Genomic DNA, 56619 nt, shown 5'->3' on the forward strand with positions numbered 1-56619 from the left:
AGGCCGCGCACGTGGGTCTGGCCAACGTCGACGATCGCCTGCGTGCGGCGTTCGGCAACGATTACGGCCTGGTGGTGGAGACCGCGCCGGGAGCCGGAACCAAGGTCAGCATGCGCGTGCCCAAGTTCAAGCAGGGCATTCGGGTGTGATCGGCGGCTTTGTGGGTTCAGTGCGGGTAACCGTGGGAATATGGGTGTGCTGTGAATGAGACTGACATAGGTGCCCAACTGACCGTGCTTGCCGTCGACGACGAGAAACCGGCGCTCGACGAGCTGGCTTTCCTGCTGCGCGCGCAAGAATCGGTGGCGCACGTCCACACCGCGTCGGATGCAACGACGGCGCTGCGGATCCTTCGTGACGGTGGCATCGACGGCGTTTTTCTCGACATCAACATGCCAGGACTGGACGGTTTGGAACTGGCCGGGATTCTTTCCAATTTTGCGACACCGCCGCCGGTTGTCTTTGTGACCGCACACGACGATCGGGCAGTGGCCGCCTTCGATCTCGGTGCGGTCGACTACCTTCTCAAGCCGCTGCGCGAAGAGCGGCTGGCGCAGGCGGTGAGCCGAATCGTGGGTCGCGCGGGGCGTAATCAGGCGGGCGCACAAGCCGATGCCGCACCCAGCGACGAAGTGATTCCGGTGGAACTCGGCGGCGTCACGACGCTGGTGCAGCGCTCGGCGGTGGAATGGGTCGAAGCCGACGGAGACTACGCGCGGTTGCATACGGCGGGTAAGTCGCATCTGGTGCGGATCCCGATTTCCACCCTCGAATCCCGTTGGGCCGATGCGGGTTTCCTGAGGGTTCACCGTTCGTACCTGGTGTCCCTTGCCTTGGTGACCGGAATTCGCACCGTCGGGAGTGGTTTGGTGGTGACTCTTCGCCCACACAGCGGTAAGCCGCCGGTGGAGTTGCCGGTGAGCCGTCGGCATACCCGCGAGTTGAAGGATCGGTTGGTGCGCACCCCCAAGCAGAGTTGGTTGTCGCGGTGAGTGGGCACACCGATCCGCCTGCGCGTCAGCGGGTGGTGCTGGCGCAGCGTCACGGCGCCCGCATCGTGCGTACCCGGGTAGAGGTGCAGGAACAGACCGAGGTCGGCGACGCCATGATCCGGGGTCTGGTTCGTGCTCAGTTGGGCCTGGCGATCCGGCTGGCTGTGGTCGTAGCCGGATCATTGTGCGCGATACCGCTGTCGACCATGCTTTTTCCGGCGCTGTCGGATTACTCGGTGTGGGGGATCAGGCTTCCGTGGTTGGTGATGGGCGGCGCCGTGTTGCCCTTGCTGCTGATCACCGGGTGGGTGTTCGTGCGTCGGGCTGAACGCAACGAGCAGGACTTCACCAATCTCGTGGACGACTGAGCGCGGGCGCTGTGGGTGGGCAATCGATTCCGGTGTTGACGGTGTTGGGCATCGTGGCGGCGGCAGTGGCGACGGTTGCGATCGGAATCTACGGAGTGCGGCTTTCTCGCACCACGTCCGACTTTCTGGTTGCCTCCCGTACGGTGGGGCCGCAGTGGAATGCCACGGCGATCTCAGGTGAATACCTTTCTGCTGCGTCCTTTCTCGGTGTTGCCGGTCTGGTGGCGAAGTACGGGGCGGACGCGTTGTGGTACCCGATCGGGTTCACTGCAGGCTATCTGGCGCTACTGCTTTTCGTAGCAGCACCACTCCGTAGATCGGGCGCGTACACCGTTCCGGACTTCGCTGAATTCCGTTTGGGTTCACCGCGTTTACGTAAACTGGCAATGCTCGTGGTTGCGATGGTGTGCATTCTCTATCTGATTCCGCAGTTCCAAGGGGCCGGTCTGACCCTCAATATCCTTCTCGGCGTGCCGAGTTGGATCGGTGGGGTTGTGGTCGGGGTGATCGTCATCGCCAACGTCGTCGGTGGCGGCATGCGATCGATCACGTTCGTTCAGGCATTCCAATACTGGCTCAAACTGTCTGCGGTGGCGATTCCGGCTGTGGCACTGGCCTTCTACTTCTTTGCGGACGAACATGACGTAGGTGCTCCGGCGCCGCCGACGGTCAGCGAGCAGACCACCGTGGACATCACCACCGATGTTGTGGTGCAGGTGGCCGAACCGGTGACTGTGCAGGGAGGAACGGTGGATGGTCGCTCGGCCACGGGCAGTGTTGTCCTCGAGCCGGGCGAGCACACCCTCGGCGAGGGAATGTCGATGGTTCTGGAAGCCGGTGCAGCCGTTCCGGTGGTAGCCGGGGCGCCGGCGCACAATTCGGATTGGATCACGCCCGGTTGGGGATTCGGCGGTCCGCACCCGACGTATCAGGTGTATTCGCTGATGCTCGCGACCTTTCTCGGGACGCTCGGATTGCCGCACGTACTGGTGCGGTTCTACACCAATCCGGACGGGCGGACGGCGCGACTGACATCGCTGGCCGTCGTTGGTCTTGTTGGCGTCTTCTACTTTTTTCCGGTCCTGCTCGGAGTGTTCGCTCGGTTGTACGTTCCGCAGTTGCTGATCACCGGAACCTCCGACGCTGCAGTGCTGCTGTTGCCAGGTTCGGTGTTCTCGGGGTGGGGCGGGCAGTTGCTGGCAGCACTGGTGGCGTCGGGCGCGATTGCCGCGTTCCTCTCCACGTCGTCTGGTCTGCTCGTGAGCATCGCCGGTGTGATCAGCACCGACGTCCTGCGAGGGCGGATACGCGATTTCCGGATCGCCGCCCTTCTGGCCGGTGCGATTCCATTGGCCATGTCACTTGCCGTGGTGTCGGTCGATCTCTCGATCACCGTCGGGTTGGTATTTGCCGTTGCCGCGTCGACGCTCTGCCCGTTGCTCCTGCTCGGCGTCTGGTGGCGCGGATTGACCGCGGTCGGCGCCGGCGCAGGCATGGTGGTGGGCGGCTTTGTAGCCGGGACGGCAGCAACGGTCGCGATCCTCGGCGGATTGTCGGAAACGGTGTTGAGCGGGTGGCCCGCTGCGATCTTCGCGTTTCCGGCCGCCGTCAGCGTGCCGCTCGCGTTCGCCACGATGGTTGTTGTCAGTAAGGCATCGAGCAAGCAGATACCTGCGGATATAGCGCGGATCTTCACTCGTATGCATGCTCCCGAGCGTCTGGACATGGGTTCCGACCGCGAGGACGAGCTGCGCCAGCCCTGATTTCGGCGTGCCGCTGGTCGCGCTTGGGCGACCGTTCAGCGCACGACTCGACAGCTCACCGTGTGAGCGCCACCACAGCCATTTCATGTGACTCCGATCTCACTAACGTCTGGACGTAGTTCACTTCACACGCGAGGCGAGGAGCCGGCAGTGTCCACAGCAGAAGTCAGTGAGGGGTCGCCGCAAGAGCGGCGGACCCCGGATGCCCAGGCATTCATAGACATGCAAGCAAGTCCCGAGTTCCAGGAACTCCGGACGCGCCTGCGCAAGTTCGTTTTCCCCATCACTGCATTCTTTCTGCTCTGGTATGCGGTGTACGTCCTTCTGGCGACCTACGCCCACGACTTCATGGCGACCAAGGTCATCGGCAACATCAACCTCGGCATCATTCTCGGCCTCGGACAGTTCGTGACGACGTTCGCGATCACTGCCTGGTACGTGAAGTTCGCCGGCCGCGAACTCGATCCGCGTTCTGCTGCTATCCGTGACGAGCTGGAAGGCCCCGTATCGTGATCACCACACTCGCCGCGTCCGGGACGGATGTGGGAAACCCCGTCTTCAACATCGCGATCTTCCTCGCGTTTGTCGTCGGCACGATGACACTCGTCATTCGCGCCAGCCGCACCACGAAGAAGGCATCCGACTTCTACACCGGTGGCGGGCAGTTCACCGGTCCGCAGAACGGTTTTGCCATCGCCGGTGACTACCTTTCGGCTGCCTCCTTCCTCGGGATCGCCGGGGCCATCGCCGTTTACGGTTACGACGGCTTCCTCTACTCCATCGGCTTCCTCGTCGCGTGGCTCGTGGCCTTGCTTCTGGTCGCCGAATTGCTGCGCAACACCGGCAGATTCACGATGGCCGACGTATTGAGCTTCCGCCTCAAGCAGCGCCCGGTGCGTATGGCCGCGGCGATCTCCACACTTGCTGTCTCGCTCTTCTACCTGTTGGCCCAGATGGCCGGTGCCGGTGGACTTGTCGCGCTGTTGCTCAACATCGAAGGTAAGACCGGTCAGGCAGTCGTGGTCGCGATCGTCGGCGTGCTGATGATCGTCTACGTCTTGGTCGGCGGTATGAAGGGCACCACCTACGTGCAGATGGTCAAGGCCGTTCTGCTGGTGGCCGGCGCCGGAATCATGTTCGTGCTCGTGCTCTTCGCGGTCCGGGGTAACTTCTCCCAGCTCCTCGCGGATGCGCAGAACGTGGTCAGTAACTCCTCCAACGAAGCTGTTGCCGGTCGCGACATTCTTGCTCCGGGCGCAAAGTACGGGCTGACCGGGATGACGCAGCTCGACTTCATTTCTCTCGGAATCGCTTTGGTGCTCGGCACTGCAGGCCTGCCGCACGTGCTGATGCGCTTCTACACCGTCCCCACCGCCAAGGAAGCTCGCCGTTCCGTCACCTGGGCGATCGCACTGATCGGCGCCTTCTACCTGTTCACGCTGGTACTCGGCTACGGCGCAGCCAAGATGGTCGGACCCGACGTGATCCTGGCTGCTCCCGGCAAGGAGAACTCTGCGGCACCGCTGCTGGCCTTCGAGCTCGGCGGCACGATCTTCCTCGGCATTATCTCGGCGGTAGCTTTTGCCACCATCCTCGCGGTGGTCGCCGGTCTCGCGATCACGGCATCTGCGTCGTTTGCTCACGACATCTACGCCAGTGTCATCAAGCGCGGCAACGCAACCGAAGAACAGCAGGTTCGGGTTTCACGCATCACCGTTGTCGTGATCGGTGTCATCTCCATCGTTCTGGGTATCGGCGCCATGGGCCAGAACATCGCCTTCCTGGTGGCTCTCGCCTTTGCTGTTGCGGCCTCGGCGAACCTGCCGACCCTGCTGTACTCGCTCTTCTGGAAGAAGTTCAACACCACGGGTGCGCTGTTCAGCATCTACGGCGGTCTGATCAGCTGCTTGACGCTGATCGTGTTCTCCCCGGCCATCTCGGGCAAGCCGTCGTCGATGCTCCCGAACTCGGACTTCGCGTGGTTCCCGCTCTCCAACCCCGGCATCGTCTCGATCCCGCTGGCATTTGCCCTCGGCATCATCGGTACCTACATCGGGCGCAACAAGCCCGAGGATCCGGCCAAGCAGGCCGAGATGGAAGTTCGTTCCCTCACCGGCGTCGGCGTCGAGAAGGCTGTCGATCACTAGGGGCGCAGCCCCTGTGCGCCTTTCTGGTACCTCCGGTAACCAGAAAGGCGCACAGCGCTATTGTCCCACCATGGCAAAACTCACAGTGAAGATCGACGTCCCCCTTCCGCCGCAGGAAGTGTGGGACAAGGCATCAGATCTCAGTGGCTACGAGAATTGGCTTGTCGTCCACGACGGTTGGCGAGGGGAACTTCCCGAACAGTTGGGGGTGGGAACCGAGATCAGCTCAGTTGTCACGGTGAAAGGCCTGCGTAATCGTGTGCGCTGGACCATCAAGAAGTACGACGTGCCCTCGGCGTTGTCGCTCAAGGGTGACGGCAAGGGTGGGGTCAAGCTGGGGCTCGAACTCGACGTCAAGGCCAAGGGCACGGGTTCGGAGTTGGCGTTGACCGTCGAACTCGGTGGCGCTCCGCTTTTCGGACCCATCGGTTCCGGCGTTGCTCGGGCTCTCAAAGGGGATATCGAGCAGTCGTTGGCGCAGTTCGTTCGAATCTACGCTTGAATTGTCGCAAGTAGTTACTTTGCGGCAAACATGAGTTAGGATTCTTTTCGGCGGGATAAACCGGGCATAGGTTTGTTATGGACCTGGTGCTCCGCCGGAGAGGATTCCGCACATGTCTGGTCGTCACGGCTCGTCCGGGGTACCAACAGCGTCTATGCCGCGATCGGTGAAAGTACTGGTTGGAGTACTGTCGGTGGTTGCCGTCGCAGGTTCCGCGGCGTTTGCCGTCACCTTCAGCAATCTGGGGGAGGATGCTCCGACGGTCACGCCTACCGCCGCGACATCGGAGTGCACACAGACCGACAATCTGGTGGTAGCAGTTGATCCGTCCATTGCCACCGGCGTCGAGGCGGTAGTGGCGACGATTGATCCGGAAAAGCTCGGTTGCGCATCGTTCACCGTGGTGTCCCAGGACTCGGCTCGAACCTACGGGGATCTTGCGCTCGGCGGTTCCGGTCCGGCGATCTGGATACCCGATTCGTCAGAATGGCTCGACAAGGCCGGGGCGGCTGGTCGTTCCGTCTCGAAGGTCAGTGAGTCGGTAGCGTCCACACCGGTGGTCACGGTGTCGAAATCCGGTGAAACTACCAGTCCGGCAAGCTGGCTCGACGTCCTGGCAGTTCCAGGACTGCATATCGGTGATCCGCTTTCCAGCGCTGTGTCCAGCGCACCCATCGTTGCCGCGTTTGCCGAAACTCAGGCGCGCGGCGGCGATACCGCGTCCATCTCGGCCGCATTGGTTCCCGTGGCACAAGCTCAACTCGGGAATGTGAAGGAAGCCGGTTCGACCATCCGCATAGAAAAGGTTGCCGCGGACAGCGGAACCGCGGTCACCACCGAACAGACGTTCATCGCGTACATGGCCGCTCATCCCGACGCTCGGTTGACCGCCGCAGTGCCGTCGTCCGGCACGGTGTTCATGAATTACCCGATGGCGCTGACCGGAGAATCGACTGCACGGCCGGCCGCGCAGGTTCTCGCCGACGCACTCACGTCTGCTAGCGGCCGCACAGCCTTGTCCGGTCTGGGTTTTCGTGCAGCGGGCAACGAACCGTTGCCGAGCGGCGGCGTCGGGATTATCACGCCGTTGGTTCCGAGCGATCCGTCTGTGGTGGCCACAGCGCTGGCGCGCTACGAGATTCTGTCCCGGCCCTCCCGCGCATTGGCGGTTGTCGACGTCTCCGGCTCGATGGACTACATGGAGGGCGGCGTGACCCGAATGGCCGCTACGGCGCAGGCCGGCGACATCGCGATCCGAATGTTCCCCGCCAATGCGCAATTGGGTCTGTGGGCCTTCTCGATCGACCTCGGCGACGGCACCGATTACCGCGAACTCGAGCCTGTTGCGCGCATGGATGCGCCCGAGGGCGACACCGATCATCGGACCAAACTTCTGTCTCACGTCGACGAGCTACCGTCACTTGTCGGTGGCGGAACTGGGTTGTACGACAGTGTTCTGGCGGCATTTCGTCAGATCCAGAGCACGTATGACCCGTCGTCGATCAACTCGGTCATTCTCCTGACCGACGGGGCCAACGACGATCCGTCCGGTATTTCGCGGGAGGAGTTGCTCGACACTCTTGCACGCGAGCGCGATGCCGCCCGTCCGGTACCGATCATCACCATCGGCGTCACCGGCGATGCGGATACCGAAGTATTGAAACAGATTTCAGCAGTCACCGGCGGAAACAGTCACTTCGCACCCACACCCGCCGATATCCCCAAGGTGTTTGTCGGCGCGATCAGCGGCCGTGGCAACTGATCGGATCTAGTCGAGGATCTTTGCGTCCGCAGTATCGGTGATCCATTCGGTGGCAAGAGCTTCGAGGGTTCCGTCGGCATACAGTGAGTCGACTGCGGCCGACACACACGCGGTAAGTGGACTGTTCTTCTCGAGGACGGCACCGAAGAACTCGGTGACGGCGTTCGGCCGCGGAAACTGTCCGACGATCACGGACTGTGGCAGTTCGGTCTCCGTGATGTGGAATCCGGTGGGAATGTCGACAACCAGGGCGTCGATCTCGCCGGCCGCCAATGCGGCCTTGGCTTCGTCGGTGTTGGCGTAACTGCGCGGCGGGGTTGACGGACTGATGGTCTCGGTGATGGCAAGCAGGCTGGTCGACCCGGCCTGTGCGCCAAGTCGGTACTGCGTCAGTGAATTCAGATCCGTGGCCTGTGCAGCGCCGTTGTTCTGCAAGGCAATGACCGACTGCGCCACCGCGTAGTACGGCGAGCTGAAATCGACGGACTCGCGGCGATCTCCGGAAATCGTGAACTGGTCGAGCGCGAAGTCGAAGTCTTTGCTGCCAGGCTTCAGCGCGTCGTTGAATGCGACGCTCGTGAACGTGACCTGATCGGGGTTGTAACCAAGTTTCTCGGTCACAGCGCGGGCCACTGCACCCTCGAATCCTTGCCCGTTCGACGGATCGCCGTCGTGAAACCAGGGCTCGTACGACGGCGAACCGGTGGCGATGGTGAGTGTGCCGTCGTTGGTGGTCGTGCCACTGCCCGGACCGCATTCCGTCACGGCTGCAGTGGACGGAAGCTTGGTGAAGGCCTCGGGAATGCTGGTGGTGGTTTCCGGGACTGCAGCAGCGCTCTCAGGCTGAGTGGAGCATGAACCCAAGAGGATCGCGGAGGCGAAGATTGCAGTTACGGCAACGCAACGTCGTGGCATAGGCACGTTGCCATCTTGCCTGTATGTCCGGTATCGATGTGATCGGGGTCTTGTACCCGGCCAATTTTCAGGCTGCTGAGCGACGGAGAACGAGGCGTTCCGTTGGTGTCGTTCCTCCCCAGACGCCGTGTGGTTCACCGGTCTCCAGTGCAAAGTTCAGGCAGTCGTCGATCACCGGGCAGCGGAAGCACACCTGCTTGGCCGTTTGTTCGCGCGCAAGCCGATTGCGCCCGCGTTCCTCGCCGGGTGAATAGAAAACCGCTGGATCAACGGACTTGCAGGTTGCGAGCATGCGCCAGTTGTTGTCCACACACAGTTCCGACATGTGCTGCGTTGTCATCGTGGTTGTCCTTTCGGCTCGAGCCTCAGTGTGGCCGGTGAGGGTTGCGCGAGGACAGGGTTCCGATCGCAGCGATTTCTACTGCCGGATCACGGGCGCTGCAGCACAATGAAGAGATGGCGACGACTGATCGGGGCCAGATCACACTCGATGGCATAACCGTGCCCGTGACCAATCTCGGGAAGGTGCTCTATCCCGAGAGTGGAACCACCAAAGCCGAAGTCATCGACTACTACACTCGAATTTCCGCAGTCATGATTCCCCATGTCGTCGGTAGGCCGGGAACACGGAAACGTTGGCCGAACGGGGTGGACGGTCAATCCTTTTTCGAGAAGAACCTTGCATCGTCGGCGCCGGATTGGCTGACCCGCGCGTCATTACAGCATTCCGACCGAGTGGTCACGTATCCCATTTTCGATTCAGTTGCTTCGCTTGCCTGGCTCGGTCAGCAAGCAGCCCTCGAATTACATGTTCCGCAATGGCGATTCGACGGTTCCGAGCGCGGGCCCGCAACCCGATTGGTGTTCGATCTCGACCCGGGTGATGGCGTCGGGTTGGCCGAATGCGCCGAGGTGGCCCGTTCCATCCGGGATCTTGTGGGGACGCTGGGCTGGACAGCGTATCCCGTTACCAGCGGAAGCAAGGGTATTCATCTCTATGTGCCGCTCGATCGGCCGCTGGACGGCAGTGGTGCGTCGACCGTCGCCAAGCAGATCGCGGTGGGACTCGAGAAGATCCATCCGGATCTGGTGACAGCGACAATGGCTCGAAATGTTCGAGCCGGCAAGATATTTGTCGACTGGAGTCAGAACAACGCGGCCAAAACCACAATCGCTCCGTACTCGATGCGCGGGCGTGCCCAGCCTTATGTTGCCGCGCCGCGCAGTTGGGACGAACTCGACGACCCGAAGTTGCGACACTTGCTGTTCGACGAGGTTCTCGAACGCGTTGATTCCGGCGGTGACTTGTTGGCTGCTCTCGATCCTCCCGTGGTGCAGCAGGATTCGTTGACACGATATCGAAACAAGCGTGCGGCAGACCGGACACCGGAGCCGGTACCGGATTCTGTTTCCCCCGGCGCGCTTGGCAATTCCTTTGTGATTCAGGAACATCACGCGCGACGCCTGCACTACGACGTTCGGCTCGAACGTGACGGTGTGCTGGTGTCGTGGGCAGTTCCGAAAGGGGTACCCACCACCGCGGGGGAGAACCGGTTGGCTGTCCACACCGAGGACCATCCGCTCGAGTACGCCACCTTCTCCGGCACGATCCCCAAGGGAGAGTACGGCGGCGGATCGATGACGATCTGGGATTCCGGCACGTACGAGACCGAGAAGTGGCGTGACGACGAGGTGATCGTGCGGTTGGACGGGAACCGAGTGCAGGGCAGATTCGCGCTGATTCGGACCAAAGGTGACCAGTGGCTGATGCATCTGATGAAGGATCAGAAATCCAGCTTCGGAATCGAGTTTCCGAAAGGGATCGAACCGATGCTCGCGACGCCCGGATCGCTCGAGGGTCTGGATGAGGACGAGTGGGCATTCGAGGGTAAATGGGATGGGATACGGGTGATTCTCGAATTTCATTCGGGCACACTGTCGCTCCGCAGCCGAGCCGGTAACGACAAGACCGGCGACTATCCCGCGCTGGCTGGACTTGCTTCGGTTCTCGACGGCCACGAGGTGATTCTCGACGGTGAAGTGGTGTCGTACAACGAGGAGGGTGTCACCGATTTCGGGGCTCTGCAGCGCGGCGGCGAACCCGAGTTTCTGGCTTTCGATCTCCTGTATCTCGACGGTGTGTCTTTGCTGCGCAAGTCGTACACCGATCGTCGGACTGTGCTGAATGCGTTGGCCGCGAAGGTCGGCGATCTCACCGTGCCACCCCAGATCGACGGAACCCCGGCGAACGCGCTGGAGTTGAGCCGCGAATCCGGCTGGGAGGGGATTGTCGCAAAGCGTCGCGCCTCGGTGTACCTGCCGGGGCGGAGGGGTTCGAGTTGGATCAAGGTCAAGAACTGGCGCACACAAGAGGTAGTGATCGGCGGGTGGCGCACGGGTCAAGGCAATCGGGCCCGGGGGATCGGCGCACTTCTCATGGGAATTCCGGGTGAAGACGGGTTGAGTTACGTCGGCCGGGTGGGGACCGGCTTCACCGACCGCGACCTGGAAACATTGCTGGCGGTACTGGAACCCTTGCAGCAGAAGGAAAGCCCGTTCGAAGATGATGTTCCGACGGAGGATCGCAAGGGAGCGGTATGGATCCGTCCCGAACTGGTCGGTGAAGTGCGGTTCATGGATTGGACCGCGAGTGGTCGCCTGCGGCACCCCAGTTGGCGGGGGATGCGGGAGGACAAGTCGCCGACGGACGTGCGGCGGGATACGTAGGGGGAAACGCTATTCGTGTCCGGGCTCGAGGTCGCGGACGTCGGTGTAGGTGACAACCGTACCGAGATCGCCAGGTGCAGAGCCTGATTCGGGATCCAGTAGGAAACCTACGTGGTCTCCGAGAGGGATGCGGTCGATAATGCGTCCGCTGAACCAGGCGGAGGACTCATCGAGTATCGGGAGTTCATGGGGGCCAGGATGCCAGGCGCAACGCGCGAACTTGTCGATATCGTCGCCGGTGGATCCCCCGAACAACGTTGCCAATTCGATGTGATCCCTCGGGATGACGTGGACAGCAAGAAATTCCGTCGTCAATGCTGTGTGGAACGTGTGATTCTTGTTCGACAGTCCAACGAGAAAACGCGGAGGAGCGATACTGACCTGAGATGCAAAACCGACCAGACATCCGGACCGCTGGTTGCCCTCGCCGGTGGTGACGACAAACATCGGGTAGTCGAGTTCGCCGACCAGTGTGTCGAATGCGCTTGTGCCGTTGTCGTCAGAGTTGCCGGGTGCTCCTCGAGTCCCGTTGGGGCGTTTGCCGATCAATGACCTTCCTGATCCGTGAGGTTATGGCCTTCGAGGCGCTTGACGCGTCGTCGCTCGAGAAGGACGGCGGCTACGCCCAGCGCGAGGGACACAGCGCACACTGCGCCGGCGATCAATGCCCATCCCTGAAAACCGTAACCTAGTGCCACCAAGGTTAATCCGAGCGTGGCGAGCGCAAGTCCGATGAGAAGGTACCCGGGGTAGTTCCGTCCGTCGGCGATCCCTTCGCCTACGTGAGATCGATTGGTATGTGCGTCGTCGACGGGTAGGTCGCCGTTTGTTTCAGCCACTGTGTTCTCCGTTCTCGGAAGTCAACCCCGAAGGCATTTCGGTGTGTATATCTGTGTTGCGCTCTACCCGTTGTGCGGATCGGTCGCTGGTCCGTGTGTTGTTGCGCCGCCTTCGCCGGACCAGGGTTGGTCGCCTGACGGATCGGATTGGACGTCGCTGTCCGCATTTTCGGAACCTGAATCGGTTGTGACGGTTTCGACATCATCAGGTGAAACGTCGCCTGAGTTTTCTTGTTTGCCGGTCATCATGCCTCCTGGGTTCATCTCGACGGGAAATCGAGGGAGCGACCTACCGATCGCACCAGAAAAAGCTAATCTGCATCCGTGGAAACAGATAATATCATGTAAGCGTTCAAATTCTGAGGTTGCCGGGCCGCTTACCGGGGTGAACTGCGCAGTGAAGTCTCACCGCGGTCCCAGCAACCGGTGATGTGTTCGGCCAGCAGGTCGTCGAACGCCAAACATGAAGCGGCGCCGAACAGAATGTCGCTCCCCATGGTGGGGTCCTGCTCCGCTAGCTTGCCGGCGAGATCGCGGACTGCGATCTGTTCGTGAACGGAGTCGGCTTCTACATGCTCGTCGTAGAACAGTGTTGCCCGCGAGCTGAAACCTAGGCGACGCAGCCCGGCGCTGTAGTTCTTGCTGGGAAGCGACGACGTGGTTTCCACTGCGCACAGATGGCCGATCAACGCCCCGAGCAGCCGACGATGAAATCCGAAGAGCGAGAGCACATTGAGGCTCGCAAGGGTCACTGCCGGAACGACGTCGAGATAGTGTGCGTACCGATCCGACAGTCCGAGTTCGCGCATGGTGTTGGCAAAGAGGGTGGAGTGCATCCTCTCCAATCGCCCGCCGCCGTACTCGTCCGCTTGGACTTCCACCAGCGCGGCTTTCGGGGCTCCGGCCAGACGCGGAATTCCCAACGTGTGAACATCGGATTCTCGTAACTGGTTGAGCGAACGGTGGATGAGTACCTCTTCGAACTGTTCGGCACTGGCGTCTGTCGCCATGAACTTGGACATGCTCGGCCCGGTCGACGGCGCGGTCATCGCCCACAATTGTGAGACGACGTCCGCGGCGTCGAGAGGTTGGGCTTCAAGATTTCGGGATGCGACGATCGAACGGACTGCTGCCTCGAACGACGACTCCAGCGCGGCCCGTCCTGCGAGAAGATCGAGGTTCCATTCCCATTCGTCAGACACTCCGGCGAGTCCCTGAAGGTGTAGTTCGTACAGCAGCGTCAGCGACAGTTGTGCGTCGTCGTCGAACACGATCGATGTACCATCGTGCTCTCCGGCCGCACTCCGAGCGGCGGCGGTGAAGGCAGCAGGGTTAGCGTCGGATCCAGACAACAGTGCAATCAGCAGTTCGCTGACCTGTCCTCGCGCGGAGGGGATCGGCATGCGAGTGCCGGTTGCCAGTGCTTGCGATGGTGTTAGATCAATCCGTGTGGAGGACATATGAACTCCGATTCCGATCCTGGGGGCGACGATTCCGCTGTCACGATCACTGTATGCCCAGACGGGCCACTACTGGTTCGAGGTCCGGCGACGCTGGTCGACGCCGACGGCAACCCGATCAGCCGTGAACGTGCAACGGTGGCGCTGTGTCGTTGCGGTGGCACAGCGATACCTCCCTTCTGCGACGGTACCCACAAAAAGAGAAAAGTTCGACGTTCCTGAGTGGCTGAACCCGGTTTTACGGCAAACGCCCGGCGGGGCGTTTACCGATCGGGAGTGATCGGCGAACGCGCCACCGGGCAGGTTAGCGGGGTGGATCAATACCAGACTTTCCGGCCACCCACCGCGCGACCCGTAGCGCCGAGGAGCGACAAGACTGCGCCGACGACCACCAAAATGATGCCGACCGTAGTCAGAATGCTGATTGACGTGAAGTAGCCGACCAGTGCCAAGATAATGCCGAGAACAATCATGGTGAATCCTCATCTCCGATGCGTAGGAAGTTGCCGTGATTTACGGACTTCCGCTATCTGTTCACTGGCGGCGGCACCAGTGCATCCGCTCAGTTGGTGAACTTGTTCTTGATATCGCTTGCAGCATCAGAGATATCGTCACCGACCTGTTTGGTCTTGCCTGAGACCTGATCCTTGGCGCCCTCGGCGGCAAGATCGTCGTTGTCGGTCTTGTGTCCGACCTTCTCTTTTGCCTCGCCGATGAGTTCCTCGGCCTTGTGCTTTGCCTTGTCGATGAAATCAGCCATGGTTATCGTGATCCTTTCGGGTAGAGATTGATTCGAGTCGTTCTGGATCTGGGAAATTCACCGTCGGCCGGTGACGGCCTTGACCAGGAAGAGCAAGATCACCGCGCCGAGTACACACGTGAAGAAGCTGAATATCAGGCCACCACCGTTGACGTCGACACCGAACAATTTGAGAAGGAATCCGCCGATCAGACCGCCGATAATGCCGACGACGATGTTCAGCACGATTCCCATGGAGGCATCGGTTTTCATGATCTTGCTGCCGATCCAGCCGGCGAGTCCGCCGATGATGATCCAACCGATGATGCCGAGTCCGAGCACAGTGAGTCTCCTTGTGACAATTGGATTCCAAGTGACAGTGGGATTCCGAGATTGGGGATTCCACGATTGAGGTCATCTTGGACCTTTAAAAAAACTGAGGTCAGAGGGAAGTGATAGCTACAGCCCCGAGCAGTGTTCCCACTACTATCGATCCGGCCAACAGTCGTTGCTGCAGTTGGAATATCCGAAGTTCGCGTTTGGTCACGGTTCAGGCTTTACGGGCCTTGTCGGCGGCGTCGAGTTCCGTCGAACTTCCCTCGTGCACAAGGTTTCCGCCTGAGTTCTCCAGATGAGCCCGGACGAACCATTGGAACTTTTCCAGCTGCGCTGTCTGACCGATCAACATGTCTTCGGTGATGGGATCGATCTTTCCGACCGAGTCGATCGCGGCCCGGGAATCGGTGATGACGCCGGTGTACACGAGGTCCAACGCGGCGAGGTGTGCGCGAGCGTCGTCACGTCCGACTGAATAGTCGTCCCACGAGCGGTCGGCTTCGATAGCGCCGGCGGTTCCCTTCGGGGAGTTCCCGAGTGCGGCGATGCGTTCGGCAACGTCGTCCGCGTAACCACGGACCAAATCGACTTGGGGATCGATCATTTCGTGTACGCCGATGAAATTAGGGCCTACGACATTCCAGTGAATGTGCTTGAGGGTCAGGTGTAGATCGTTGTACGCGCTCAGGCGTTCCTGCAGAACTGCGGCTACGCGCGCGCCGTCGTCGGTGCTCAGTCCCGGGATCGTGAATGTAGACATGTATCTTCCTCTCGTCAGAGTGCCGAGCTGTGTGCTGCTGCGGCACAAATACTTTCGGATCGTGTCTGTCGATTCAGTTGATGCTTCCGGCCAGGTCCTCGGTTATCGGATCCCCGAACATCATGGCGATTCGAAGTTTGAGTTCCGGCGTGGCCAAGGTCGAGCTACCGGAGTTGATCTCGCCGCTCGGTGCGGACGGGATGTCGATCGTCGTCATCTTGCTCCTGCGGTCTAGGGGTGTAAGTAGTGAGAATCGGGCGATCCGCTTCTCGTCAGCGCCGTGTTCTGCGCCTCCCAACACCCAAATCTGTCTGCAATTTGATACGCATGTTCTCGTCAGGACGTACTAAAATCTATACCAGCCGACGCAGATAATTAGCAACCCCAGAACGAGCGGATCGACTCCAGTCTGAATCAGTCAGGTGATGAAATGGCCGCCCTGTACAGGCGAAATGCCGAAAGTCCTGAATTTGAAAAAATCTTCGGCCTCGATCGCCGATATGAAATCTATGCTCCCGCGAACAGATTCGTTGCCTGGAAGTGCTAAAGTCGTGGAATCGCCGATTGGGTCGAGGAGGCTTGCAGTGACATTAGAGCCACACACGCGCTCACGGCGTGGCGTTTACGGCATCTCGGTGATGTCGGAGTTATCCGGAGTCGGGCCACAGACGTTGAGACTGTACGAGCGACGAGGACTCCTGACCCCCACACGCACGGGTGGTGGAACTCGCAGGTACAGCGAATCAGATCTGGAGACATTGCGTCGCATCACCGCGTTGATCGACGACGGCGTCAATTTGGTCGGAGTGAGATTGATTCTCTCGCTCGAGGCCGAAAATTCAACTCTTGCGGCGAGGATCGCTCAGTTGAGTGAATCTGCTGACGGTCAGGCCTGATCGCCGCGTGAGTCGGCGTCGGTCGCTTCAGTGCGGTTGTTATCGACGTCAGTCGCTTCAGTGCGGCTGATATTCCCGAAGTCTGCATCGGCGACGATCTTGTTTCCGCCGGCTTCGAGGGACGCGAGGGCGGAATCGAAGGCGTCGATGAGCCACTGGTTTGTTGCTTCGGTGAGCAATTCATCCGGCGCGCCGTCGATATCGGCCTGGAAGAAGCGAACCAACCAGGTTCCACTGATACCGGGTTCGTTCGACAAACCGTGAGGAGTGTTTGTGGCAACGACGTAGCGGTTGTACTCGAGATCTACCCGAATGGCGTACGCGTCGTCCAGATGCACGATGTTCGCCGGTCGCTGCGTGGCTGCTGCCAGCGCGATCAGCGCATCGTTGTAAATTTCCGCGTACTTCACAGTGAGTGGAATGGTCGGCCTATCTGTTCGACGTAGCCCATGCAGCACAGCACGGCAAGGATAAAGACGGTTCAACGCCCATACCAGGCACGGAACTGAAATTCATCCTATCCCAGACACCTGTCGGCAGATTCCGGAGGTATCGGGCGCGCCCAACGACCGGCCGGCAGCTGTTCAGGGGCACAGTGCGTGAGAGAGCATGGCCACTATGTCCGGTTGTTCCTTCGGCGTCGAGGTCAGCGTCACGGTGTATGCGCGATCTTCCGTTGCACCGGACAGTGTGTAGTAGCCGTAGATTCCACCGCTGTGTCCGATGTAGGTAACCCCGCAGGGCAGTTCGGTGGATCCGACTCCCAAGCCGTAGCCCAGGCCTTCGGCTTCGGTGGCACCGGCGTGTGGGGTGGTCATCTCGGTGAGTTCGTTCTCCGGCACGATTCTGCCGCTCAACAAGGCCCGCCAGAAGGTGTTGAGATCCTTGCCGGTAGACACCAGGGCACCTGCTGACCAGGGGATGGACGGTTCGATCCGGGAGACATCGGTGCGCCCGCCGGGTAGATCGGCATATCCGGTCATGTGCTCACCTCGGATGTCTCGTTCACCCGGTGGTGGGAGATAGGTGTCCTCGAGTTCCAGTGGTTCCAGAATCCGAGTGCGCAGCTCGTCCGCGTAGCTTCGGCCGGTCACAGCTTCTACGAGCATCCCGAGAACTATGTAGTTGGTGTTGGTGTAGCGAAAAGCTGATCCGGGCTCGAACTGCGCGGGCTTGCTCAAAGCGATGGCCACAGCGTCGGCCGGCGTGAGCGTGCGATTTTCGTTCGCAGCCACCCATTCGTCGGCGTTGGGTTCGCCGGCGAACTCGGCTAACCCGCTGCGATGTTGCAGTAGGTGCCGGACGGTGATGGTGTCGCCCGGCACAAGTCCTGGGAGGTAGCGCTGGACCGGTGCATCGAGGCCGACCTTGTCCTGCGCAACCAGTTGCAGCACGAGTGCTGCGGTGAATGTTTTTGTCACGCCGGCGATCCGGACTCGGTAGCGAGGGCCGATCGAATCGCCATTCGTCTGGTGAGGGACACCGCTGGTCAGAACCGTAGTGGTCGAGTTGTCGTCGAGCGTGGCAATCGAGCCGACTGCGCCCGATTTCGTGAGCGAATCCAGATCCGATTGAACCTCGACGGTCCGTTGGAGCGTCGCACATCCGACAAGTGCCATCGAGGTCGCAACTACGGCAATGGTGGCCAAGACGTGTGAGCGCATGAGTCGAATCTAAGGATCTTTCGGCTCGCGGGAATCCAGGAAATCCCGGATCTTTCCCCTGATCTTTCTCGGGCGCCAAGGACTGGGCTGTCTGGGACTGGGCGGGGACAAAGGGCCTCATTCTGCATAGGGTTGCCGATTCTTGTCCGAATTGCCCGAGATGATCGTTAGCATCCGAAGGCCACATGCTCATTTCAGATCCGACCAGTTCAACGCTATTTCGGTGCGATGGCCGCACCGCAGTACCTCAACGAAGGACGGTTGCATGAGGAAGTCGACACTGCGCAGGGGAACGGTTGCAGCCCTGCTGACTGGAAGCGTTCTGGTCCTGACTGCAGCGCCCGCTTTCGCGGAACCGGGAAGCGCCGGTAGTACCGGCAGTACCGGGTCACTGGGCAGTATGGGCAGTATCAGCAGCGGATCTGCGGCCCTTCCGATCCCCAGTCCCGCAGGTTTGATCGCTTTGGCGGCGGCTACCACCCAAACCGGAAAGCCGTACCAATGGGGTGGCGTCGGACCGAACTCGTGGGATTGCTCCGGGCTGGTGCAATGGGCGTTCCGGCAGGCCGGCGTGAATCTACCGCGGACCAGCCAAGAGCAAGCCCGTGTGGGACAAGCGGTTCCGCGGTGGGCACTAGTTCCCGGCGACGTCATCACGTTCTATCCCGGCGCAACGCACGTCGGAATCTACGCGGGCTTCGGAATGGTCTTCAACGCGTACGGCGTCGGAGTTCCCACGGGTCTGACCCCCTTGGCTGATCTCCCGATCAACAACATTCGACGGTTCTAATCTGCACAGAACCTTCACAAGTCCTCCCAGGTTCATCCACGTCGGGCTAATACAGTCAGTTCCATGAGTCAGCGAAAAGTGCTCGTGGTCGACGACGAAGTCAGCATCTGCGAATCGATTGCCGCGCGTCTGCGCGCCGAGGGATTCGACGTGGAGATGGCATTCGACGGACCCAGTGCTGTCGCGCGGTGCGCCGAGATCAATCCGGACCTGGTGGTTCTCGACGTGATGATGCCTGGATTCGACGGCCTCGAAGTGTGTCGTCGAATCCAGGCCGTACGAGCTGTGCCCGTGCTGATGCTCACGGCGCGCGCCGACGAAACCGACATGGTGATCGGTTTGGGTGTCGGTGCTGACGACTACCTCAGCAAGCCGTTCAGCATGCGGGTGCTGGTTGCGCGGGTACAGGCGCTGCTCCGGCGTGCTGGTCGTCCCTCGCAGCCGCTATCCGATCTCTTGGAGTTCGGTGACGTCGTGATCGACCTGACCGAGCGTCGGGTGCGCCGCGACACGCAAGAAATACACCTGACGCGGACCGAATTCGATCTGATCGTGTATCTGGCAGAGCGACCAAGAGCCGCGATTCCCCGCGAGTCGCTGCTCGAGGAGATCTGGGGATGGGGCGAGGGGGCGGGTAGTCGCACCGTCGACTCTCACGTCAAGGCGCTACGACGCAAACTGGGGTCCTCGGTGATCCGAACCGTTCATGGCGTCGGCTACGCGTGGGACGTGCCGCGATGAGCGTCGTCGACCGGCTATTTGCGCGGTGGCCACGACCGCTCGACCCGATGCGGTCCTTCAAGGTGAAGGTCGGGTTGTTGGTTGTCGCCGCATTGTTGTTCGCTTCCGGTGGTTTCTGGCTGACATCGCAACAACCGTTTCGATTCGCGCTGTTGACGGCATTGTTTGTTGCCCTGGGTGTTACGCAGGTGCTCGCACACGGAATGACGTCACCACTTCGCGAGATGACGGCAGCGGCCAAGGCTATGGCGCGTGGCGACTATTCCCGTCGAGTGCGGGCGACATCGCGCGACGAAGTGGGCGAACTTGCAACGGCATTCAATCGAATGGCCGAGGATTTGGGTGCCGACGACAGGTATCGCCGCGAGCTGATCGGCAACGTGTCGCATGAGTTACGCACGCCGATCACCGCTTTGCAGGCGATGCTCGAGAACATTGTCGACGGTGTGCAGGATCCGAATCCGGAGACGATGCGTTCGGCTCTCGCTCAAACAGAACGTCTCGGTGCTCTGGTGGACGATCTGCTTGATCTCTCGAAACTCGAGGGTGGTGCAATGCCGTTGAATCCCAAGATGTTCGAGATGAAGCCGTTCCTGGACGAATTGATGTCGCAGCGTAGGGGAGGCGTCGTCATCGATGTGAGCCCTGCTTCGCTGAGCATCTCGGCCGATCCGGATCGCCTGCATCAGGTCGTGACCAACCTGCTGGACAACGCAGTTCGCCACGGCGGCAACGACGTACACGCAGTGATTCGCGTGCGCAGAGATACTGCGCACGCCGTCGTGATCGATGTCCATGACGACGGCCCGGGGATCGAGCCGGCTGCACGCTCCGAGGTCTTCGACCGATTCATCCGAGGGGGTTCCACGGACGGTGGCACCGGCCTTGGGCTTGCCATCGCGAAGTGGGCCGTCGAATTACATGGCGGCACCATTGCCGTTGTTGATGCGCACGCTGGGTGCTGTATTCGAGTGGTACTGCCGCAGAACTGAATTAACCGATTATCGACGGCGCGCCCCAAACGGGGTCCGCGCCTGATTTGCCGATCCTGAAAGTAGGTCTGATAATGACTGCTCCGGTTGCTGTTGCACCAAAACCCAGTGCGCCTGCCCTACTGGTGCCACGCGTATGGCGTCGAGATCGGACGTCCATTCCGACGCGTCCGATGCTGATCGGATCGGCAGTGGTGGGTGTTCTTGCCGCCCTGATCCTCGATGTCGACACCATCGGGGTTGCCTACGCGATCGTGTTTGTCGGTGTCACGGTAGTTGTCGGGCTCCTCACGCCGCCACGGTTGACTCCGATTCAATGGGGAGCCTGCGCCGGCGCACTTGCGCTGTTCGGTGTGGCTGCGGTCCGCGGTGCGGGATGGCTTGTCTTTGTATGCCTGGTGGCAGCGTGGGTTGTGTTCACCTGGGCGTTGATCGGTGGCCGGACGTGGACAGGCATCGCGCTGGGAACGATCATGCCGTGGCGCGCTCCACTACGGGTGATGCGCTTTGCCCGGCGGAGAAACGCGAGACCCGGCGCAGCGCTGCGAGTGCCGGCCGTTCGTGTGGTGGCCGTAGGTGCCGTCAGCGTCGCAATGCTCCTGATCTTCGGATCTCTTTTTGCCAGTGCGGATCCGGAATTCGCGAAGTTCTTCGACGGCGCCGCTCCCTCGATTCGGGTCGATGAAACAATCGCTCACCTGTTGATCGGGGTATTGGTGGCATTCGGGACGCTCACGGCTGTGTATCTACGGCGTCGAACGCCTGACGTCGATGCGCTTGCTCCCATGCCGGCGTCGCCGCTGCCATTGTGGGAGTGGGTGGTGCCGCTCGCGATGCTGAACGTGCTGTTCTTGGGATTTGTTGCGGTGCAACTCAAGACGCTGTTCGGCGGCGACAAACACGTCCAGGTCACCGACGGTCTGACGTATGCAGACTATGCGCGTCAAGGATTCTGGCAGCTGATGATGGTGACGGTGCTGACGTTGTTGGTGATCGCGGTTGCGGTTCGGCGTGTAGATCGCGATGATCGCCGATCGAGGGCACTGGCCCGGGGGCTGCTTGGCGCGCTGTGCACGTTCAGCCTTGTCATTGTGGCGTCGGCCGTTCATCGAATGTGGTTGTACGAGAACCAGTACGGATTCACGAGGCTGCGAGTGAGCGTCTTTGCCGTCGAACTGCTGCTCGGGCTGGTCTTTGTCTTGCTGATCATCGCGGGAGTGCGGATGTCGGGCGCGTGGCTGCCGACGGCTGTACTCGCCATGGCCACTGTGGGCTTGCTGGGCTTTGCGTTCTTCAACCCTGATGCGTACATCGCGGAGAAGAACGTCGAGCGCTTCGAGCAGGGGAAGAGCATCGACGTGAACTATCTGAGCACGCTTTCGGTCGATGCCGTTCCTGCACTTGATCGACTGCCGGAGCCGCAGCGCAGTGATTCGCTGTGGTACCTGAAACAGGAACTGCGCGGATCCGAAGATTCGTGGTGGGAGTTCAACAGTGCGCGCAAGCAGGCCAGGGAGATCCTGTTCGGATAGCCGCGCGCCGATTGTGCAGCCGCAGAGGTAGTTACCCCTGCGGCTGCACAATTGCCCTGCGGCCTAGTGCACGGCCAGCGAAATCTTCTCGCGCTCCTGCGCGGACACAACATCACGCGTCGGAAGCAAGTCGATGGTCACGCTGTTGAGTTTGCCGCCGTAGCGGAACGTGCCCTTCTCCGCGAATTCCTCGGAAACCGGGCTGCCACGGTTGATTCCGATATCAAGCTGCTCGTTCATGCTGAAGATCGCCCGGGTAGTCTTGTCGACCCTGCCCTCCGCGACAACCTCGCCGTCGACGCGCACCGTCGCGAGACCGCCTTTGCCGATACCACCGCCGTCGTAGTCGAAATTGACCGAAACTTCCTTGGCGTCGGGGGACAGGGGCTTCTCGGCGCGCACGAAGGTACGGCCACCACCGCTGAAGTTGTAGCAGTACACGGGGACGGAATCGATGATGTACAGAGCGAATCCGCCGAACCGGCCACCGAGGCTGACCAGCATGCCGTCGGCGACGCTGCCCAGGTTGGCGGTCAACGCGTACGAGCGGTTGAAGAAGTTGGGTGCTGCCTTCTCGACCAGCCCGTTCATGTGCGGGTACAGCGTCAGCGATTTGCGATCCATCATGGGATGCGGCGGACGTGATTCCGGTGTCGAATGCCGTCCGACGGTACGGTCGTCGAGCGGAAGCACCTGGTACTTGGCGGCCTCGACCAGGAACTTCTCCTTGAGTCGCGCGAGGATCTCAGGATGTTCGTCCGCGAGGTCACGGGCCTGCGACCAATCGACCGTCGTGTCGTACAACTCCCACTTGTCGTCGCTCAGCGACGTCAGTTCCAGTCCATGCGTTGCCATCAGCCATGGGGCACGGTGCGCGGTGACGGCAGTCCAACCGTGATCGTAGATGCCGCGGTTTCCGAAGATCTCGAAATACTGTGTGGTGTGCCGCTCGTCGGCCGCTGGATCATCGAAGGTGTAGTTCATCGCTACACCCTCCATCGGTTTCTGCGTTACACCGTCGACGCTTGTCGGGGCCGGGATGCCGGCAGCTTCGAGGATCGTGGGGGTGATGTCGACGCAATGGTGCCACTGTTCACGGATTCCGGGATTCTCGATTCCCTTGGGCCAGTGCGCGATCAGCCCGTTGCGGGTTCCGCCGTAGTGAGAGGCAACCTGCTTGGCCCACTGGTACGGGGTGTCGAGCGCTAGTGCCCAGGCAGCCGGGTAGTGCGGATAGCTGGTTTCGGTACCCAGTTCGTCGTACCGGGCGAGCACGTCTGCGGTCGCGGTCTTGTAGCCGTTGAGCCCGGCGAGGTAGTTGAACGAACCTTCCATGCCGCCTTCGGCCGAGGCTCCGTTGTCGCCCATCATGTAGAGGACGAGGGTGTTGTCCAGAACGCCCATGTCCTGCAGGCGATCCACCAGTCGCCCGACCTCGTCGTCGGTGTGCTCGAGGAACGCGGCGTACAACTCCATGAGCCGGGCCGAGACCTTCTTCTGGTCGTCATCGAGCTCATCCCAGTGTGGAACGCCCGGTGCCCACGGAGCCAGGACGGTATCTGGCCCGACGACGCCCAGCTCCTTCTGCTTTTCGAGAGTGATCTCTCGCTGGCGATCCCATCCGTGATCGAATTCGCCGACGTACTTGTTCAGGTAACTGTCCGGAACCTGAAGGGGCGCATGGCACGCGCCGAATGGGAGGTAGCAGAACCACGGCTTGTCCGGGTCCATGGTGTTGACGCCCTCGACCCACTCGATTGCGTGATCGACCAGATCCTCGGAGAGGTGATAGCCCTCCTGCGGTGTCTTGGGCAGGTCCACCATCGTGAAGTCCTCGTAGAGAACCGGTGTGAACTGGTCGGACTCGGCGCCCAGAAAGCCGTAGAACTTGTCGAACCCTTCGCGTACCGGCCAACGATCGAACGGCCCCGCCGCTGTGGTCTCCCAGGTCGGAGTCTGGTGCATCTTGCCGAAAGCGCCCGTAGCGTAACCATTTCCCTGCAAAATGCGGGCAACAGTGGCCGCCGAGGCCGGCCGGGTTCCGTTGTATCCGGGTGCGGCGTTTGCCATCTCGGAGATGACACCCATGCCGACGCTGTGATGATTGCGGCCCGTCAGAGTGGCGGCTCGGGTTGGTGAACACAATGCGGCAGTGTGGAATCGGCTGTACTTGACCCCGGTGTCTGCCAGGCGTTCAGCCGTTGGGGTACGGCACGGGCCACCAAAAGCGGAGGGGGCGCCGAATCCGACATCGTCGATCATGACGAGCAGAACGTTGGGTGCCCCGGCCGGCGGGCGAATCGGCTCTGGCCGGGTGAATGGCACCTTCTGGTCTCGGTAGTCGACGGATGCGGCGACGTTCGGCGTCTCGGGGATGATCGGAATGGAATGACGATTCACAAGCGGGCTCCTGGCTGTATCGAGGCCGAGAATTAAGTAGATGACTTAATCTGCAGCGTAACTCCCGATGTCGCATTCAATGGCAAGTTCTCGTTGAGTGGGATTCCGTCCCCGCTGTGCGCCTTTGTTAACCCCCGGCGGTTAATAAAGGCGGACGGCAATTGGGGTTGCAGTTTTAAGGCACTGACTTATATGCTCCATCTCATGCCCAGCTCGTCAGATGCCAAGAGTGCAATGATCGCCGTCGCAGAACGCATGTTTGCCGAACGTGGCATTCACGAGGTGTCGATGCGCGATGTCGCGGCAGCAGCGGGGCAACGCAACAACTCTGCGGTTCAGTATCACTTCGGTGGTCGGGACGGCTTGGTGCTGGCCGTGTTCCGGTATCGGATGGGTCAGATCAACATTGCGCGTCTGACGTACCTCGACGACATCGACTCGAGTGGGCGTACGGATACGGTTCGAGCTTTGGTCGAGGCGTTCATTTACCCTCTTGCAGATTTCCTTGCCACTGCCGACGGATCGAACTATGCGCGGTTCATCGCCAGGGTCTCGCCCTCGGTCGATACACAAAGTGTCGAGTTCCGTGAGGTCAGCGAGGCGAACAACGAAGTTGTCTCGCGGCTGACACGGGCACTGAACCACCTCTCGCGTCGTGTCGCTGTCGAGCGGATCGACCTGATGTCCAACATGACCGTCGCCGCGCTTGCTGTTTTCGAGCAGCGGCGTGAAGAGGGAAATCCCGTGGTGAAGGCGGATTTCGACACAACTGTCGACCATCTGGTCGACCTCATGGTGGCGGCACTGCTGGCTCCGCAGAGTGAGCACACACGAACCCGAAGCAAGATCGCGCAGTCCACTGATGCGCGAGTCAACACGTAAATCGAAACGGAGCTATTTCCATGGCTGCACTCACGTCGTCTCGTACAGTTCAAATCGGCAATCACACAATCGAATTCGGTCCTCGCGGGATGCGTCGTAATCCCGAAGGTGTCGAGTCGATGCCGTACGAGCGTTTCACTCTCACCCCGGTCACACCGTTCATCGGCGCTGAGATCAGCAACATCGATCTGCGTGATCCGTCGGCCGAGCAGATCGACGACGTTCGTCGTGCATTGCTCGAATGGAAGGTTGTGTTCTTCCGCGACCAGAACATCTCGAGTCTCAATCACCGTGACTTTGCCAGCAATTGGGGCGAACTCGAAGTTCACCCACTGCTCCCACAGGGTGAAGTTCCGGCCGTGGTTCGATTCGAACGCGGCGAGGACAGCCCAGGCACCGAAAACATCTGGCACGTCGACGTGACCTGGACGAAGACACCGCCGCTAGGCTCTGTCCTGCGTGCGATCGATGTTCCGCCGGCCGGTGGCGACACCCTGTGGGCCGACATGGGCAACGCGTTCGATTGCCTTCCTGACGAGGTCAAGGAGCTGATCGACGGACGCGAGGCGGTCCACGACTTCGTTCCGTCCTTCGGCCGCAGCATGTCGCCCGAAAAGCTCGAGAAGATGAAGGAGCAGTACCCGCCGGTCCTGCATCCGATGGTGCGCAAGCACCCCGAGACGGGCCGCAAAACGCTGTTTGTGAACAGCCTCTTCACCACGCATATTCCGGACATGGATCCGCAGGAAGGCAACGACCTGCTCAACCTGCTGTTCGCGCAGGTCAAGGTTCCGGATTTCCAGTGCCGTTTCAAGTGGGCAGCCAATTCCATTGCGTTCTGGGATAACCGGGCAACGCAGCACTACGCTGCCAGTGACTACTTCCCGCATCGACGGATCATGGAGCGCGTCGCGATTCTCGGCGACGCACCCTTCTGATCTACTCCTGCGGAATTCGCACGACGCACCGGAAGCCGACGTGGCAGGTCGAGGACTCTTCGGACTCGCTCTGCCGCGCGGCCGGCCGGTAGCGCAGGCAGTAGTTGGGTGCACACAGATGTGACCCACCTTTGATAACTCGCAGCGGATAGGATTCTCCCGCAACGGTTTCCGTTGCAAGCTCGGCGCGCGGATTGCGAGGGATGCAGCACGAGGTGGCCGGTGCCAGATTCTTGGTGCTGTGGGCGTGGTCGGACGTGTAGTGATCCGCTGTCCATTCCCAGACGTTGCCGGCCATATCGAGGAGGCCGTAGCCGTTTGGGCGGAATTTACCAACGGGAGCGGTGCGTTCGTAGCCGTCTTCGAGCAGGTTCTCCCACGGGAACTGGCCTTGCCACACGTTGCCACCGGGCTTTCCGCCAGGAGAGTCCTCGTCGCCCCACACGTAAGCCTTGCGGTCGAGGCCACCGCGCGCCGCGTACTCCCACTCCGCTTCGGTGGGAAGTTCCTTGCCGGCCCACTGGGCATATGCCTGCGCGTCGAAGTACGACACGTGTGTCACGGGATGTTTCTCGCGACCACCGACATTGCTACTCGGGCCCTCCGGGTGCCGCCAATCCGCGCCGGGTGTGAAGGTCCACCACTGGGTGTAGTCGTCCAAGGAGACCGGTCCTGGCGGTGAGTGGAAGACCAGAGAACCAGGCACCAGCAGTGCCGGGTCGGCATCGGGGTAGTCGGCAGGATCGGGCGCGCTCTCCGCAGTCGTGACGTGTCCTGTTGCTTTGACGAATCGGCGGAACTCGGCCACGGTGACGGCCGTCGTATCCATCCAGAAACTGTCGACGCTCACCTGGTGAACGGGGCGTTCTTCCGGGTAGAAGTCCTCGGAACCCATCCAGAAGGTTCCGCCCGGGATCAAAGACATGTTCTTCGGGGGAGTACTCATGGCGGCTGAGGGCGTCATGGTTTCAGCATGACATGCGGCCCGGAATGGGTGAAACGAGAATCCCATCTGGTGCCCTCGTCAGGATTTGAACCTGCGACCCTTCCTGTCGCGGGTTCAAAATTGAATGCAGGCAGTTTAGGCGGCGAGGGAGACGGACAACTCGCGCTGGAGCGAATCGGTATGGATCCGGTGCGCCGCGTCAGGGAAGGATCTGTCTAGGTGCTGGATGCGATCGTCTGATTGTCGGTGGGTTGTGAAGGTTCGATCTTGTGCCGTTTGACGAGTAGGACAATGGCGATGATGGGGTAGGCCAGGATTGGCGCGAAGGCGCCCACGTACGACGTTTGGTCCAACAGGATGATGCTGCCGCTGATGAGAGCAAAGTCGAAAAGTCCGTGGAGTACGGAGTTCAGGGCGTTACTGCCCGAAACTCGGCGTGTGAGGTAGAAGAAGTATCCAGCGAGGCTGACAATGATTGCTTGTGGGACAGCGGAAGCGCCGTGTCCGAAGACGTTGGAGAGGTGGACGGCGCCGAAGATGAGACTGGACCACAGGGCTACCTGGCCTTCGCGGAGTCCGTGGTTGCGCAGCATGGTCACTCCGATGCCGCGGAACATTCCTTCTTCGCCCCAGCCGACGAATTGCGTGGCAATTAGTAGGACAAGGACAAACAGCCAGCCTTTCTCTGCGAGTGCGCTGTAGTCGATGCCCACGAGGATCGCGACGAGCAGGATGGCAGGAACGACCCACACCCAGCGGTTCACCGGTCGGTCATCCTTGAGCACTGGACGCCACCAACCCAGAGCTGCGATGACGCCGTAGGTAAAGATGAGGGCGAGTCCCAAGGGGATCACCATCGTGAAGATGACTCCACGGGTGGTTAGTGTGTCGTCCTCGTTGCTCCAACCCGCGATGAGGCGGCCGCCGAACTGAATAATTGCCAGGTACGCGATGACGATCACTGCGAAGGCGACGTACGAGAGTTGACGCCCGGAGATGCGAGGCTGACCCTCGTGCTTGTGTATGTCCACTGCCCAATGTTAGAGCGCAGATTGATTTGACGCGGGCTGACCCGCTCGGCAGGTCACGCCAGATTCGCCCCTTGTTGATCCGCCCAGAATTGCTCGTTATGCCGCGCCGGTAAGGCTGCCACGACCGAAAAGCCCCATCTCTCTGGCGCGGGATGGGGCTTTTTGTCGTGCAGTCCGAACTACTCGTCCACTCTGGCGACCGCAGGGAGGAACGCTCGAATGATCCCGTAGTTTGCCCGGAATTTCGATCCATCGCGAATGATCAGTTCGCGTCGTTTCAACTCGTTGAGATCTCGGGTTAGGCGGAGTTGCAGGTCGCGCACATGTTATGACCTGGATGAAAGGGCATAAATGTGCCCTCGGCAGGATTCGAACCTGCGACCCTTCCTTTAGGAGAGGAATGCTCTATCCCCTGAGCTACGAGGGCGGGGAGCTCATCCGTAAAGCATGAAAACCGTGTTGTACTGCGGTTTTCGCTTGCCGGTTGGGCTGGTGCCGCTACTTGACCGGTTGGCGTTGGGCCTTGGGCGTCGTAGCTGCGGTAGTCAGTGTAGCGGCACAACCCATACGGCGCGAAGCCGACAGGCGCCCGCAGTATTGGACCTGCGCGGGCGTCGTCGAACCTCAGCGGGCGGCGCCGGCAATCCTCAAGTCGATTTCCCGCGGACTCAGGAGATTGTCGAGTACCAGGACGGCGCACCCGAGGATTCCTGATTGCGCCCCGTGGCTGACGGACACGATGTGCAGTGAGCGTGTGGCGAGTGCAGTTGCGTTGCCGTAGACCGATTCTCGAAGTCCGGCAAGGAAGAGTTCGTCGGCTTCGGCCATGTCGCCGCCGATGACAAGCACTTCCGGGTTGAGGAGATTGACAGCGCCGGAGATCACGTCGCCGATGAGCCGTCCGCTGGTTCGGATCAATCGGCGTGCTTCGCCGTCGCCGTCGAGGGCCAGCCGAACGACGTCGCGGACGTGGCCGACGTCCCGGCCCTGGGCTTCGAGTGCATGTACGAGAGCCCAACCGCTGGCGACGGTTTCGACGCAACCCACGTCACCGCAGCGGCATTGGATGTCCTTGGCGGCAGCGGTTTTGGTGTGCCCGATCTCGCCGGCGGCGCCGAGTGAACCGCGTTGTAGTACACCGCCGAGAACGATGCCCGCGCCAAGGCCGGTTGAGGCTTTGATCATGAGTAGATTCGGTGCGCTTTCACGCCTTTCGCTGAGTTCCGCGAGTGCCATGACGTTGGCGTCGTTGTCGGCGAACAGCGGCGCGTCTGTGACCGATGCAAGGTAGGGAGCAAGGGCAACACCGTCCCAGCCCGACATCATCGGTGAATCGAGACTGGCTCCGGCTGCGACGTCGACCGTCCCGGGGATGCTGAGCCCGACTCCGATGACTTCGGAAGGCGGGCGGCCGATTCGGGCCAGCAATGACGTCAAGTGATCAGCGATCTCAGGCATCAGTTCGTCGGGCCCGACGCCCACCGATTTGTCGATGTCTTCCGCGGTGAGGATGGCGCCGGACAGGTCTGTGACGGCCAATTGCGCACGCGAGCGGCCGATCGCGACAACCAGCACCAATCCAGCGGACTTGTCGAACGTCAAGGTGGCAGGCGGACGGCCACCTGTCGATGGGCCTTCGTCGTCGTCCGCGATCAGGCCGATCGACTGCAGCGCGCTTACCCGGGCAGACACCGCGGTCCGGGACAGTCCCGTGAGTTTCCCGATTTCGCTTCGTGTGGTCGCGGAACCTGCGCGGATCAGCGAGAACACCTCGCCGGCTGTGGCGGGAGTGATGGGCGGTCGGGTCATACCTTCTATTCAAGCATTCTCTCAGCGTTACTTCAGGATGCAAAAGATTTATTACTTTAGTCTTTTGGAGACGTAAGTAGGTATTGTGAAAAAGCAGAAGTGGGCATAGGCTGTGTCTTGACTCACTAGGCACCGCGTTCTCGGGTGGGTCGCAGTACGAGGTCAGAGGGCGCACGAACCTAGGGGAGAACCCGATGAGTCGCACCGACACGCAGAACGAGATTGTCGACTTCGCGCGTAAATGGCAGAAGTTCGACGGCGGACCGGACGAAGACATCTTTGTCACCTTCGGTCTGGAGCCCCACGAGTACTTCCGGAGATTGAAGAACATCCTCGACAACGGCAACGCCGCACTGGATCCCCCTGCGGCGAGCGAACTCGCCACGGTGTGTGCGCACCGGTTGCGTCAGCGAGACGTCGAGTTGATCGGCCAGTAGGCCACCCACATTCTTCTTCATCGCTGAATCAAGTCCACAGAATCAAGAATTGAGGTCGCCATCATGCACAAGCACCTTCCGATGCCGAATCCGACAACTGAAGTGTGGGACTGGCAGATGCAAGGAGCGTGCCGCGGGCACGACTCGGCCGTGTACTTCCACCCCGACGGTGAGCGTGGGCATGCCCGCGAGAACCGCGAACTCAACGCAAAGAAGATCTGCTCCAGCTGCCCGGTTCTTCAGCAGTGCCGCGAACATGCGCTGGCTGTTCACGAGCCTTACGGCATCTGGGGTGGAATGACGGAGACCGAACGCGCAGAATATGTGCGATCGCTGCGTAAGCGCAGCAACCGAATGCCCGCGGTCGCAGTCGCGAGCTGAAGGTCCTTCAGAGAGGACACGCTGTGACGCTCGTAGCCGGTATCGATTCCTCGACTCAGTCGTGCAAGGTCATTGTCCGTGATGCAGATTCGGGTGAATTGGTCCGAGAGGGACGCGCGACGCATCCTGCAGGCACCGAGATCGACCCGGCGCGGTGGTTGGAGGCCATGGACAGCGCGATTGCTGCTGCGGGCGGACTGAACGACGTCGCCGCTGTGTCTGTGGGCGCGCAACAACACGGCATGGTGTGTTTGGACGGCGACGGCGATGTGGTGCGACCGGCGTTGCTGTGGAACGACACTCGTTCCGCGCAGGCTGCGAGCGAACTTGTCGACGAGCTGGGCGGTCCACAGGCGTGGGCCGACGCCGTAGGAGTTGTGCCGGTGGCCGCGATCACCGCGAGCAAGCTGCGCTGGCTGGCGGATCACGAACCCGGCAATGCGGATCGTACTGCAGCAGTCTGTCTTCCACACGATTGGCTGTCCTGGAAATTGGGCGGCGCGGTCTCGCTCGACGCGCTTGCCACCGACGCTGGTGACGCGAGTGGAACGGGGTACTTCGCGGCCGCGACGCGTGAGTACCGGATGGACCTGCTGTCGCTGGCTTTCCGAGATCGAACACCACAGGTTCCCCGGGTTGCGGCACCCAACGAGAAGATCGGTATCACTCGATCCGGCGCGGTCATCGGACCCGGAACTGGTGACAATGCCGCAGCCGCACTGGGTTTGGGGGCGATTCCCGGTGACGTTGTCATCTCGATCGGAACGTCCGGTGTCGTGTCTGCTGTTTCGGCCGCGCCGACGCACGATTCGAGTGGCAATGTTGCCGGTTTTGCCGACGCCACCGGACTGCACCTGCCGCTTGTGTGCACACTCAACGGCGCCCGGATTCTCGACGCGACCGCGTCCATTCTCGGCGTCGATCACGACGAACTGTCTCGTTTGGCATTGTCCGCCCCGCTCGGGAGTGACGGCCTGGTGATGATTCCGTACTTCGAGGGTGAACGAACCCCCAACCGTCCCGACGCGACCGGGGCTATGCACGGGTTTCGGCTCCAAAATTCGACGCCGGCGCATTTCGCGCGCGCCGCAGTCGAAGGGCTCCTGTGCGGCTTGGCCGACGGCGTCGACGATTTGGTTCGTCAAGGCGTCGAGGTGAAGCGCGTTCTCCTCGTAGGAGGCGGAGCGAAGTCTCGCGCTCTCTGTGAGATTGCGCCGGCAATTCTCGGAGTCCCGGTTGTGATACCCGATCCTGGTGAATATGTTGCGGAAGGCGCATGCAGGCAAGCTGCCTGGACGCTGCTCGGCGGCGAGCGTCCACCGGTGTGGACAAAACCGGAGGAGAGGCGCTTCGAGGCTGCACCGGCGCCGAAGGTTCGGGAACGTTACGCATCGCTGCGCGAGCTCACCGAGGGTGTGTGGAGGCCAACTCAGCTAGGGTTCTTTCGTGGACTTGTTGGTAGGCATGGACATGGGAACGGCCAGCAGCAAAGGGGTTTTGGTCACCCCGGACGGCGTGGTCCTGGCAACCGAGCAGATCGACCATCAGATCTCGATGCCCAGGCCCGGGTGGGCCGAGGTGGACGCCGAGAAGATGTGGTGGTCCGAGGTGTGTTCGATCTCCAAACGTCTTGTGGCACAAGTTCCCAGATCTGCCAACGTTGCAGGTGTCTGTGTCAGCGGTGTCGGCCCGGCACTTGTGTTGTGCGACAGTGAACTTCGACCCCTTCGTCCGGCCATTCTATACGGAATCGACAGTCGAGCATCCGCAGAAGTGGCCTCGCTGACCGAATTGTTCGGCGAAAAGGCAATACTCGATTGTGGTGGCAAACTTCTCTCGAGTCAGGCCGTCGGGCCGAAGATCGAGTGGGTGCGCATCCATGAACCGGAGATTTTTGCCGCGGCGACTCGGTGGTACGGGTCGAATTCGTACATCGCCGCAAAGCTGACCGGTGAGTACATTCAGGATCATCACACGGCCAGTCAGTGTGATCCGCTCTATTCGGTTCGGGACTTTTCCTGGAAATCCGATTGGCTGGATCGTGTTCTCGGCCATCTCGAATGCCCTCGATTGGTATGGCCGAGTGATGTTGTCGGACTGGTACATGCTGATGCGTCCGAGCAGACCGGACTGCCCGTCGGGACGCCCGTTGTCGCGGGAACGGTCGACGCATTCTCCGAGGGATTCAGTGTGGGCGCCCGTCATCCCGGTGATCTCATGTTGATGTACGGATCAACGATGTTCCTGGTTCAGATACTCGAGAAGTTTCAGAGCAATCCGGCACTGTGGACAACCGCGGGCGTTCAGAAGGACACCTTGGCACTTGCTGCCGGAACATCCACTGCCGGAAGTCTGATCGAGTGGCTTCACAAGCTCACCGGCGATGCACCATTCGAGCAGTTGCTCGCCGAGGCCGCGGCCGTGCCCGCCGGCGCCGAAGGGCTGTTGATCCTGCCGTACTTCGCCGGCGAACGTACTCCCGTGTTCGACCCCAAAGCCAGAGGTGTCGTTGCCGGACTGTCATTGCGACACGGCCGGGGGCATCTGTTTCGGGCCACCTATGAAGGTATTGCCTTCGGAATCCGTCAGATACTCGAAATGTTCGGTGACACAGATGAACTCGTCCGGCGCACGATCGCGGTGGGAGGTGGCGTCAAGAGTCGCGTCTGGACACAGGCGATCAGCGACATCACCGGACACACGCAGTTGGTTCCGACTCAGACCATCGGCGCCAGCTACGGCGACGCTCTGTTGGCTGCGATCGGGACTGGACTTGTTGCGCCGGATACCGATTGGACGACTCTGTCGCACGAAGTAGTGCCGAACGCAGCCAACCGGGCGATGTACGAGGATTTGTATCAAACGTGGTTGACGCTGTATCCATCGACGCGGGAACAGATCCACACGCTCGCCCAGTTCGGCTGAGTTCTTTCAGATCAGCCCGAACTTCCGCACCGCGTCGAGTAGCGCGTGCGGACGTTCGGACGTCGGCAGTGGATCGACGAGAGCGAACTGGCACCCGATATCGCGTGCGGCACCGTCGGCGACATCACTGTCTCCGATCATCAAGGTCTGGGCGGCGTCCACGTCGAGTTGCGCAAGTGCGTGCTCGAATATGGCAGGTTCGGGCTTGACCGCACCCACCTCGAAGGACAACACGAACTCGTCGACCCACACGTCCCAGCCACGGTCGACAAACGCCGGGCGGATGTCGAAGGCGATGTTGCTCAAGACTGCGGTGCGAATGCCCTTCTCCGACAGTGACTTCAGTACCTCGCCGGTATCCGGGTACGGAGTCCACCGATCCGGGTCCACGAGCAACCCGTACAGCGCTTCGGCGCGACCGAGATCTGGCATGCCGGACTTGCTCAGCACGTCGAGGTAAGCCTGACGGTGCAGCTTCGGATCCCGGTCACGGTTCTCCCACGCGTACAGTCCCGCTTCGTCCATCTCGACGGTTCGCCCGACCGGAGCGGTCATCCGGCGCATCAGCTCGGTTTGAGCGTGCACGTCCATCGGCTCGCCGGCGTGATCGACAAAATGTTCGGCCCAGTCGGAATCTTCCTCGAGCCGGAAGAGCGTCCCCGAGAAGTCGAACAATGTTGCGGCGATATGCCCGTTTCGGGAGTCGGTGCTGTCAGTGTTCACCGACCAAGGTTATCGGCGCAGGGTTTCCGATGCGCATTATGCGGCGGGGCGCGCGTACTTTGGGAGGGCACATTTTCCGAAGTTCGTGTCGAAGGGCAGTGTTCGTCGCTCTCGGCCCGCGCCGAATGACCAGGGGGATTCTCCGTGTCCGACCACGTGAACCACGTTGACCGAAGCAAATCGGCGGGTGACGACCCCCACTTGTCGCGTCAGCTGTCCAATCGTCACATCCAGCTGATCGCGATCGGCGGCGCCATCGGCACCGGCCTGTTCATGGGTTCGGGCAAGACGATCTCGCTGGCCGGGCCGTCGGTGATCTTCGTGTACATGATCATCGGCTTCATGCTCTTCTTCGTCATGCGGGCGATGGGGGAGTTGCTGCTCTCCAATATGTCGTACAAGTCGTTCTCCGACTTCGCTGCTGATCTCCTGGGGCCGTGGGCGGGATTCTTCACCGGCTGGACGTATTGGTTCTGCTGGATCGTCACTGGCATCGCGGACGTGATCGCGATCTCGGGCTACTTCAAGTACTGGTGGCCTGGGTTGGCCGCGTGGATTCCGGCGCTGCTGACCATCGCTGCACTGCTCCTTCTCAATCTGCCGACGGTGAAGGCGTTCGGTGAAACCGAGTTCTGGTTCGCGCTGATCAAGATCATCGCCATCGTCAGCTTGATCATCGTCGGCATCGTGATGGTCGTCTCCGGGTTCACCGCGCCCAACGGCGCCACCTCAGGCGTCGACAATCTCTGGAACGACGGCGGCATGTTCCCGACCGGCTTCATGGGGTTTGTCGCGGGCTTCCAGATCGCAGTGTTTGCGTTTGTGGGTATCGAATTGGTGGGTACGACGGCGGCCGAGGCCAAGGATCCGGAGAAGAACCTCCCGAAGGCCATCAACTCCATCCCCATTCGTGTGCTGCTGTTCTACGTGGTCGCACTGACCGTCATCATCTGTGTGACGCCGTGGCGTGAGATCCAAGCGGACAAGAGTCCGTTCGTCGCGATGTTCACGCTCGCCGGCTTGGGTATCGCCGCATCGGTCATCAACTTCGTGGTGCTGACGTCGGCGGCATCGTCGGCGAACTCGGGCATCTACTCGACCTCACGCATGGTGTTCGGCCTGGCTCAGGAGGGCGACGCACCGAAGGCCCTCGGCAAGCTGAACTCGCGCAAGGTCCCCGCGAATGCCCTGATGTTCTCGTGCATCTTCCTGCTCGCGTCGTTGATCCTGCTGTTCTCCGGTGACTCGGTGATCGAGGCATTCACCGTTGTGACCACAATCTCCGCGCTGCTCTTCATGTTCGTGTGGACGATCATCCTGGCGAGCTACTTGGTGTACCGGAAGCGTCGCCCGCACCTGCACGAGGCGTCGAAGTTCAAGATGCCAGGCGGCATCGTGATGTGCTGGGTTGTGCTGGCTTTCTTCGTGTTCATCTTGTGGGCACTGACCACCAAGGACGACACGCTGCAGGCGCTGCTCGTCACCCCGATCTGGTTTGTCGCACTCGGAATCGCGTGGGCGATTATTCGTCGCCGGCCCGCGCACCGCGCGCGATACGAGGCATTCCGGGCAGAACTGGATGCGAGTCGACAGACGGACGAAAAATAGTTTGGTCAAGAACGTGTAACGGTGGCGGTTTCCTTGATCAAACTGTTACATTCGTCGGCAAGACAGAGGAGCGGGCTTCGTTCGAGGACTGCTGCAAGCCGACGACTGACAGGGTAAAAACTGTGGGAGACCACCACCGCACGGACAATTCCATTGCTGCATTCGAGATCGATCCAGACGCAGCGAGTGGACGTCACCGCGTTCCGTCGGCTGGCCCGGGCGCAGGCGTCAAGGCTGGTGTTGTAGCTGCAGCCACGGGCGCACTGCTCGTCGGCGCAGGTCAGATGGGTGCAGGCACCGCAGCGGCAGCCCCGGCCACCCAGAACATCGCCGGATTCGAGATTCCGCAGGGATTGCTTCCCGAGGGCATCGAGATCCCAGCCGAGCTGTCGAATCTTGGGCTCCCGCCGGCGGCGGGCATCGAGGTTCCCGAACTTCCCGACCTCGTGGCACAGGTGAACGCACAGGTGCAGCAGTTCACCGGCTCGTTCAACCCGGTTTCGTCGAACAGCGGCACCGTTCAGCCTGTTTCCGGAACGCTCACCTCCACGTTCGGTAACCGTTGGGGCGCGCACCACGGCGGTCTGGACATCGCGGCCCCGATCGGAACTCCGGTTCTCGCGGCTGCGTCCGGTCAGGTCATCGACGCCGGTCCGGCCTCGGGCTTCGGTCTCTGGGTGCGCATCCAGCACGACGACGGCGCAGTCACCACATACGGACACGTCAACGACTACCAGGTTGCAGTGGGCCAGCGCGTAGCCGCCGGCCAGCAGATCGCTACCGTCGGTAACCGCGGCCAGTCCACCGGCCCGCACCTGCACTTCGAGGTTGCGGAAAACGGCGCCAAGGTTGATCCGGCCATCTGGCTGAAGGCGCGCGGCGTGGCAGTGACCTGGGTGGACAACTCGTAGGGAAAATCTTTTGCGGACCTGCAGGGCATCGGAGTTAATTCCGGTGCCCTGCAGTCTTTTCATGCTCGGTTCGGGTTGTGGTCGGGAGTCGGCCGGTTAGCCTTGCGGAAGACGACCTTCGGTGGTTGATAGCGAAGGAGGGGGATCGGATATGGGCGCAGAAGTTCAAGCACGAATGTTCACGAGGGCCGACCGGCGGGTGTTCCGCAAGAAGGTGCGATTGTGCGTCGACGCCATGAAGCAGATGCTCGATCGCGGCGACTTCCGGGACGCAGTCGAGAAACCCGACCCGTTGCTGGGAATGGAGATCGAGTTCAACCTCGTAGCCGGCGACATGCTGCCGGCGATGTCCAACCTTGCAGTGCTCGACGCCATCGACGACGATGCGGTGTTTCAAACGGAGCTCGGGCAGTTCAACGTCGAGATGAATGTCGAACCTGGCCCACTGACCGGCGACAACACATTCGAGCTCGAAGAAAAACTGCGCAGTTCACTCGCGATCGCGGACGCTCGCATCCATGAGCACGACGCCGAGATGGTGATGATCGGGATGCTGCCGACGCTCCAGCTCGAGCACCTCGACCGCGAGTGGATTACCGCGAATCCGCGCTACGAATTACTCAACGAGCAGATCTTCGCAGCGCGTGGTGAAGACATCGAACTCGACGTAGAGGGTGTCGCACTTTCCGGTGGGCCAGTGGAAGTGCTACGCGCCGATACCAATTCGGTGGTTCCCGAGGCGGCCTGCACGTCGATGCAGTTGCACCTTCGGGTTTCTCCCGAAGAGTTTGCGCCGCACTGGAACGCGGCACAGTGTCTGGCCGGGCCGCAGGTGGCGCTGGCCGCCAACTCGCCATTCCTGGCAGGCAAGGCGCTGTGGCATGAATCTCGGATACCGATCTTCGAACAGGCCACGGACACCAGAACACTCGAACTCAAGAATCAGGGAGTGCGACCACGCGTCTGGTTCGGGGAACGCTGGATACATTCGGTTCTCGATCTCTTCGAGGAGAATTCGCGATACTTCCCGGCGCTGCTACCAGACGTCTCCGATGCGGATCCCCTGGAGGTTCTTGCGGCAGGCGGAATTCCGGAGTTGAAAGAACTCCAGATGCACAACGGAACCGTCTACCGCTGGAATCGTCCGGTGTACGACTGCTCGGATGGCAAGCCGCACTTGCGGATCGAGAATCGAGTGCTGCCGGCCGGGCCCACCGTACTCGACATCATGGCAAACGCCGCGTTCTACTACGGAACAGTGCGGGCGCTCGTCAACGCGGATCGCCCACTGTGGTCGCAGATGTCTTTCCATGCCGCAGAAGAGAACCTGCACATCGGCGCCAAGCACGGGCTGGACGCAATGCTGTACTGGCCGGGCATGGGCTGGGTCGGTGCGGACGAATTGATCCTGCGACGGCTACTTCCCCTCGCGGACGAAGGCTTGGCCGACTTCGGGTTGTCGAGTGCAGCGCGTGAGAAGTACCTCGGCGTCATCGAAGGCCGGTGTCTCAACCGGCAAACCGGTGCGGCGTGGCAGCGGGGACGCGTCGTCGCCGGTGAGGCCGCAGGACTCGATCGAACTGCCGCTCTTGCCGAGATGATGCGGGCATATATCGAAAACATGCGCAGCGGTAATCCAGTTCACTTGTGGGACTGATTCGGGCTCGCTAATTCAACTCCCCATCAACAGTTTCGGGGACCTTGGTCATCGAAACAGGGATGGATTCGACCCGGAAACCATGTCGTAATTGCGATGGTTAGAGTGGAAGTGGCTCGATTACTTCTTACGGAAGGTGGGCACATGAGTTCACGCGAACACAACAATGTCGTCGTCGGAATCGACGGATCGGACACCGCGTCGACCGCGCTCCGGGAAGCTGCGAAAATTGCCGCGCAGCGAGAATTGCGTCTCGATATCATTCACGCGCTCGACTTTGCGCCGTACGGATTCGGCGGCCCGTACATCGACGCGGGTGGCGTGTACGAGTGGGTGGAAGAGGCCGGAAAAGCCGTACTCGGCGACGCCGAGAAGTTTGCCGCCGAGGTCGCCCCGACGGTCACCGTTCACACCGAGATGGCCATCGGTAGCCCGACGCAGTGGCTTCTCGAGAGTTCCGCGAAAGCCCGTCTGGTCGTCGTGGGAGCATCGTCGTCCGGAAAAGCCGCCACCGCGGTACTCGGCAACACCGCCGTCGGTGTCGCGAGCCACGGCAAGTGTCCCGTCATCGTTGTGCGCGAACGTGACGGCGTCGTACCGTCCGATGGTCCCGTCGTCGTGGGCGTAGACGGCAGTGCGCTGAGCGCGCAGGCTGTGGGTGCGGCATTCGAGGAAGCGGCGTTCCGCGGCGCAGAACTGGTGGCCGTCCACGTCTGGAGTGACCTCGGAACAGCAGCGCTCGAAGATCCCCGCGCTGCCGCGCTGGCACCGGCATCGCTCGAGGAAGAAGAGCATGCGGTATTGAGCGAGAATCTTGCCGGATGGTCCGAGAAGTACCCTGACGTCGTGGTTCGCCGTGAGATCTACCTCGACAATCCGCGTGGCCGCCTGCTCGAGTGGTCGGCTCGGGCACAGCTCGTCGTTGTCGGTAGCCGAGGCCGCGGCGGATTCCGCGGAATGCTCCTTGGATCCACCAGCAACACACTGATCGCTTCCGCGCAGTGCCCGGTGATGGTGGTTCGTCCCGAAGATTCCTGATTTCTCGATGCGCTTGTGAGAACCTGCCCCGTTCATTTCGGTCACCGAATATGAACGGGGCAGTCACATGAATACGGCCTCATGTTCCGTAGTGTTCAAGGAGAGGTGTGCCTCGCGCACACATGGCAATCGTGAGGATTGGGGTTAGAACGTGCGCATCGGAATGGGTTTGAACTACAGCGGCGGATTCGCCGAGACTGTCGAAGAAGTCGGTGACCTCGAAAAGGCCGGTCTGGACATTGCGTTTGTCCCGGAGGCCTACTCGTTCGACGCGGTCAGCCAACTCGGATACCTGGCCGCGAAGACGACAACCATCGAACTTGCCTCCGGCATCTTCCAGATCTACACCCGCACGCCGTCGCTTACCGCGATGACTGCCGCCGGCCTCGACTTCGTCTCCAACGGACGATTTGTCATGGGCCTTGGCGCGTCCGGCCCACAGGTGATCGAAGGTTTCCACGGCGTCAAGTACGACGCCCCTCTCGGCCGTACTCGCGAGGTCGTCGAAATCTGCCGCCAGGTATGGCGTCGTGAGAAGGTCGAGTACCAGGGCAAGTACTACCAGGTGCCGCTACCCGCCGAGAAGGGCACCGGCCTGGGCAAGCCGCTCAAGCTCATCAACCATCCCGTTCGCGAGCGCATCCCGATCCTCATCGCTTCCCTCGGCCCGAAGAACGTCGAACTCACCGCCGAGATCGCGGAAGGGTGGGAGCCGATTTTCTACCACCCTGAGAAAGCGGCAAGCGTGTGGGGCGAGCCCCTCGCCAAGGGCAAGGCGAAGCGCGACCCCAGCCTCGGTGAACTGCAGGTATATGCCTCCCCGGCGCTGGCCATCGGCGACGACGTCGACCACATGCTCGACTGGGTGCGTCCCAGCATCGCCCTCTACATCGGCGGCATGGGAGCCAAGGGAAAGAACTTCTACAACGATCTTGCCGTCCGCTACGGCTACGCCGAAGCCGCCGAGAAGATCCAAGATCTCTACCTTGCAGGCAAGAAAGAAGAAGCCGCGGCAGCAGTGCCGGACGACCTCGTCCGTGCAGTCTCGCTCATCGGTCCCGAAAGCTACGTCCGTGAACGTGTCGCCGCATTTGCAGAATCTGGCGTCACCACCCTCAACGTCACTCCGTTGGCGGCTGATCGCGCCGGACGTGTCGGCCTGATCGAGAAGTTCCGGAACATTTGTGATTAACCGCTGTGCGCCTTTATTGACCCCCCGCGGTTAATAAAGGCGCACAGCAGATGTCCGATTCGGGACCTGTCGTAGCGGATAAAACGTATTTATCGCACTTGGGCAATAGTGTGGGAGCAATAGTGTGGAGGCAGATAGAGTTCTGTAGTCGATCCTGAAGGGACGAAAATGAGTGCAATCCAACCAGTTGTCGTAGCTGTGGACGGTTCCGAGGCGGCGTCGTCGGCCGTTGTGTGGGCCGCACGCACCGCCGCTGTGTTGGGGCGTCCGCTGCATATTGCAACGGTGGTGCACATTCCGGCCTTCTATTATTCCGAGCCGTATCTGGCCGAGAGTTTCAAGGACGAACTGCGACGCACTGCTCGTGCCAGACTCGACAGCGCCAAGATCCTGGCCCACCAGAGTGTCGACGGTGATCTCGAAGTAGTCACCGAACAACTCGACGGCAGTGTCTCCGATTCATTGATCGAATTGTCCAAACGCGCATACATGGTTGCCGTAGGTCCGCGTGGGCACGGCGAATTCACCGGACTTGTCGTCGGTTCGGTGACGGTATCGATTGTCTCGCACGGTGAATCGCCCGTGGCAGTCGTGCGCGGGCGGACACTGGACGGTCAGCCGCCCACTCAGGGACCGGTTGTTGTCGGTGTCGACGGCTCCGAAAACAGCATCGAGGCCATCGAGCACGCATTCGAGCAGGCGTCGGCGCGCGGCGCCACGCTGATCGCCGTCAACGTGTGGAGCGACGTGAGTGTGCAGCCTTCACTGGGCGCCACTCCGGACGACCCGTTGTGGAGCAGCATCCAGACCGGCGAAGAAGTAGTTCTGGCAGAGCAGTTGGCCGGATTCACCGAGCGATACCCAGACGTTGTGGTCGAGCGTGTAGTAGCGCGCGATCGCCCGGTGCGGGTTTTGAGCGAGTATGCCGAGACTGCGCAGTTGGTGGTGGTCGGTAGCCGCGGACGTGGTGGCTTCACCGGAATGCTTCTGGGCTCGACCAGTCGCGCACTTCTGCACACCGCAGATTGCCCCGTGTTGATCGTGCGCCACAGCAAGAACTGACACGGCTGGAACTGACACTCGTCAACTGACACCACAGTTGTTTCGATCGGCAATAGATTCTTGAAAGAGGCTTAGATGACTACGCGCGTGTTCCTGGTCGACGATCACGAGATCGTCCGACGCGGACTGTTCGATCTGCTCGGCGGCGTCGAGGATTTCGAGGTGGTCGGGGAAGCGTCGTCGGTAGGGGAGGCGATGGCCGTTATCCCCAAGAGCAATGTCGATGTCGCGGTTCTGGACGTGCGACTGGCCGACGGCAACGGCGTTGAATTGTGTCGCGACCTTCGCTCGATGCTGCCGAACCTGCGGTGCCTGATGTTGACGTCGTATGCGGACGACGAAGCGCTGCTCGACGCCATCATGGCGGGCGCGTCCGGCTTTGTGCTGAAGCAGATTCTGGGCACGGATCTTGTTGCGGCGGTACGCACCGTCGGCTTGGGTGGATCGCTGCTCGACAGCCGCGCCACCGAAGCGTTGATGGCGCGAATCCGCAGCGAACGCACCGCAGATCCGCTGGCGGAACTCTCCGATCAGGAACGCGCGGTATTCGACCTCATCGGTGAGGGCCTGACCAATCGAGAGATCGGCGCGAGGCTGTTCCTCGCCGAGAAGACGGTCAAGAACTACGTGACCCGTTTGCTCTCGAAGCTGGGTATGCAGCGCAGGACTCAGGCTGCCGTGCTGGCAACCGAGCTGCGCAACAAGTAGTTCAGGGCTTCCGCCGCCTCAGCGGTACCCGCCACACCAGGCGGGTGCCGTTCGGGCTGCGGTTGCCGATTGTGCATGTGCCACCACAATGTTCAGCGCGGCGCTCGAGATTGTGCAAGCCGCTCTTGTGGACGCCGACGGGGATACCTTTGCCGTCGTCGTCGATGGTGATGGCAAATTCGAGGTCGGCGGTCACGGAGATGGTGATCGTGTCTGCCTGGGCATGTCGCAGAACGTTGCTCAAACCTTCACGGAGCACGGCTTCGGCATGGGGGTGGATTCCGGCTTTCACGAGTGTGTCGATCGCTCCCGAGAACTGAACGCTCGGGGTGACTGCTGATTGTGCTGTGGCGTCACCGATTACGTCGAGGAGGCGTCGGCGCAGGCTGGTCGAGTCCGCGGTCGCGGGTGTCTGGAGATCGAAGATGGTGGTGCGGATTTCGCGGACGGTTTGGTCCAACTGCTCCAGCGACCGGGTGACGATGGCACGCGCTGAGTCGGGAAGATCGGAATCGGGCAAGGTGCTCTGCAGGCTCATGCCGCTGGCAAACAGACGCTGAATGACGTTGTCATGCAGGTCACGCGCAATGCGGTCGCGATCTGCCAGAACCGACAGGAGACGCTGTCCACGTTGTTTCTCGTCGAATTCGATAGCTACAGAGCCTAATTCGGCCATCGACTCGATCCGGGTGAGTTCGTCCGAATCCCAGTGAGTGCTGGCGGAATCCGACGTGAGCAGTAATGCGCCCACCACGCCGGATGCAACCGTCATCGGGGCCAGCACCGCGCTACCCGCTGTCGGGACCAAGTCGAGCAGCGAGCCCAATTCGGTGAATACGTGCAACCGTCGAGTCTGCCGAATGACGTCGAATGGATAGAGGCTCGCCGGGACTCGGACTCCCCGCGATGTCGGCCGGGCGCTGACCGCGGTGTGTACCTGCGCGTAGCCGTTCTCGCAGATCAGCACGATGACATCGTCGATGCCGGTCAACTCGCGCACACGGGTGGCGAGCAGTTGCAGACTGTCGTCGAGCGAATCGCCCGCCAGCAATCGTGACCGGATGGCAGACATTGCGGTGAGCCATCTTTCACGGGTCCGAGACTGCTCGAACAGCCTTACGTTCTCGGCTGCGATACCTGCGGCGATGGCAAGCGCTTCGAGGATGACCTCGTCCTCCTCGGTGAACTCTGCCGCACCACGTTTCTCGGTGAGATAGATGCTGCCGAAAACCTCACCGCGCATCATGATCGGCGCGCCCAGGAAGCTGTCCATCGGCGGATGATTGGCGGGAAATCCGACAGATGCGGGGTGGGCGCCCAGATGCGGAACACGCAGAGTCTTGGGATCGTTCATGAGGACGCCGAGCACGCCGTGGCCTTCCGGGAAGTGTCCCATCGTCTGCCGCAGCGGTTCGTCGATGCCCTCGTACACGAATTCGGCCAGCCCACCGCCCGGTGCCCGCACGCCCAATGCCCCGTAGTTGCAATCCAATACAGTGGTTGCCGCAATAATGATGCGCTGCAGCGTGAGATCGAGATCAAGCCCGGAACCGACAACAAGCACTGCTTCGAGAAGTCGGTGGAGCGTCGGGATGTCAGCCTTGGAGTCAGCCAGACGCTCGAGTACTTCGGCGAAATTGCGTGTCGGGTTGCCCGAAGAGTCGATCATGCTCGAAGCATATCGCTCCCAGTGTGGTCACTCTTGGCGAGATCGGCCGTCCCACCACTGCTTCCAGTGATGTTCGATCTCGTCGAACTCGTCCGCGCTGAGATCGTAAGTGGCCAGAATGATCTGGAGTTCCTGCTGGGCGCGGTACGGAACCGTCGGCTTTGCCGCGACCACCAACAGTCCGGGACCAAGGTCTTCGATTGTCACTCCTGTTTGCAGCGCGCTGACGAAGTCGACAATGCCGTCGGCGTAATCGCCGGGAGCAAGCGTGGCGGTGTAACGCCCGCCGGCTTCCACAGGAAGGTGCCCGAGTCCGAGGATCGAGGCTGCGGATTCACCCGGAATCAGTGGGCCGTCGAGGTAAATTGTTCTGCGCTCGGCCAATCCATGATGTTCGACGCCGAACTTCAAGAAGTGCAGAAATGTGGTCCAGCCCTCCGTGATGTCCTCGTACCATTCGTCGTCGGGCACCTGCGGCGGACGCGTCATCCGGACAATGGTTCTGCCGCCCTGGTCGATCAAGGCGAAGCGATCACCGTTACCCAGTTCGAGGGTGTGTGCGTCAGGGTCTGCGACCGCGGTGCCGTAGATCTGGGTGATTTCGTCGTCGAGTCCGTCGTACTCCCACCCGAACCAGCGCCGAATCAGCGAAGGATCGCGCAGCGCCGGCCACAGCACGGACGGCGCTGCTGCGATGGACACTTCGATCACCGTTTCGTTCACGGAGAACACGCTACCGGGGTCAACCGTCTGTCAGCCCTTCATAGCGACTGTCAGCAGAAAAGCAACGTCCTCGAGCGCTTCGACACTGTGCCGGTGGGCCGGAATGGTGAGGAAATCGCCAGTCGACCCTTTCCATTCGTCGCTACCGCACACGAGATTGAGTTTCCCACTCAGGACCAACAGCGTTGCTTCGCCGGGACTGTCGTGTTCAGCGAGGCTCTTGCCGGCGCTCAGCGCGATCACGGTCTGTCGCAGGCTGCGTTGGTGGCCACCATAGACGGTTTGTGAACTACGACCGCTGGTTGCCGACGCAGCCAGTTTCAATTGTTGACGGGCGAGGGCTGTCAGTGACTTCTTGTCCATCGAAGACCTCTCGGGTAGCGCGATCATCTCGGTTTCTCGAGTATGACCGACAGGCTGGTGAGGTGCCTCGTTATTGGCGGAAGTGGTCAGCGAGTGTATTCGAGCCAGCGGAAGCGCAACCCGGTCTTCTCCGACGTGTGCCAGGGCTCGTCGGACGTGAGGTTCCAATCGGGGCCGATCTCGGGAGCAAAGGCCTCGCCGGTGATATCGAGATCGATCTCGGTCACCAAGAGACGCGTCGCGAATGGCAGTGCAGCCGAATATATTTGCCCTCCGCCGACAACAAAGAGGTCGCCGTCAGGCAAGGCCAGCGCGTCGTCGAGGCTGGGTGCGGCTTCGGCTCCGTCCGCTGCCCACTCCGAATTGCGGGTGACAACGATATTGCGGCGCCCACTGAACGGCCGGAACTTGGGTGGAATGGAATCCCAGGTCAACCGGCCCATGATCACCGGATGCCCCATGGTGACTCGCTTGAAGTAGGCCATGTCCTCCGGCAGTCGCCACGGAATCGTGTTGCCTGCACCGATGACACTATTGTTCGCCTGAGCCCAGATGAGGGTGACTGCGCGATCATTCATGATCAGACCGCGACCGGAGCCTTGATAGCAGGATGGTGCTGGTAACCGACTATTTCGACATCCTCGAAGGTGTAATCGAAGATGGAATCGCGCTTGTTCAGTTTCAGAACCGGAAGGTCGAGCGGGGTCCGGCTGAGTTGTTCGGTGACCTGATCGACGTGGTTGTCGTAGATATGGCAGTCGCCGCCGGTCCAGATGAATTCGCCGACGTCGAGACCGGCCTGCTGCGCCATCATGTGTGTGAGCAGGGCGTAGCTGGCGATGTTGAAGGGGACACCCAGAAACATGTCGGCACTACGCTGATACAACTGGCACGAGAGCTTGCCGTCGGCGACGTAGAACTGGAAAAACGCGTGGCACGGTGCGAGCGCCATCTGCGGAATGTCGGCGACGTTCCACGCGGAGACGATGATCCGACGCGAATCGGGGTTGGATCGCAAGGTTTCGAGAGTTTGCGTGATCTGGTCGATGTGCTCACCCGACGGGGTGGGCCAACTGCGCCACTGGACGCCGTAGACCGGGCCCAGTTCACCGTTCTCGTCGGCCCACTCGTCCCAGATGGAGACGCCGTGTTCATGTAGCCACGCCACGTTGGAGTCGCCGCGCAAGAACCACAACAGTTCGTTGACAATCGACTTGAGGTGCACCTTCTTGGTGGTGACCAGGGGGAAACCGTCGGCAAGATCGAATCGCATCTGGTGACCGAAGATGCTGCGAGTGCCGGTGCCGGTGCGATCGGCTTTGGGGGTGCCGGTCTCCATCACGAGTTTCAACAGGTCTTCATATGCGGTGGAGACAGTCACGGGACACAGTCTAGGGCACGCACGATAGCCTCGTTCAATGCGTGAACTCCTCGTGATCGGCGTCGGCGCCGGTGACCCCGACCAAGTGACGATCCAAGCTGTCAAGGCCATGAACAGGGCCGATACGTTCTTTGTGATCGGTAAGGGGAGTGAGAAGCAGGATCTCGTCGACTTGAGAACCGGGATTCTCGAAGAACATGTGACCGGTGAATACCGCGTCGTCGAGATAACCGATCCCCCGAGAGATCGGACACCTTCGGACTACGAAGGTGTTGTCGACGACTGGCATGACCGTCGAGCGTCGATCTTCGAGGAAGAGTTTGCGGCCGAAGCCGGAGTCGGCGCGATTTTGGTGTGGGGTGACCCGTCGCTCTACGACAGCACCTTGCGCATCGTCGAACGAGTGCTCGCGCGCGGCAACGTCACATTCGACTACACGGTAATTCCCGGTGTCACGAGTGTGCAGTCTTTGGCGGCGCAGCACCGCATCGTGCTCAACCGCATCGGGGAATCGATACACATCACCACTGGGCGCAAGCTCGCCGAAGGATTGCCGGACGGCATCGACAACGCCGTCGTGATGCTTGACGCGCACTGCACGTTTACCGAGGTTGCCGGGGATGACGTGGAAATCTGGTGGGGCGCGTACCTGGGCACACCGGACGAAGTGTTGATTGCCGGGAACCTGCGTGAGGTAGAAGACGACATCGTGCGTGTGCGGGCGGAATTGCGTGAGAAGCACGGCTGGATCATGGATACGTATCTCGTTCGTCGCTAGACCGCCGCGCTGCAGGCGGTAAGTATTTACCCAGGTGAAGTGCAACTGTCGGCGGACCGGCACCCTATGATTTGCCCATGACATCGTTCGGGGCGGATCGGTCGCATGAGATCCTGCCTGCCCCGCGCGAACGCGATCAGTCAGCACTGCGGTCGGCAATCGCTCTTCTGGTGCAGTGGTTTCGACGGCCGGATCAGTTCGACAGTTTCACCCGATACCTCGCGTCCAAGGGGCTGGAGGTGGCGGTGCGCCTGATCGTGATCGCGTCGTGTGTGTCGGTGGCGGTTGCCATGTTGTTGCTGCGTTTCAGCGAAGCGGGCGTCCACAACCGCGCTACGAGTGTCATCAACGCGGGGATCATCGCCGGGACCGTCGCGATGATTGTGCTGTTCAGTCTTCTGCCGGCACTGACCCGTAAGTGGTCGTACCTGTTTGTCGCGTACGCGGAGCTCGGCGTAGTGATCGGTGTATTTCTGAACCGCGATCCGTTTATCGGTTTGATCCAATGCATCGTCTTCGTTTTGGTGGGCGGCTATATCGCGTATTTTCACAATGCGCGACTACAGGCTGCGCACATGGTTCTGTCCGGCGTGGTTCTGGTGCTTGTCGCTCGTCAGGTGGCCGTTTACGAGGATCCGGCGTTGGCGATCGCGTTGTCGTTGGTTGTCGCCACGAGCATCGTGGTCATTCCATTTGCCTGCCAGTTCGTGCTGTCGATCCTGGGTTCGGACGCCGAGAGTTCGGATGTGGATCCGCTGACCGGCCTGCTGAACCGGCGCGGACTACAGCGGTCGGTCGAAGAATGGGGGGTCACCGAAGCGAACTCCCGCGGATTGTCTTGTGTCGTGGTGATCGTCGATGTCGACAATTTCAAGACTGTCAACGATTCGTACGGACACGAACAGGGCGATATTGTCCTTCGCGAGTTCGCGGTGAGGCTACGTCGATGTGGAAGTAATCACGCTCTGTTCTCGAGATTCGGCGGTGACGAGTTCGTGTTGGTCGACATGATCGGCAAGCGCGCCGAACTCGAACTCGAGGAGAATCTGCGTCGGCACATGCGGTTGCCCGACAACGTTCCGGTGGTCACGACCAGCATCGGAATCGCAATTCCGTCGACTTCGACGTCCAGCTATGTCTCGGAAGTGGAACTCGCGGGATTGTTCCGACTCGCTGACGCTGCGATGTATCAGGCAAAGGCGTCCGGGGGTGACCGTGTCATCGTCACCCACACGCAATTGTGATGATTGTCGGATAGCGGAAGGTCGTGCAGGCTTATCCTGTTCGGGTGGGTGCAGCGGTCGATGACGGACATTCGGGTAGCAAAGCTACCGAACGGCCGTTTTCGTCTGCCGCGTTGCACCGAGTCGCCCCTCTGCTCGTCGACTGGTATCGACGCCCTGACCAATTCGAGTCCTTCACACGTTATCTCGCAGACAAAGGGCTGACCGGCGCATCGAGAACATTGGTTGTCAGCTCGTTGCTTCTGGTAATCGGCGTGATGTTCTTGACCAGATTCAGTCCTGCGGGTCCCACTACTCACGGGGAGCGCACCGCCAACCTCGTGATCATCGTCCTGACGGCGCTGATGGCCGCGATTCTCGCGACCAGAGGCAGGTTGGAGCGATCCTGGTCCTACGTGTTCGTGATTTATTCGGAAATTGGGATTGCCGCAGCGCTGGTGCTGTACTCGAATCCGCTAGCAGCATTGGCGCACAGTGTGATGTTCTCCGTGATCGGCGGATACATCGCCTTCTTCCACAACGCGCGCATGCAGACTCTGCATCTGTTGTGGGCGTCCGTCGTGGTTATCGGAGTTGTCGCGCGCATCGCCTATATCGAAAAGTACACCGATGTTCCGTCGTTGATCGCCATGGTCCTGTTGGTCGGCGCGGCCATCTACGCGATCCCGTTTGCGTGTCAGTTCGTGTTCTCGATTCTCGGAACCGATGCCTTGAAAGCGCAACATGACCCGCTGAGCGGACTCTTGAACAGACGAGGGTTGGCCGACGAGGTCGGATTGATGTTGCATCGGCCATTCGAGAGTTCCACCAATTTGGTTGTCGCAGCGGTGGATATCAATCGATTCAAGACGATCAACGACGAGTACGGGCACGACGTCGGTGATGTTGTGATCGAGAAGGTTGCCGCGAGACTGACACAGTCCGCCGGTCCGTCTGCGTTGATCGCGCGCATTGGCGGTGACGAGTTCGTCCTCGTGGATCGGTGCGACGATCAGGAAATCGACAGTCTCGCAGAGTCCCTGCGAAACATAACCGTCACCGGTCCCGAGCATCCTGTTGTCGAGTTGAGCGTCGGAATTGTCGCAGCGGCCGGTCCGTTCGGATCCCCGGATCGTGCGATTGCCGTCTACGGAACACTCCTCCGAAGCGCGGATCAAGCCATGTACACAGCAAAAGCACGACAGGAACACGCCGTCGTCGTACTGCGAAATCTGCAGTGAGTTTGTCGGTGTTCGGCGCTAGGGTGATGCCATGCCTGAACTGCCCGAGGTAGAAGCGCTGGCGGGATTTCTCCGCGAACACGCAGTGGGCGCTGTAGTCGGCCGCATCGACATTGCCGCATTGAGCGTGCTCAAGACCTTCGATCCGCCGATTGCTGCATTGCAGGGCCGAGACGTGACGGGCGCAGCCAGATTCGGTAAACATCTTGGGCTGGACTGCGATGGGCTCTGGCTCATCACCCATCTGTCGCGTGCGGGATGGATGCGTTGGCAGGACAATCCGTCGTCGACGCCACCAAAACCAGGCAAAGGTCCGTTGGCGCTTCGAGTTCATTTCTTCACGCCGGAGGGGCTCACTCCTGCTTGCGATCTCACCGAAGCCGGCACGAAAAAACGCCTGGCAGTGTGGATAGTGGCGGACCCGCTGGAGGTGCCGGGGATCGCTCGTCTTGGACCCGACGCCATGGCCGTCACCGAAGCGGAATTTGCCGAGATACTTGGTGGTACCTCCGCCCGGATCAAGAATGCGATAGTCGACCAGTCACTCCTCGCCGGCGTCGGGAATGCCTACTCCGACGAAATCCTGCACACGGCACGGCTTTCCCCGTTCGCGACGTCGTCTCGTCTTACCGAAGAACAGATAACAACGCTGTACGACGCCATGCGAACCGTGCTGGCCGATGCCGTCGAGCGATCGGTTGGACAGGACGCGGCACGGCTGAAGGGTGAGAAGCGATCGGGAATGCGGGTACACGCCCGCACCGGTTTGCCCTGCCCCGTGTGTGGTGATGTGGTGCGCGAAGTGTCTTTTGCCGAGCGATCCTTCCAGTACTGCGCAACCTGCCAGACCGGCGGAAAACCATTGGCAGACAGACGAATGTCGCGGCTGCTCAAGTAGTGAACTGATCGGAGAGGAGTGTGACGAACTCCCGGGCCAGTGACGATGAGTGGGCCGGGTCGGTAATGGCATGGACCACCCGGTGCGGCGCATCGGCGATCGGCACACAGACCAATTCGGGATGCTCGGCGCTCATCGACTCCGGCAGCAAGCCGACGCCCAGGCCGTTGACTGTCAGGGAACAGATGAGGTCGACGGAATTCGCTTCGTACGTGCGTCCCCGCGGAACCCGCGATTCCGCAAATGCCTGATCGGTTTGGACCCGGGCCTCGCTGCCCGACGCGAAGTCCACGAGCGGGACGTCTCGCAGATCGTCGAGTCGGATGGACGGCAGTGTGCTGAAAGGGTGACCGTCCGGAACAAACGCGGCAGTCGACTCGCTCCACAACGGGGTTGCCGAGAACGTCTTGGGTAGTCGCCCAGGCGCCAAGCCGACAATTCCTACGTCGATAGCCCCCGATCGAACGCCGTCGATCACTACCTCGCTGCCGTAGGGGCGCACCGTCACATCGATGCCGGGGTGGCGCTGCGTCAGAGCTGCCAGTGCCTGTCCGACATCGACGCGGCCCGCTGAGGAAATGACGCCGACAGTGAGTCGAACCTGCTCGACGTTGCTTCCCGAAACGTCGCTGACCAGTCGCGACACGGCACCGAGTACGTCTCGGGCTCGGGAGACGAACACTTCGCCCGACTCGGTCAGCCCGACATTGCGGCTGTTTCTTTGGAAGAGTTCGACACCGAGCTCGCGTTCGAGATCCCGTATCTGAGTGCTCAACGCCGACTGTGACACGTGGAGTCGAAGTGCCGCTCGACTGAAGTGCCTGTCCTCCGCAACAGCGAGTGCGTAGCGGATGTGCCGAAGTTCCATGACACCAATCTATCTGTTTTGAGGATTGATTCTGCAGATCTATCTATTGGACTGCAATCGGATGGCGGTTCATGCTTGAGCAATGATTTCTCACGACACGCGTCCACGGCTTGGACTACCGATAGTGCTGCTCATGGCGGCAGCAACGGGTCTGTGCGCGGGTGGCAACTACTTCAACCAGCCGCTTCTCGATTCCATCGCGGAACATTTGAATGTGTCGCCGTCAACGGCGGCTGCCACGGTGACTATCGCCCAGGTGTCGTACGCGCTCGGTTTGGTGCTTCTGGTGCCGGTAGGTGACATGGTCGACCGACGCAAGCTGACGGTTGGTCTGATGCTTCTGGCAGCACTCGGTCAAGCGGTCAGTGGATTTGCTCCGAACTTCGCCACCCTGGCCGTGGGAATCGCTGTTGCCGGTGTCTTTTCGGTTGCCGCGCAGGTTCTCATTCCGTTTGCCGCATCGCTCGCCGAACCGCAGCGGTCCGGCCAGGTGGTCGGCACGATCATGAGTGGCCTGCTGATCGGAATTCTGTTGGCACGCAGCGTTGCCGGACTGCTCTCCGGGCTGGGCGGATGGTCGACGGTGTACAAGGTGGCAGCGGTGTTGATGGTGATCATGGCTGTTGCGCTGTGGCGATCCCTGCCCACGGACGCCGGCCCACGGCCGAAGGTGAGCTACCTCGCGACCCTGCGTTCGCTCGGGAGCCTGGCAAAAACCCTGCCGCGGTTGCGTACTCGCGCCGCCATGGGCGGGCTCGCCTTTGCTGCGGTCAGCACGGTCTTCACCACCATGGCATTTCTCCTGGCCGGCGAATTCGGGTACAACGACACGCAGATCGGCCTGGTGGGATTACTCGGCGTGGCGGGAGCGTCGATGGCCACTGTCGCCGGGCGGTTGGCTGATCGTGGCAAGGCCCAACTTGCCACCGGTGGCGCCCTGGCCGTCCTTCTGTTGTGCTGGTTGCCTTTTGCCGTGGGTGGCACCCACCTCGTGTGGTTCCTGATCGCCTTCCTGCTCGCCGATCTTGCACTGCAAGGAGTGCATGTCAGCAACCAGAACATCATCTACGCACTCGTCCCGGAGGCGCGGTCGCGCGTCAATTCCGTCTACATGACGACTTACTTCGTCGGCGCTGCCGTTGGGTCGGCCGTGGGATCTGTTGTCTGGAAGGGGTATGGATGGTCCGGCGTGTGCATCGCCGGCCTGGCATTCTCCGTCGCCACGGTAGCGGTGTGGATGGTCGACCGGCGGTTGGATGACCCTGTGCGCCTTTCCGGTAGCGCCCACTACCAGAAAGGCGCACAGGGCCGGAGGCTCTAGCTGGCCGGGTCGTACCCGAACTCGCGGAGCTCCTGCGAGCAACGGCAGGCCACTGCGATTTTCCTCGCCCACTCGACCGCGTCCTCGCGCGTCGGAAGCTCCAGCACGGTGAACCCGCCCGTGAGTTCGCTGCCCGGATAGATCTCGGTGCTCACCGACCCGTCGGCGGCCACCAGCACGGGATCGACTTCCCCGTCGATTCCGCCGCCGAATACATAGACGCCGGCAGCCTTCGCCTCCTCGATCACAGTGTGGGATTCTGCGGAGACGATCGGGAACTCCTCGTCGGTGAGCACCAGCGCTTCGCTCGGGAAGGAGATGAGGTATTTGGTCATGTCTCGATGGTGCCCCGCGGACGGGGCGGACATCAAGGGTTGCATCAACGGCACCGAGTGCGTCTAGCGCTCGGCAGTAAGGACATCAGGCTCGAGCCATTCAACGCCGAGGAGTTCGGCGAGACTGCGAAGGCCCGACTGGTCTCCACCCTTCAAACCGGTTACCGACTGAAGATTGCGCAACATCGTTGTTGCAACATCCTCTTCCTTGGTGCCGACGCCAAAAGGGATGAGCCACGGGCACGTTTGGTAGTCGCGGTGTGATCGACCAAAAGTCTGCTCGGCGGCAATACCGGAGTACCGGGGTTGATGGAAGATCCCGGTGCGAGGCAGCGGTGACGCGTGAGTGCCGTCCGGCAATGCCTCGTTGGCATGCAGTGAGATGGACGTCGTGACGTTGAAAACGACAACGGGCGCCTCGCCGCGTTGGAAGCGAAGGCGTTGGTGCTCCTTGTCGGTGACCGCGCCAAAAATCTTGGCAACGGAAATCCCCGAGTCTTCGATCATCTCGACCAGCGGATCGCCCGCTGTGGACACGAATTCGACGGCCACCAGCACCTGCTTTCCTGCCTTGACTTGAGCCTGCGCCCACTGAGCGGTGGATTCGGCGCGGATCATGCCGGCCTTCTGCCGGTATCGCAGAACCAGCGCGCGGCCGCGAGCAATGTTGCGGCTTATACGGGCCAATCCCATTTCGTACGCGTACTCGGCCCACTCCGTCTCGTACTGCGCGCGTTGAGAGGGCGTGAGGTCGATAGGCATACCGTCGAGTGGGACCGGACCCCACGGAGTTCGGCGATGAATCATCAACGGCGGCTTACTGTTCGACAACCATCCTCGGACGGTTTCCAGAGCGCTCGCCTGCAGTGTCGGTGATTCCTTGGCTTCGGCGCTCCACGTCCACTTGCCGTACGACTTATCCAGTGGGAGGCCGGATTCGAGTAGCCTGGCGCCTAAGTCCGACCAGTACTCCGACGGCTCGTTGTGTAGCTGCGCGAAAAGTGGTGCGAGATAACGCTGATAGGCAGGAGTGTGACCAGGCGTTGCGGTCACCGACAGGACAAATGGTGACTGATCGTGACTGTTGGTGAAGCGGGCAACCTTCTCGAACGCCGCTGTGCGCTGAGTGTCGTTGCTGTACAGCTGGGCTTCGTCGGCAATGACAACCCCGAATGTGTACTTGGGGCGGCCGTTGCGGGCAATGAGCTTCTTCAGTTGATCGGGAGACATGATGAGCCAACGGAATCCGCCGTCGCCGACGGAAGCGATGGAGTACCGCCAATGCGGGATGGTGATCTGAGCGGGTCGGTCGACGAGGACCAGGATGCTGGACTCGCCGCGTTCTTCGGCGATTGTCTTGGCCGCCATGATCGCAATGAGTGTCTTGCCCAGACCTGCGTTGTCGGCCAACAAGAAACCGCGTCGGCCGGCGCGGGCGGCGTCGACTACCGCAGCGGCCCCCGAAACCTGAACAGGTCTAGGTATTTTAGGCGCCGACGTCGGACGTTCTCCGGCGCCGCCATTGATGTCGTCCTCTACCCACTGCTGGTAGGAGAAGGGGAGTGCTTTGAACGGCAGTAGTTCGGTGGGAAGCCTGCTGCCCACCCAGGCATAGCTCTTCCATTTCTTCACGAACTGTGCGCCCGGCGCCGCAGTCCGGAACGGGACGTCGAGGAGCCAGACACGTTCACCCGGGCCTGCGGTGGGAACGTCCGGAGTTGTAGCTGTCTTTCGGGTGGGCGTCTTTCGGGTGGCTGGCTTACGTGTTGTTGCAGTTCGCTTGCGGGGTGGCATCAGGCGTCGGTACCGGTTTCGTCAGTGTTGAGATCAGTGTTGAGATCACTGCCGAGGAGTTCGCGCAGCGTCAACGGCGGGCGTCCGGTGATGTCTTCCACCGCAGTGCTGATGACAGCGAGTTCTCCGTTTGCGATGGCGGTGTAGGTGGACACCCAGGCATCAACTTCCCAGTCCGGTGCGTTGTACGACGCGCGGGATGCATAGGCCTCCTCGACGGTTTCTTCGTGATAAACCGTCTCACGCCCGGTGACGTCGGTGATGATCGCTGCCACCTCGGCGAGGGTGAGCGCTTCCCGACCGGTGAGGTCGTAGGTTCGGCCGACATGCGCATCGGGATCGGTCAGTACCGACGCGGCGACGCGGGCGATGTCCGATCGAGCAACCGCGCCGACCGCGCCATTGCCGGCCGGGCCCCGGATGACACCGTCAGCGCCGGCCATAGCGGGAAGGAAGTCGAGGTAAGCGCTGTCGCGAAGAAAGGTGAAAGACATTGCGGTGGAACGGATATGCTGCTCAGTGGCCCAGTGGTCGCGGGCCAACGTGAAGGTGGCGTCCGGTGCTGCGCCGAGGTACGAGGTGTAGACGATGTGGCGCACGCCTGCGGAGACGGCAGCGTCGATGAAGGTGCGGTGCTGATCGAGACGGTCGGCACTCTCTGCTGCCGAGACCATGAACAAGATGTCGATGCCGTGCAGGGCCGCGGCGGCGCGATCGTGATCGGAGAAGGTGGCCTCAGCGCTCTCCGTACCGGGTAACTGGGGGAGTCGGCTGATCGAACGCGCGATCAGCCTCAGCGGAATACCGGACTCGGTGAGGATGCGAGCGACCTCCCCGCCGATGTGGCCAGTGGCGCCGGTGACGGCGATGGTGCGTGAACGCTCGGACATGGGAACCCCTTCGTTCTTGGTGTGTGTACATCTTGCCCTGTTGTCAGCGTCGGTGCTCGTATCCGATCCAGGCTCGTCGACGGTCGCCGAGTGGATCGCTCTCCACTCGGCTGATGCGGTCGAAAATCATGGTTCTCCGCTGGGCGCTCGTGTACACGGGCCACTCGGTACCCGGGCTACCGGTTCTCGCGAAGTTGATCCAATGTTCTTGCATCGCTTCGGTGACCGTCGCCAGGGACCGACGCCCACCGATCGCGGTCAGCGCACCGGTGAGGGCGTCCGATCGCCCGAACACGGCAAACAGTTCTGTGGCGTGGGTGGCGCCAAGTCCGACCAGGGTGAGGATGCGCGGCGCAAAATCGTAGCGGTAGCTGTACGTGGGGGCCACGTCGCAATGTCCTTGTGCGCACAGGACCATCGGTTCCCAGAATGTGATGTCGCCGCCGATGTCTGCGGCGGCGTAGCGGTGCGGATACGTCGGATAGGCGGCGAGTGCGCGGGCCTTCACGTCGGCCGAAACGTGCGAGAACATTTTCTCGATGCGGGCAGGATCGGTGGGAAG

General features: G+C 61.1%; 60 protein-coding genes, 1 tRNA gene and 1 pseudogene (2 of these 62 cut by a window edge). 33 read left to right on the top strand and 29 right to left on the bottom strand.

All coding sequences use genetic code 11. The annotated features are described in order from the left end of the window. From R4P64_RS19110 to R4P64_RS19145, 8 genes are all read left to right on the top strand, one after another. Positions 1 to 149, top strand: the end of a protein-coding gene (locus tag R4P64_RS19110; protein ID WP_116102162.1) for a histidine kinase. Its footprint begins 1069 nt before the window's first position; only the last 149 of its 1218 coding nucleotides appear in the window; the start codon falls outside the window, past its left edge; it ends in the stop codon at positions 147 to 149. Positions 150 to 200: 51 nt separating this feature from the next. Further along, on the top strand, positions 201 to 992 hold the full coding sequence (locus R4P64_RS19115; protein ID WP_092806687.1) for a LytR/AlgR family response regulator transcription factor: 792 nt from the start codon (positions 201 to 203) through the stop codon (positions 990 to 992). Beyond that, positions 989 to 1360 carry a hypothetical protein gene (locus tag R4P64_RS19120; protein WP_033234377.1) on the top strand — a complete coding sequence of 124 codons (372 nt, stop codon included), beginning with the start codon at positions 989 to 991 and terminating at the stop codon, positions 1358 to 1360. The genes R4P64_RS19115 and R4P64_RS19120 overlap by 4 nt, the downstream gene beginning before the upstream one ends. A gap of 11 nt (positions 1361 to 1371) precedes the next feature. After that, a complete protein-coding gene (locus tag R4P64_RS19125; protein WP_033234154.1) occupies positions 1372 to 3123 on the top strand; it encodes a cation acetate symporter in 1752 nt (583 codons plus the stop codon). Positions 3124 to 3273: 150 nt separating this feature from the next. Next, the gene (locus tag R4P64_RS19130; RefSeq protein WP_033234155.1) at positions 3274 to 3636 is read left to right on the top strand and encodes a DUF485 domain-containing protein; all 363 of its coding nucleotides are present in this window, start codon (positions 3274 to 3276) and stop codon (positions 3634 to 3636) included. Then, positions 3633 to 5270 carry a cation acetate symporter gene (locus R4P64_RS19135; RefSeq protein ID WP_033234156.1) on the top strand — a complete coding sequence of 546 codons (1638 nt, stop codon included), beginning with the start codon at positions 3633 to 3635 and terminating at the stop codon, positions 5268 to 5270. The genes R4P64_RS19130 and R4P64_RS19135 overlap by 4 nt, the downstream gene beginning before the upstream one ends. A gap of 70 nt (positions 5271 to 5340) precedes the next feature. Then, the gene (locus R4P64_RS19140) at positions 5341 to 5772 is read left to right on the top strand and encodes an SRPBCC family protein (RefSeq protein WP_033234157.1); all 432 of its coding nucleotides are present in this window, start codon (positions 5341 to 5343) and stop codon (positions 5770 to 5772) included. A gap of 166 nt (positions 5773 to 5938) precedes the next feature. Then, on the top strand, positions 5939 to 7534 hold the full coding sequence (locus R4P64_RS19145) for a substrate-binding domain-containing protein (RefSeq protein ID WP_317822240.1): 1596 nt from the start codon (positions 5939 to 5941) through the stop codon (positions 7532 to 7534). Between the two features lie 6 nt (positions 7535 to 7540). Here the strand turns inward: R4P64_RS19145 and R4P64_RS19150 are convergent, their stop codons facing one another. Together R4P64_RS19150 and R4P64_RS19155 are read right to left on the bottom strand one after the other, a co-directional pair. Then, positions 7541 to 8449: a transporter substrate-binding domain-containing protein gene (locus tag R4P64_RS19150; protein ID WP_033234159.1), complete on the bottom strand. Its 909-nt coding sequence runs from the start codon at positions 8447 to 8449 to the stop codon at positions 7541 to 7543. A gap of 67 nt (positions 8450 to 8516) precedes the next feature. Next, a complete protein-coding gene (locus tag R4P64_RS19155) occupies positions 8517 to 8789 on the bottom strand; it encodes a WhiB family transcriptional regulator (protein WP_045069126.1) in 273 nt (90 codons plus the stop codon). Between the two features lie 116 nt (positions 8790 to 8905). Between R4P64_RS19155 and R4P64_RS19160 the strand changes: the two genes are divergently transcribed. Further along, a complete protein-coding gene (locus tag R4P64_RS19160) occupies positions 8906 to 11176 on the top strand; it encodes an ATP-dependent DNA ligase (protein ID WP_317822241.1) in 2271 nt (756 codons plus the stop codon). Positions 11177 to 11185: 9 nt separating this feature from the next. On the opposite strand, the gene R4P64_RS19165 is transcribed toward R4P64_RS19160, so the two are convergent. The 4 genes from R4P64_RS19165 to R4P64_RS19180 form a co-directional block, all read right to left on the bottom strand. Then, positions 11186 to 11647, bottom strand: coding sequence for a flavin reductase family protein (locus R4P64_RS19165; RefSeq protein ID WP_411742693.1), 462 nt, complete (start codon positions 11645 to 11647; stop codon positions 11186 to 11188). 74 nt (positions 11648 to 11721) lie between these two features. Then, the gene (locus R4P64_RS19170) at positions 11722 to 12015 is read right to left on the bottom strand and encodes a hypothetical protein (RefSeq protein ID WP_095888409.1); all 294 of its coding nucleotides are present in this window, start codon (positions 12013 to 12015) and stop codon (positions 11722 to 11724) included. 63 nt (positions 12016 to 12078) lie between these two features. Further along, complete coding sequence (locus R4P64_RS19175; protein ID WP_033234380.1) at positions 12079 to 12261, bottom strand: hypothetical protein; 183 nt, start codon at positions 12259 to 12261, stop codon at positions 12079 to 12081. A 131-nt stretch (positions 12262 to 12392) separates the two neighbouring features. Then, positions 12393 to 13475, bottom strand: a complete 1083-nt coding sequence (locus R4P64_RS19180) for an iron-containing redox enzyme family protein (protein WP_317822242.1) — start codon at positions 13473 to 13475, stop codon at positions 12393 to 12395. Between R4P64_RS19180 and R4P64_RS19185 the strand changes: the two genes are divergently transcribed. Beyond that, entirely contained in the window at positions 13476 to 13697 is a 222-nt protein-coding gene (locus R4P64_RS19185; RefSeq protein ID WP_033234163.1) for a CDGSH iron-sulfur domain-containing protein, read from the top strand. Between the two features lie 95 nt (positions 13698 to 13792). Here R4P64_RS19185 and R4P64_RS19190 read toward each other — a convergent pair whose 3' ends face one another. The 5 genes from R4P64_RS19190 to R4P64_RS19210 all read right to left on the bottom strand — a co-directional run bounded on the left by R4P64_RS19190 (position 13793) and on the right by R4P64_RS19210 (position 15527). Beyond that, positions 13793 to 13948: a DUF6131 family protein gene (locus R4P64_RS19190; RefSeq protein WP_092806704.1), complete on the bottom strand. Its 156-nt coding sequence runs from the start codon at positions 13946 to 13948 to the stop codon at positions 13793 to 13795. 89 nt (positions 13949 to 14037) lie between these two features. Beyond that, positions 14038 to 14235, bottom strand: coding sequence for a CsbD family protein (locus R4P64_RS19195; RefSeq protein WP_033234164.1), 198 nt, complete (start codon positions 14233 to 14235; stop codon positions 14038 to 14040). Positions 14236 to 14292: 57 nt separating this feature from the next. Beyond that, positions 14293 to 14556 carry a GlsB/YeaQ/YmgE family stress response membrane protein gene (locus R4P64_RS19200; RefSeq protein WP_045069132.1) on the bottom strand — a complete coding sequence of 88 codons (264 nt, stop codon included), beginning with the start codon at positions 14554 to 14556 and terminating at the stop codon, positions 14293 to 14295. Positions 14557 to 14764: 208 nt separating this feature from the next. Further along, the gene (locus tag R4P64_RS19205) at positions 14765 to 15310 is read right to left on the bottom strand and encodes a Dps family protein (RefSeq protein ID WP_033234166.1); all 546 of its coding nucleotides are present in this window, start codon (positions 15308 to 15310) and stop codon (positions 14765 to 14767) included. A gap of 73 nt (positions 15311 to 15383) precedes the next feature. After that, complete coding sequence (locus tag R4P64_RS19210) at positions 15384 to 15527, bottom strand: hypothetical protein (protein WP_165826319.1); 144 nt, start codon at positions 15525 to 15527, stop codon at positions 15384 to 15386. A 367-nt stretch (positions 15528 to 15894) separates the two neighbouring features. Here R4P64_RS19210 and R4P64_RS19215 point away from each other — a divergent pair, with 367 nt between their 5' ends. Next, complete coding sequence (locus tag R4P64_RS19215) at positions 15895 to 16206, top strand: MerR family transcriptional regulator (RefSeq protein ID WP_033234167.1); 312 nt, start codon at positions 15895 to 15897, stop codon at positions 16204 to 16206. Here the strand turns inward: R4P64_RS19215 and R4P64_RS19220 are convergent. Together R4P64_RS19220 and R4P64_RS19225 are read right to left on the bottom strand one after the other, a co-directional pair. Continuing rightward, complete coding sequence (locus tag R4P64_RS19220) at positions 16197 to 16616, bottom strand: hypothetical protein (protein WP_317822243.1); 420 nt, start codon at positions 16614 to 16616, stop codon at positions 16197 to 16199. The two genes, R4P64_RS19215 and R4P64_RS19220, sit on opposite strands and share 10 nt — an antisense overlap. Positions 16617 to 16790: 174 nt before the next feature. Further along, a complete protein-coding gene (locus R4P64_RS19225) occupies positions 16791 to 17870 on the bottom strand; it encodes a serine hydrolase domain-containing protein (protein WP_141486369.1) in 1080 nt (359 codons plus the stop codon). 265 nt (positions 17871 to 18135) lie between these two features. Here R4P64_RS19225 and R4P64_RS19230 point away from each other — a divergent pair, with 265 nt between their 5' ends. The 4 genes from R4P64_RS19230 to R4P64_RS19245 all read left to right on the top strand — a co-directional run bounded on the left by R4P64_RS19230 (position 18136) and on the right by R4P64_RS19245 (position 21925). Continuing rightward, positions 18136 to 18660, top strand: coding sequence for an NlpC/P60 family protein (locus R4P64_RS19230; protein WP_033234169.1), 525 nt, complete (start codon positions 18136 to 18138; stop codon positions 18658 to 18660). A gap of 63 nt (positions 18661 to 18723) precedes the next feature. After that, positions 18724 to 19401 carry a response regulator transcription factor gene (locus R4P64_RS19235; RefSeq protein ID WP_317822244.1) on the top strand — a complete coding sequence of 226 codons (678 nt, stop codon included), beginning with the start codon at positions 18724 to 18726 and terminating at the stop codon, positions 19399 to 19401. Continuing rightward, a complete protein-coding gene (locus tag R4P64_RS19240) occupies positions 19398 to 20393 on the top strand; it encodes a sensor histidine kinase (RefSeq protein ID WP_033234382.1) in 996 nt (331 codons plus the stop codon). Before R4P64_RS19235 ends, R4P64_RS19240 begins: the two co-directional genes overlap by 4 nt. A gap of 74 nt (positions 20394 to 20467) precedes the next feature. Continuing rightward, positions 20468 to 21925 (top strand): DUF4153 domain-containing protein, encoded by a 1458-nt coding sequence (locus R4P64_RS19245; protein ID WP_033234171.1) that lies wholly within the window; start codon positions 20468 to 20470, stop codon positions 21923 to 21925. A 63-nt stretch (positions 21926 to 21988) separates the two neighbouring features. Here R4P64_RS19245 and R4P64_RS19250 read toward each other — a convergent pair whose 3' ends face one another. Continuing rightward, positions 21989 to 24325, bottom strand: a complete 2337-nt coding sequence (locus R4P64_RS19250) for an arylsulfatase (RefSeq protein ID WP_317822246.1) — start codon at positions 24323 to 24325, stop codon at positions 21989 to 21991. A gap of 204 nt (positions 24326 to 24529) precedes the next feature. On the opposite strand from R4P64_RS19250, the gene R4P64_RS19255 reads away from it, so the two are divergent. Then, complete coding sequence (locus tag R4P64_RS19255; RefSeq protein ID WP_033234383.1) at positions 24530 to 25207, top strand: TetR family transcriptional regulator; 678 nt, start codon at positions 24530 to 24532, stop codon at positions 25205 to 25207. Between the two features lie 20 nt (positions 25208 to 25227). Next, complete coding sequence (locus R4P64_RS19260) at positions 25228 to 26145, top strand: TauD/TfdA dioxygenase family protein (protein WP_033234173.1); 918 nt, start codon at positions 25228 to 25230, stop codon at positions 26143 to 26145. Between the two features lies 1 nt (position 26146). On the opposite strand, the gene R4P64_RS19265 is transcribed toward R4P64_RS19260, so the two are convergent. From R4P64_RS19265 to R4P64_RS19280, 4 genes are all read right to left on the bottom strand, one after another. Beyond that, positions 26147 to 27109, bottom strand: coding sequence for a formylglycine-generating enzyme family protein (locus R4P64_RS19265; RefSeq protein ID WP_317822248.1), 963 nt, complete (start codon positions 27107 to 27109; stop codon positions 26147 to 26149). Between the two features lie 197 nt (positions 27110 to 27306). After that, positions 27307 to 28122, bottom strand: coding sequence for a CPBP family intramembrane glutamic endopeptidase (locus tag R4P64_RS19270; RefSeq protein ID WP_233364313.1), 816 nt, complete (start codon positions 28120 to 28122; stop codon positions 27307 to 27309). Positions 28123 to 28476: 354 nt separating this feature from the next. Continuing rightward, a tRNA-Arg gene (locus tag R4P64_RS19275) sits at positions 28477 to 28549 on the bottom strand. A gap of 197 nt (positions 28550 to 28746) precedes the next feature. After that, positions 28747 to 29931 (bottom strand): ROK family protein, encoded by a 1185-nt coding sequence (locus R4P64_RS19280; protein ID WP_141486365.1) that lies wholly within the window; start codon positions 29929 to 29931, stop codon positions 28747 to 28749. 194 nt (positions 29932 to 30125) lie between these two features. On the opposite strand from R4P64_RS19280, the gene R4P64_RS19285 reads away from it, so the two are divergent. From R4P64_RS19285 to R4P64_RS19300, 4 genes and pseudogenes are all read left to right on the top strand, one after another. Further along, a complete protein-coding gene (locus tag R4P64_RS19285; RefSeq protein WP_045069145.1) occupies positions 30126 to 30368 on the top strand; it encodes a DUF3263 domain-containing protein in 243 nt (80 codons plus the stop codon). Positions 30369 to 30431: 63 nt separating this feature from the next. After that, complete coding sequence (locus R4P64_RS19290) at positions 30432 to 30749, top strand: WhiB family transcriptional regulator (RefSeq protein ID WP_033234177.1); 318 nt, start codon at positions 30432 to 30434, stop codon at positions 30747 to 30749. Positions 30750 to 30772: 23 nt separating this feature from the next. Next, positions 30773 to 32164, top strand: a pseudogene (gene xylB / locus R4P64_RS19295) (xylulokinase); the annotation flags it as partial. A gap of 31 nt (positions 32165 to 32195) precedes the next feature. Then, positions 32196 to 33674 (top strand): FGGY-family carbohydrate kinase, encoded by a 1479-nt coding sequence (locus tag R4P64_RS19300; protein ID WP_317822250.1) that lies wholly within the window; start codon positions 32196 to 32198, stop codon positions 33672 to 33674. Positions 33675 to 33680: 6 nt separating this feature from the next. On the opposite strand, the gene R4P64_RS19305 is transcribed toward R4P64_RS19300, so the two are convergent. Further along, on the bottom strand, positions 33681 to 34397 hold the full coding sequence (locus R4P64_RS19305) for an HAD family hydrolase (protein ID WP_033234180.1): 717 nt from the start codon (positions 34395 to 34397) through the stop codon (positions 33681 to 33683). 144 nt (positions 34398 to 34541) lie between these two features. Between R4P64_RS19305 and cycA the strand changes: the two genes are divergently transcribed. From cycA to R4P64_RS19340, 7 genes are all read left to right on the top strand, one after another. Beyond that, complete coding sequence (gene cycA, locus R4P64_RS19310) at positions 34542 to 36005, top strand: D-serine/D-alanine/glycine transporter (protein WP_033234181.1); 1464 nt, start codon at positions 34542 to 34544, stop codon at positions 36003 to 36005. 122 nt (positions 36006 to 36127) lie between these two features. After that, positions 36128 to 36916 carry a M23 family metallopeptidase gene (locus R4P64_RS19315; RefSeq protein WP_033234182.1) on the top strand — a complete coding sequence of 263 codons (789 nt, stop codon included), beginning with the start codon at positions 36128 to 36130 and terminating at the stop codon, positions 36914 to 36916. A 151-nt stretch (positions 36917 to 37067) separates the two neighbouring features. After that, positions 37068 to 38573, top strand: coding sequence for a glutamate-cysteine ligase family protein (locus R4P64_RS19320; protein ID WP_033234183.1), 1506 nt, complete (start codon positions 37068 to 37070; stop codon positions 38571 to 38573). A gap of 144 nt (positions 38574 to 38717) precedes the next feature. Further along, on the top strand, positions 38718 to 39611 hold the full coding sequence (locus R4P64_RS19325; RefSeq protein ID WP_317822254.1) for a universal stress protein: 894 nt from the start codon (positions 38718 to 38720) through the stop codon (positions 39609 to 39611). Positions 39612 to 39762: 151 nt separating this feature from the next. Then, positions 39763 to 40803, top strand: a complete 1041-nt coding sequence (locus R4P64_RS19330; RefSeq protein ID WP_033234185.1) for an LLM class F420-dependent oxidoreductase — start codon at positions 39763 to 39765, stop codon at positions 40801 to 40803. 168 nt (positions 40804 to 40971) lie between these two features. Continuing rightward, positions 40972 to 41865: a universal stress protein gene (locus R4P64_RS19335; protein ID WP_033234186.1), complete on the top strand. Its 894-nt coding sequence runs from the start codon at positions 40972 to 40974 to the stop codon at positions 41863 to 41865. A gap of 75 nt (positions 41866 to 41940) precedes the next feature. Then, the gene (locus tag R4P64_RS19340; protein WP_033234187.1) at positions 41941 to 42573 is read left to right on the top strand and encodes a response regulator; all 633 of its coding nucleotides are present in this window, start codon (positions 41941 to 41943) and stop codon (positions 42571 to 42573) included. 1 nt (position 42574) lies between these two features. On the opposite strand, the gene R4P64_RS19345 is transcribed toward R4P64_RS19340, so the two are convergent. From R4P64_RS19345 to R4P64_RS19365, 5 genes are all read right to left on the bottom strand, one after another. Next, positions 42575 to 44242 carry a GAF domain-containing protein gene (locus tag R4P64_RS19345; protein ID WP_045069158.1) on the bottom strand — a complete coding sequence of 556 codons (1668 nt, stop codon included), beginning with the start codon at positions 44240 to 44242 and terminating at the stop codon, positions 42575 to 42577. A 27-nt stretch (positions 44243 to 44269) separates the two neighbouring features. Further along, positions 44270 to 44965, bottom strand: coding sequence for an SRPBCC domain-containing protein (locus R4P64_RS19350; protein ID WP_233364310.1), 696 nt, complete (start codon positions 44963 to 44965; stop codon positions 44270 to 44272). A gap of 30 nt (positions 44966 to 44995) precedes the next feature. Continuing rightward, on the bottom strand, positions 44996 to 45328 hold the full coding sequence (locus R4P64_RS19355) for a cupin domain-containing protein (RefSeq protein ID WP_033234188.1): 333 nt from the start codon (positions 45326 to 45328) through the stop codon (positions 44996 to 44998). A gap of 86 nt (positions 45329 to 45414) precedes the next feature. Then, entirely contained in the window at positions 45415 to 45906 is a 492-nt protein-coding gene (locus R4P64_RS19360) for a dihydrofolate reductase (protein WP_233364309.1), read from the bottom strand. Between the two features lie 2 nt (positions 45907 to 45908). Then, the gene (locus R4P64_RS19365; protein WP_261984623.1) at positions 45909 to 46709 is read right to left on the bottom strand and encodes a thymidylate synthase; all 801 of its coding nucleotides are present in this window, start codon (positions 46707 to 46709) and stop codon (positions 45909 to 45911) included. A 37-nt stretch (positions 46710 to 46746) separates the two neighbouring features. On the opposite strand from R4P64_RS19365, the gene cobF reads away from it, so the two are divergent. The 4 genes from cobF (at position 46747) to R4P64_RS19385 (ending at position 50849) form a co-directional block, all read left to right on the top strand. Continuing rightward, positions 46747 to 47487 carry a precorrin-6A synthase (deacetylating) gene (gene cobF / locus R4P64_RS19370; protein ID WP_045069166.1) on the top strand — a complete coding sequence of 247 codons (741 nt, stop codon included), beginning with the start codon at positions 46747 to 46749 and terminating at the stop codon, positions 47485 to 47487. 77 nt (positions 47488 to 47564) lie between these two features. Then, on the top strand, positions 47565 to 48731 hold the full coding sequence (locus R4P64_RS19375; RefSeq protein WP_317822259.1) for a GGDEF domain-containing protein: 1167 nt from the start codon (positions 47565 to 47567) through the stop codon (positions 48729 to 48731). A gap of 44 nt (positions 48732 to 48775) precedes the next feature. Then, positions 48776 to 49951, top strand: a complete 1176-nt coding sequence (locus R4P64_RS19380; protein ID WP_317822261.1) for a GGDEF domain-containing protein — start codon at positions 48776 to 48778, stop codon at positions 49949 to 49951. Between the two features lie 31 nt (positions 49952 to 49982). After that, complete coding sequence (locus tag R4P64_RS19385; protein ID WP_317822263.1) at positions 49983 to 50849, top strand: Fpg/Nei family DNA glycosylase; 867 nt, start codon at positions 49983 to 49985, stop codon at positions 50847 to 50849. Here the strand turns inward: R4P64_RS19385 and R4P64_RS19390 are convergent. Then, positions 50842 to 51717, bottom strand: a complete 876-nt coding sequence (locus R4P64_RS19390) for a LysR family transcriptional regulator (RefSeq protein WP_116102153.1) — start codon at positions 51715 to 51717, stop codon at positions 50842 to 50844. The two genes, R4P64_RS19385 and R4P64_RS19390, sit on opposite strands and share 8 nt — an antisense overlap. 82 nt (positions 51718 to 51799) lie before the next feature. Between R4P64_RS19390 and R4P64_RS19395 the strand changes: the two genes are divergently transcribed. Further along, the gene (locus R4P64_RS19395) at positions 51800 to 53038 is read left to right on the top strand and encodes an MFS transporter (protein ID WP_141486357.1); all 1239 of its coding nucleotides are present in this window, start codon (positions 51800 to 51802) and stop codon (positions 53036 to 53038) included. On the opposite strand, the gene R4P64_RS19400 is transcribed toward R4P64_RS19395, so the two are convergent. From R4P64_RS19400 to R4P64_RS19415, 4 genes are all read right to left on the bottom strand, one after another. Next, a complete protein-coding gene (locus tag R4P64_RS19400) occupies positions 53035 to 53373 on the bottom strand; it encodes a transcription initiation protein (protein WP_317822267.1) in 339 nt (112 codons plus the stop codon). The genes R4P64_RS19395 and R4P64_RS19400 overlap by 4 nt on opposite strands. A 63-nt stretch (positions 53374 to 53436) precedes the next feature. Then, the gene (locus tag R4P64_RS19405; protein WP_317822269.1) at positions 53437 to 55167 is read right to left on the bottom strand and encodes a DEAD/DEAH box helicase family protein; all 1731 of its coding nucleotides are present in this window, start codon (positions 55165 to 55167) and stop codon (positions 53437 to 53439) included. Next, entirely contained in the window at positions 55167 to 56057 is an 891-nt protein-coding gene (locus R4P64_RS19410) for an SDR family oxidoreductase (RefSeq protein WP_317540803.1), read from the bottom strand. Before R4P64_RS19410 ends, R4P64_RS19405 begins: the two co-directional genes overlap by 1 nt. 43 nt (positions 56058 to 56100) lie before the next feature. Then, positions 56101 to 56619, bottom strand: the 3' end of a protein-coding gene (locus R4P64_RS19415; protein WP_317822271.1) for a carboxylesterase/lipase family protein. The gene runs 966 nt beyond the window's last position; only the last 519 of its 1485 coding nucleotides appear in the window; its start codon lies off the right edge, out of view; the stop codon is at positions 56101 to 56103.

Origin of the sequence: Rhodococcus sp. IEGM 1366 (assembly GCF_033142425.1) — a bacterium.
GTDB lineage: Bacteria > Actinomycetota > Actinomycetes > Mycobacteriales > Mycobacteriaceae > Rhodococcus_F > Rhodococcus_F globerula.

Excerpts from the sequence above, each read along its gene's own strand:
- R4P64_RS19140 (WP_033234157.1), top strand. The coding sequence starts at position 5,341 with ATGGCAAAACTCACAGTGAAGATCGACGTCCCCCTTCCGCCGCAGGAA.
- R4P64_RS19150 (WP_033234159.1), bottom strand. The coding sequence starts at position 8,449 with ATGCCACGACGTTGCGTTGCCGTAACTGCAATCTTCGCCTCCGCGATC.
- R4P64_RS19155 (WP_045069126.1), bottom strand. The coding sequence starts at position 8,789 with ATGACAACGCAGCACATGTCGGAACTGTGTGTGGACAACAACTGGCGC.
- R4P64_RS19160 (WP_317822241.1), top strand. The coding sequence starts at position 8,906 with ATGGCGACGACTGATCGGGGCCAGATCACACTCGATGGCATAACCGTG.
- R4P64_RS19175 (WP_033234380.1), bottom strand. The coding sequence starts at position 12,261 with ATGACCGGCAAACAAGAAAACTCAGGCGACGTTTCACCTGATGATGTC.
- R4P64_RS19180 (WP_317822242.1), bottom strand. The coding sequence starts at position 13,475 with ATGTCCTCCACACGGATTGATCTAACACCATCGCAAGCACTGGCAACC.
- R4P64_RS19185 (WP_033234163.1), top strand. The coding sequence starts at position 13,476 with ATGAACTCCGATTCCGATCCTGGGGGCGACGATTCCGCTGTCACGATC.
- R4P64_RS19190 (WP_092806704.1), bottom strand. The coding sequence starts at position 13,948 with ATGATTGTTCTCGGCATTATCTTGGCACTGGTCGGCTACTTCACGTCA.
- R4P64_RS19195 (WP_033234164.1), bottom strand. The coding sequence starts at position 14,235 with ATGGCTGATTTCATCGACAAGGCAAAGCACAAGGCCGAGGAACTCATC.
- R4P64_RS19205 (WP_033234166.1), bottom strand. The coding sequence starts at position 15,310 with ATGTCTACATTCACGATCCCGGGACTGAGCACCGACGACGGCGCGCGC.
- R4P64_RS19210 (WP_165826319.1), bottom strand. The coding sequence starts at position 15,527 with ATGACGACGATCGACATCCCGTCCGCACCGAGCGGCGAGATCAACTCC.
- R4P64_RS19225 (WP_141486369.1), bottom strand. The coding sequence starts at position 17,870 with ATGCGCTCACACGTCTTGGCCACCATTGCCGTAGTTGCGACCTCGATG.
- R4P64_RS19230 (WP_033234169.1), top strand. The coding sequence starts at position 18,136 with ATGAGGAAGTCGACACTGCGCAGGGGAACGGTTGCAGCCCTGCTGACT.
- R4P64_RS19235 (WP_317822244.1), top strand. The coding sequence starts at position 18,724 with ATGAGTCAGCGAAAAGTGCTCGTGGTCGACGACGAAGTCAGCATCTGC.
- R4P64_RS19240 (WP_033234382.1), top strand. The coding sequence starts at position 19,398 with ATGAGCGTCGTCGACCGGCTATTTGCGCGGTGGCCACGACCGCTCGAC.
- R4P64_RS19245 (WP_033234171.1), top strand. The coding sequence starts at position 20,468 with ATGACTGCTCCGGTTGCTGTTGCACCAAAACCCAGTGCGCCTGCCCTA.
- R4P64_RS19255 (WP_033234383.1), top strand. The coding sequence starts at position 24,530 with ATGCCCAGCTCGTCAGATGCCAAGAGTGCAATGATCGCCGTCGCAGAA.
- R4P64_RS19260 (WP_033234173.1), top strand. The coding sequence starts at position 25,228 with ATGGCTGCACTCACGTCGTCTCGTACAGTTCAAATCGGCAATCACACA.
- R4P64_RS19265 (WP_317822248.1), bottom strand. The coding sequence starts at position 27,109 with ATGACGCCCTCAGCCGCCATGAGTACTCCCCCGAAGAACATGTCTTTG.
- R4P64_RS19280 (WP_141486365.1), bottom strand. The coding sequence starts at position 29,931 with ATGACCCGACCGCCCATCACTCCCGCCACAGCCGGCGAGGTGTTCTCG.
- R4P64_RS19285 (WP_045069145.1), top strand. The coding sequence starts at position 30,126 with ATGAGTCGCACCGACACGCAGAACGAGATTGTCGACTTCGCGCGTAAA.
- R4P64_RS19290 (WP_033234177.1), top strand. The coding sequence starts at position 30,432 with ATGCACAAGCACCTTCCGATGCCGAATCCGACAACTGAAGTGTGGGAC.
- R4P64_RS19320 (WP_033234183.1), top strand. The coding sequence starts at position 37,068 with ATGGGCGCAGAAGTTCAAGCACGAATGTTCACGAGGGCCGACCGGCGG.
- R4P64_RS19325 (WP_317822254.1), top strand. The coding sequence starts at position 38,718 with ATGAGTTCACGCGAACACAACAATGTCGTCGTCGGAATCGACGGATCG.
- R4P64_RS19335 (WP_033234186.1), top strand. The coding sequence starts at position 40,972 with ATGAGTGCAATCCAACCAGTTGTCGTAGCTGTGGACGGTTCCGAGGCG.
- R4P64_RS19340 (WP_033234187.1), top strand. The coding sequence starts at position 41,941 with ATGACTACGCGCGTGTTCCTGGTCGACGATCACGAGATCGTCCGACGC.
- R4P64_RS19345 (WP_045069158.1), bottom strand. The coding sequence starts at position 44,242 with ATGATCGACTCTTCGGGCAACCCGACACGCAATTTCGCCGAAGTACTC.
- R4P64_RS19355 (WP_033234188.1), bottom strand. The coding sequence starts at position 45,328 with ATGGACAAGAAGTCACTGACAGCCCTCGCCCGTCAACAATTGAAACTG.
- R4P64_RS19360 (WP_233364309.1), bottom strand. The coding sequence starts at position 45,906 with ATGAATGATCGCGCAGTCACCCTCATCTGGGCTCAGGCGAACAATAGT.
- cobF (WP_045069166.1), top strand. The coding sequence starts at position 46,747 with ATGCGTGAACTCCTCGTGATCGGCGTCGGCGCCGGTGACCCCGACCAA.
- R4P64_RS19375 (WP_317822259.1), top strand. The coding sequence starts at position 47,565 with ATGACATCGTTCGGGGCGGATCGGTCGCATGAGATCCTGCCTGCCCCG.
- R4P64_RS19385 (WP_317822263.1), top strand. The coding sequence starts at position 49,983 with ATGCCTGAACTGCCCGAGGTAGAAGCGCTGGCGGGATTTCTCCGCGAA.
- R4P64_RS19390 (WP_116102153.1), bottom strand. The coding sequence starts at position 51,717 with ATGGAACTTCGGCACATCCGCTACGCACTCGCTGTTGCGGAGGACAGG.
- R4P64_RS19395 (WP_141486357.1), top strand. The coding sequence starts at position 51,800 with ATGATTTCTCACGACACGCGTCCACGGCTTGGACTACCGATAGTGCTG.
- R4P64_RS19400 (WP_317822267.1), bottom strand. The coding sequence starts at position 53,373 with ATGACCAAATACCTCATCTCCTTCCCGAGCGAAGCGCTGGTGCTCACC.
- R4P64_RS19405 (WP_317822269.1), bottom strand. The coding sequence starts at position 55,167 with ATGCCACCCCGCAAGCGAACTGCAACAACACGTAAGCCAGCCACCCGA.
- R4P64_RS19410 (WP_317540803.1), bottom strand. The coding sequence starts at position 56,057 with ATGTCCGAGCGTTCACGCACCATCGCCGTCACCGGCGCCACTGGCCAC.